Annotated in this window: 58 protein-coding genes and 1 tRNA gene (1 of these 59 only partly in view); 34 read left to right on the top strand and 25 right to left on the bottom strand. The window is 54.5% G+C overall.

The genetic code is table 11. The annotated features are described in order from the left end of the window. The 8 genes from proA to ACETPC_RS12695 form a co-directional block, all read left to right on the top strand. Positions 1 to 960, top strand: partial view of a glutamate-5-semialdehyde dehydrogenase gene (proA, locus tag ACETPC_RS12730; RefSeq protein ID WP_380181882.1) — the 3' portion only. Its footprint begins 294 nt before the window's first position; 960 of the gene's 1,254 nt are visible here — the last part of the coding sequence; its start codon lies beyond the left edge, outside the window; its stop codon occupies positions 958 to 960. A 337-nt stretch (positions 961 to 1,297) separates the two neighbouring features. Next, positions 1,298 to 2,029 (top strand): S24 family peptidase, encoded by a 732-nt coding sequence (locus ACETPC_RS12725; protein WP_380181881.1) that lies wholly within the window; start codon positions 1,298 to 1,300, stop codon positions 2,027 to 2,029. A gap of 418 nt (positions 2,030 to 2,447) precedes the next feature. Beyond that, entirely contained in the window at positions 2,448 to 2,726 is a 279-nt protein-coding gene (locus ACETPC_RS12720; protein ID WP_380181880.1) for a hypothetical protein, read from the top strand. 225 nt (positions 2,727 to 2,951) lie between these two features. After that, a complete protein-coding gene (locus ACETPC_RS12715) occupies positions 2,952 to 3,419 on the top strand; it encodes a hypothetical protein (RefSeq protein ID WP_380181879.1) in 468 nt (155 codons plus the stop codon). Next, entirely contained in the window at positions 3,416 to 3,760 is a 345-nt protein-coding gene (locus ACETPC_RS12710; RefSeq protein ID WP_380181878.1) for a hypothetical protein, read from the top strand. Before ACETPC_RS12715 ends, ACETPC_RS12710 begins: the two co-directional genes overlap by 4 nt. Positions 3,761 to 3,801: 41 nt before the next feature. Further along, positions 3,802 to 4,029: a hypothetical protein gene (locus tag ACETPC_RS12705; protein ID WP_380181877.1), complete on the top strand. Its 228-nt coding sequence runs from the start codon at positions 3,802 to 3,804 to the stop codon at positions 4,027 to 4,029. Between the two features lie 68 nt (positions 4,030 to 4,097). Beyond that, the gene (locus ACETPC_RS12700) at positions 4,098 to 5,849 is read left to right on the top strand and encodes an amylovoran biosynthesis protein AmsF (protein ID WP_380181876.1); all 1,752 of its coding nucleotides are present in this window, start codon (positions 4,098 to 4,100) and stop codon (positions 5,847 to 5,849) included. A gap of 157 nt (positions 5,850 to 6,006) precedes the next feature. Next, positions 6,007 to 6,082 (top strand) — tRNA-Thr (locus ACETPC_RS12695). Positions 6,083 to 6,225: 143 nt separating this feature from the next. On the opposite strand, the gene ACETPC_RS12690 is transcribed toward ACETPC_RS12695, so the two are convergent. Next, a complete protein-coding gene (locus ACETPC_RS12690; protein WP_380181875.1) occupies positions 6,226 to 6,504 on the bottom strand; it encodes a hypothetical protein in 279 nt (92 codons plus the stop codon). 433 nt (positions 6,505 to 6,937) lie between these two features. Here ACETPC_RS12690 and ACETPC_RS12685 point away from each other — a divergent pair, with 433 nt between their 5' ends. Continuing rightward, a complete protein-coding gene (locus ACETPC_RS12685; protein ID WP_380181874.1) occupies positions 6,938 to 7,477 on the top strand; it encodes a DUF2058 domain-containing protein in 540 nt (179 codons plus the stop codon). A 215-nt stretch (positions 7,478 to 7,692) separates the two neighbouring features. Continuing rightward, positions 7,693 to 8,175, top strand: a complete 483-nt coding sequence (locus ACETPC_RS12680; protein WP_380181873.1) for a cold-shock protein — start codon at positions 7,693 to 7,695, stop codon at positions 8,173 to 8,175. 336 nt (positions 8,176 to 8,511) lie between these two features. On the opposite strand, the gene ACETPC_RS12675 is transcribed toward ACETPC_RS12680, so the two are convergent. Further along, positions 8,512 to 9,747, bottom strand: coding sequence for an MFS transporter (locus tag ACETPC_RS12675; RefSeq protein ID WP_380181872.1), 1,236 nt, complete (start codon positions 9,745 to 9,747; stop codon positions 8,512 to 8,514). Positions 9,748 to 9,859: 112 nt separating this feature from the next. On the opposite strand from ACETPC_RS12675, the gene ACETPC_RS12670 reads away from it, so the two are divergent. Further along, a complete protein-coding gene (locus ACETPC_RS12670; RefSeq protein WP_380181871.1) occupies positions 9,860 to 10,654 on the top strand; it encodes an AraC family transcriptional regulator in 795 nt (264 codons plus the stop codon). Positions 10,655 to 10,784: 130 nt separating this feature from the next. Here the strand turns inward: ACETPC_RS12670 and ACETPC_RS12665 are convergent, their stop codons facing one another. The 5 genes from ACETPC_RS12665 to paoA all read right to left on the bottom strand — a co-directional run bounded on the left by ACETPC_RS12665 (position 10,785) and on the right by paoA (position 16,426). Further along, complete coding sequence (locus ACETPC_RS12665; protein WP_380181870.1) at positions 10,785 to 11,264, bottom strand: hypothetical protein; 480 nt, start codon at positions 11,262 to 11,264, stop codon at positions 10,785 to 10,787. A 396-nt stretch (positions 11,265 to 11,660) separates the two neighbouring features. Further along, on the bottom strand, positions 11,661 to 12,593 hold the full coding sequence (locus ACETPC_RS12660; RefSeq protein WP_380181869.1) for an XdhC family protein: 933 nt from the start codon (positions 12,591 to 12,593) through the stop codon (positions 11,661 to 11,663). A gap of 9 nt (positions 12,594 to 12,602) precedes the next feature. Further along, positions 12,603 to 14,801 (bottom strand): aldehyde oxidoreductase molybdenum-binding subunit PaoC, encoded by a 2,199-nt coding sequence (paoC, locus tag ACETPC_RS12655; RefSeq protein ID WP_380181868.1) that lies wholly within the window; start codon positions 14,799 to 14,801, stop codon positions 12,603 to 12,605. A 3-nt stretch (positions 14,802 to 14,804) separates the two neighbouring features. Continuing rightward, entirely contained in the window at positions 14,805 to 15,755 is a 951-nt protein-coding gene (locus tag ACETPC_RS12650) for an FAD binding domain-containing protein (RefSeq protein ID WP_380181867.1), read from the bottom strand. Continuing rightward, a complete protein-coding gene (gene paoA / locus ACETPC_RS12645; RefSeq protein WP_380181866.1) occupies positions 15,752 to 16,426 on the bottom strand; it encodes an aldehyde dehydrogenase iron-sulfur subunit PaoA in 675 nt (224 codons plus the stop codon). The genes ACETPC_RS12650 and paoA overlap by 4 nt, the downstream gene beginning before the upstream one ends. 357 nt (positions 16,427 to 16,783) lie before the next feature. Between paoA and ACETPC_RS12640 the strand changes: the two genes are divergently transcribed. Beyond that, on the top strand, positions 16,784 to 17,593 hold the full coding sequence (locus ACETPC_RS12640; protein WP_380181865.1) for a flagellin: 810 nt from the start codon (positions 16,784 to 16,786) through the stop codon (positions 17,591 to 17,593). A gap of 85 nt (positions 17,594 to 17,678) precedes the next feature. Here ACETPC_RS12640 and ACETPC_RS12635 read toward each other — a convergent pair whose 3' ends face one another. Next, positions 17,679 to 17,915, bottom strand: a complete 237-nt coding sequence (locus ACETPC_RS12635) for a hypothetical protein (protein ID WP_380181864.1) — start codon at positions 17,913 to 17,915, stop codon at positions 17,679 to 17,681. A gap of 176 nt (positions 17,916 to 18,091) precedes the next feature. Here ACETPC_RS12635 and ACETPC_RS12630 point away from each other — a divergent pair, with 176 nt between their 5' ends. The 8 genes from ACETPC_RS12630 to ACETPC_RS12595 all read left to right on the top strand — a co-directional run bounded on the left by ACETPC_RS12630 (position 18,092) and on the right by ACETPC_RS12595 (position 24,871). Next, positions 18,092 to 18,217, top strand: coding sequence for a hypothetical protein (locus tag ACETPC_RS12630; protein WP_380181863.1), 126 nt, complete (start codon positions 18,092 to 18,094; stop codon positions 18,215 to 18,217). A 97-nt stretch (positions 18,218 to 18,314) separates the two neighbouring features. After that, positions 18,315 to 18,533, top strand: coding sequence for a hypothetical protein (locus ACETPC_RS12625; protein WP_380181862.1), 219 nt, complete (start codon positions 18,315 to 18,317; stop codon positions 18,531 to 18,533). Positions 18,534 to 18,682: 149 nt separating this feature from the next. Further along, the gene (locus ACETPC_RS12620; protein WP_380181861.1) at positions 18,683 to 19,360 is read left to right on the top strand and encodes a hypothetical protein; all 678 of its coding nucleotides are present in this window, start codon (positions 18,683 to 18,685) and stop codon (positions 19,358 to 19,360) included. Positions 19,361 to 19,502: 142 nt separating this feature from the next. Further along, complete coding sequence (locus tag ACETPC_RS12615; protein ID WP_380181860.1) at positions 19,503 to 20,921, top strand: sugar porter family MFS transporter; 1,419 nt, start codon at positions 19,503 to 19,505, stop codon at positions 20,919 to 20,921. A gap of 166 nt (positions 20,922 to 21,087) precedes the next feature. Continuing rightward, a complete protein-coding gene (locus tag ACETPC_RS12610) occupies positions 21,088 to 21,864 on the top strand; it encodes an MBL fold metallo-hydrolase (protein ID WP_380181859.1) in 777 nt (258 codons plus the stop codon). Between the two features lie 37 nt (positions 21,865 to 21,901). Next, on the top strand, positions 21,902 to 22,855 hold the full coding sequence (locus tag ACETPC_RS12605) for a GlxA family transcriptional regulator (protein ID WP_380181858.1): 954 nt from the start codon (positions 21,902 to 21,904) through the stop codon (positions 22,853 to 22,855). Between the two features lie 112 nt (positions 22,856 to 22,967). Beyond that, positions 22,968 to 24,254 carry an MFS transporter gene (locus ACETPC_RS12600; protein WP_380181857.1) on the top strand — a complete coding sequence of 429 codons (1,287 nt, stop codon included), beginning with the start codon at positions 22,968 to 22,970 and terminating at the stop codon, positions 24,252 to 24,254. Positions 24,255 to 24,589: 335 nt separating this feature from the next. After that, complete coding sequence (locus ACETPC_RS12595) at positions 24,590 to 24,871, top strand: hypothetical protein (protein ID WP_380181856.1); 282 nt, start codon at positions 24,590 to 24,592, stop codon at positions 24,869 to 24,871. A gap of 27 nt (positions 24,872 to 24,898) precedes the next feature. Here the strand turns inward: ACETPC_RS12595 and ACETPC_RS12590 are convergent, their stop codons facing one another. Then, positions 24,899 to 25,948 carry an FUSC family protein gene (locus ACETPC_RS12590; RefSeq protein ID WP_380181855.1) on the bottom strand — a complete coding sequence of 350 codons (1,050 nt, stop codon included), beginning with the start codon at positions 25,946 to 25,948 and terminating at the stop codon, positions 24,899 to 24,901. A gap of 263 nt (positions 25,949 to 26,211) precedes the next feature. Here ACETPC_RS12590 and crcB point away from each other — a divergent pair, with 263 nt between their 5' ends. Further along, positions 26,212 to 26,592, top strand: a complete 381-nt coding sequence (gene crcB, locus ACETPC_RS12585; protein ID WP_380181854.1) for a fluoride efflux transporter CrcB — start codon at positions 26,212 to 26,214, stop codon at positions 26,590 to 26,592. 10 nt (positions 26,593 to 26,602) lie between these two features. Here the strand turns inward: crcB and ACETPC_RS12580 are convergent, their stop codons facing one another. Continuing rightward, positions 26,603 to 27,385, bottom strand: coding sequence for a hypothetical protein (locus ACETPC_RS12580; protein ID WP_380181853.1), 783 nt, complete (start codon positions 27,383 to 27,385; stop codon positions 26,603 to 26,605). Positions 27,386 to 27,478: 93 nt separating this feature from the next. After that, entirely contained in the window at positions 27,479 to 28,927 is a 1,449-nt protein-coding gene (locus tag ACETPC_RS12575) for a sugar porter family MFS transporter (RefSeq protein WP_380181852.1), read from the bottom strand. A 261-nt stretch (positions 28,928 to 29,188) separates the two neighbouring features. Here ACETPC_RS12575 and iraP point away from each other — a divergent pair, with 261 nt between their 5' ends. Both iraP and ACETPC_RS12565 read left to right on the top strand, forming a co-directional pair. Further along, entirely contained in the window at positions 29,189 to 29,479 is a 291-nt protein-coding gene (gene iraP / locus ACETPC_RS12570) for an anti-adapter protein IraP (protein ID WP_380181851.1), read from the top strand. Positions 29,480 to 29,500: 21 nt separating this feature from the next. Then, the gene (locus ACETPC_RS12565) at positions 29,501 to 29,977 is read left to right on the top strand and encodes a DUF1348 family protein (protein WP_380181850.1); all 477 of its coding nucleotides are present in this window, start codon (positions 29,501 to 29,503) and stop codon (positions 29,975 to 29,977) included. Positions 29,978 to 30,187: 210 nt separating this feature from the next. Here ACETPC_RS12565 and ACETPC_RS12560 read toward each other — a convergent pair whose 3' ends face one another. Then, positions 30,188 to 30,388: a hypothetical protein gene (locus tag ACETPC_RS12560; protein WP_380181849.1), complete on the bottom strand. Its 201-nt coding sequence runs from the start codon at positions 30,386 to 30,388 to the stop codon at positions 30,188 to 30,190. A gap of 136 nt (positions 30,389 to 30,524) precedes the next feature. Then, entirely contained in the window at positions 30,525 to 30,779 is a 255-nt protein-coding gene (gene yjbE, locus ACETPC_RS12555; protein ID WP_380181848.1) for an exopolysaccharide production protein YjbE, read from the bottom strand. A gap of 583 nt (positions 30,780 to 31,362) precedes the next feature. Here yjbE and ACETPC_RS12550 point away from each other — a divergent pair. Continuing rightward, entirely contained in the window at positions 31,363 to 31,593 is a 231-nt protein-coding gene (locus tag ACETPC_RS12550) for a hypothetical protein (RefSeq protein WP_380181847.1), read from the top strand. Positions 31,594 to 31,660: 67 nt separating this feature from the next. Here ACETPC_RS12550 and ACETPC_RS12545 read toward each other — a convergent pair whose 3' ends face one another. Both ACETPC_RS12545 and ACETPC_RS12540 read right to left on the bottom strand, forming a co-directional pair. Next, positions 31,661 to 32,677: an acyltransferase gene (locus tag ACETPC_RS12545; RefSeq protein WP_380181846.1), complete on the bottom strand. Its 1,017-nt coding sequence runs from the start codon at positions 32,675 to 32,677 to the stop codon at positions 31,661 to 31,663. A gap of 111 nt (positions 32,678 to 32,788) precedes the next feature. Beyond that, positions 32,789 to 33,025, bottom strand: a complete 237-nt coding sequence (locus ACETPC_RS12540; protein ID WP_380181845.1) for a hypothetical protein — start codon at positions 33,023 to 33,025, stop codon at positions 32,789 to 32,791. A gap of 235 nt (positions 33,026 to 33,260) precedes the next feature. On the opposite strand from ACETPC_RS12540, the gene ACETPC_RS12535 reads away from it, so the two are divergent. Both ACETPC_RS12535 and ACETPC_RS12530 read left to right on the top strand, forming a co-directional pair. Next, positions 33,261 to 33,422, top strand: coding sequence for a hypothetical protein (locus ACETPC_RS12535; RefSeq protein WP_380181844.1), 162 nt, complete (start codon positions 33,261 to 33,263; stop codon positions 33,420 to 33,422). Positions 33,423 to 33,654: 232 nt separating this feature from the next. Beyond that, the gene (locus tag ACETPC_RS12530; RefSeq protein ID WP_380181843.1) at positions 33,655 to 33,849 is read left to right on the top strand and encodes a hypothetical protein; all 195 of its coding nucleotides are present in this window, start codon (positions 33,655 to 33,657) and stop codon (positions 33,847 to 33,849) included. Between the two features lie 33 nt (positions 33,850 to 33,882). Here ACETPC_RS12530 and ACETPC_RS12525 read toward each other — a convergent pair whose 3' ends face one another. From ACETPC_RS12525 to ACETPC_RS12495, 7 genes are all read right to left on the bottom strand, one after another. Further along, positions 33,883 to 35,454, bottom strand: a complete 1,572-nt coding sequence (locus ACETPC_RS12525) for an ABC transporter substrate-binding protein (RefSeq protein WP_380181842.1) — start codon at positions 35,452 to 35,454, stop codon at positions 33,883 to 33,885. Positions 35,455 to 35,597: 143 nt separating this feature from the next. After that, positions 35,598 to 36,260, bottom strand: a complete 663-nt coding sequence (locus ACETPC_RS12520) for an ABC transporter ATP-binding protein (protein WP_380182222.1) — start codon at positions 36,258 to 36,260, stop codon at positions 35,598 to 35,600. Then, positions 36,253 to 37,131 (bottom strand): ABC transporter ATP-binding protein, encoded by an 879-nt coding sequence (locus ACETPC_RS12515; RefSeq protein ID WP_380181841.1) that lies wholly within the window; start codon positions 37,129 to 37,131, stop codon positions 36,253 to 36,255. The genes ACETPC_RS12520 and ACETPC_RS12515 overlap by 8 nt, the downstream gene beginning before the upstream one ends. Beyond that, complete coding sequence (locus ACETPC_RS12510; RefSeq protein ID WP_380181840.1) at positions 37,091 to 37,951, bottom strand: ABC transporter permease; 861 nt, start codon at positions 37,949 to 37,951, stop codon at positions 37,091 to 37,093. The genes ACETPC_RS12515 and ACETPC_RS12510 overlap by 41 nt, the downstream gene beginning before the upstream one ends. After that, positions 37,948 to 39,000, bottom strand: coding sequence for an ABC transporter permease (locus tag ACETPC_RS12505; RefSeq protein WP_380181839.1), 1,053 nt, complete (start codon positions 38,998 to 39,000; stop codon positions 37,948 to 37,950). Before ACETPC_RS12505 ends, ACETPC_RS12510 begins: the two co-directional genes overlap by 4 nt. Further along, a complete protein-coding gene (locus ACETPC_RS12500) occupies positions 39,000 to 40,565 on the bottom strand; it encodes an ABC transporter substrate-binding protein (protein ID WP_380181838.1) in 1,566 nt (521 codons plus the stop codon). Before ACETPC_RS12500 ends, ACETPC_RS12505 begins: the two co-directional genes overlap by 1 nt. Positions 40,566 to 40,700: 135 nt before the next feature. Next, the gene (locus ACETPC_RS12495; protein WP_380181837.1) at positions 40,701 to 41,369 is read right to left on the bottom strand and encodes a CPBP family intramembrane glutamic endopeptidase; all 669 of its coding nucleotides are present in this window, start codon (positions 41,367 to 41,369) and stop codon (positions 40,701 to 40,703) included. A gap of 223 nt (positions 41,370 to 41,592) precedes the next feature. On the opposite strand from ACETPC_RS12495, the gene ACETPC_RS12490 reads away from it, so the two are divergent. Both ACETPC_RS12490 and ACETPC_RS12485 read left to right on the top strand, forming a co-directional pair. Further along, the gene (locus tag ACETPC_RS12490) at positions 41,593 to 44,184 is read left to right on the top strand and encodes an EAL domain-containing protein (RefSeq protein ID WP_380181836.1); all 2,592 of its coding nucleotides are present in this window, start codon (positions 41,593 to 41,595) and stop codon (positions 44,182 to 44,184) included. A 45-nt stretch (positions 44,185 to 44,229) separates the two neighbouring features. Beyond that, positions 44,230 to 45,147, top strand: coding sequence for a LysR family transcriptional regulator (locus ACETPC_RS12485; RefSeq protein ID WP_380181835.1), 918 nt, complete (start codon positions 44,230 to 44,232; stop codon positions 45,145 to 45,147). Here the strand turns inward: ACETPC_RS12485 and ACETPC_RS12480 are convergent. After that, entirely contained in the window at positions 45,144 to 46,208 is a 1,065-nt protein-coding gene (locus ACETPC_RS12480) for an ABC transporter substrate-binding protein (RefSeq protein ID WP_380181834.1), read from the bottom strand. The two genes, ACETPC_RS12485 and ACETPC_RS12480, sit on opposite strands and share 4 nt — an antisense overlap. Before the next feature lie 219 nt (positions 46,209 to 46,427). Between ACETPC_RS12480 and ACETPC_RS12475 the strand changes: the two genes are divergently transcribed. From ACETPC_RS12475 to ACETPC_RS12460, 4 genes are all read left to right on the top strand, one after another. Continuing rightward, a complete protein-coding gene (locus tag ACETPC_RS12475; protein WP_380181833.1) occupies positions 46,428 to 47,993 on the top strand; it encodes an ABC transporter permease in 1,566 nt (521 codons plus the stop codon). Next, entirely contained in the window at positions 47,990 to 48,733 is a 744-nt protein-coding gene (locus ACETPC_RS12470; RefSeq protein ID WP_380181832.1) for an ABC transporter ATP-binding protein, read from the top strand. Before ACETPC_RS12475 ends, ACETPC_RS12470 begins: the two co-directional genes overlap by 4 nt. 11 nt (positions 48,734 to 48,744) lie before the next feature. Next, a complete protein-coding gene (locus ACETPC_RS12465) occupies positions 48,745 to 50,532 on the top strand; it encodes an aryl-sulfate sulfotransferase (RefSeq protein ID WP_380181831.1) in 1,788 nt (595 codons plus the stop codon). A gap of 275 nt (positions 50,533 to 50,807) precedes the next feature. After that, entirely contained in the window at positions 50,808 to 51,098 is a 291-nt protein-coding gene (locus ACETPC_RS12460) for an I78 family peptidase inhibitor (RefSeq protein WP_380181830.1), read from the top strand. Positions 51,099 to 51,128: 30 nt separating this feature from the next. On the opposite strand, the gene ACETPC_RS12455 is transcribed toward ACETPC_RS12460, so the two are convergent. Both ACETPC_RS12455 and ACETPC_RS12450 read right to left on the bottom strand, forming a co-directional pair. Next, positions 51,129 to 51,635: a redoxin family protein gene (locus ACETPC_RS12455; RefSeq protein WP_380181829.1), complete on the bottom strand. Its 507-nt coding sequence runs from the start codon at positions 51,633 to 51,635 to the stop codon at positions 51,129 to 51,131. 288 nt (positions 51,636 to 51,923) lie between these two features. Beyond that, positions 51,924 to 52,172 carry a biofilm development regulator YmgB/AriR family protein gene (locus ACETPC_RS12450; protein ID WP_380181828.1) on the bottom strand — a complete coding sequence of 83 codons (249 nt, stop codon included), beginning with the start codon at positions 52,170 to 52,172 and terminating at the stop codon, positions 51,924 to 51,926. A gap of 511 nt (positions 52,173 to 52,683) precedes the next feature. Here ACETPC_RS12450 and cspA point away from each other — a divergent pair. Both cspA and ACETPC_RS12440 read left to right on the top strand, forming a co-directional pair. Then, a complete protein-coding gene (gene cspA, locus ACETPC_RS12445; RefSeq protein WP_125288360.1) occupies positions 52,684 to 52,896 on the top strand; it encodes an RNA chaperone/antiterminator CspA in 213 nt (70 codons plus the stop codon). A 124-nt stretch (positions 52,897 to 53,020) separates the two neighbouring features. Continuing rightward, positions 53,021 to 54,223, top strand: a complete 1,203-nt coding sequence (locus ACETPC_RS12440) for a multidrug efflux MFS transporter (protein ID WP_380181827.1) — start codon at positions 53,021 to 53,023, stop codon at positions 54,221 to 54,223. Positions 54,224 to 54,393 lie beyond the last annotated feature (170 nt).

Raw genomic sequence — 54,393 nt, 5'->3', positions numbered from 1 at the left:
CTGAACAGCGGCCTGCGTATTGAACGCCGCCGCGTGCCGCTGGGCGTGGTAGGCGTAATCTATGAAGCGCGTCCGAATGTTACTGTGGATGTCGCCTCGCTATGCCTGAAAACGGGCAATGCGGTTATCCTGCGCGGCGGCAAAGAGACTTATCGCACCAATGGCGCGACCGTTCGCGTAATTCAGGAGGCTTTGAAGGAGCACGGCTTACCGGCTGGCGCGATTCAGGCTATCGAAAGCCCGGATCGCGAACTGGTTAATCAGCTGCTGAAACTGGATCGCTATGTGGATATGCTGATCCCGCGCGGCGGCGCTGGTCTACACAAGCTCTGCCGCGAGCAGTCGACTATTCCGGTTATCACCGGCGGTATCGGCGTTTGCCATATTTTTGTTGATGAAGGCATGGATGTCGCAGCCGCGCTGAAAGTCATCGTTAACGCCAAAAAACAGCGCCCGAGCGCCTGCAACTCGGTGGAAACGCTGCTGGTGCATACGGCGATTGCCGAACAATTTTTACCTGCGCTAAGCGCCCGCATGCAGCAAGAAGGCATTAAATTGCATGCCGATCCCCGCTCGCTGGCGCCGCTACAGGCTGGCCCGGCGGAAGTCAGCGCGGTGACGGATGCCCAATACCGCGACGAGTGGCTGTCGCTGGATCTCAACGTCCGGCTGGTGGAGGGTCTGGATGAGGCTATCGCGCATATCCGCGAATACGGCACGCAGCATTCCGATGCCATCCTGACGCGCAGTATCATAAATTCAAACCGTTTTGTGAACGAGGTCGATTCTTCTGCGGTCTACGTCAACGCCAGCACGCGCTTTACCGATGGCGGTCAGTTTGGTCTGGGCGCAGAAGTGGCGGTCAGTACCCAGAAGCTGCACGCACGCGGTCCAATGGGCCTGGAAGCGCTGACAACTTATAAATGGGTCGCCTGGGGCGATGATACGCCACGCGCATAGTTTCCTTCCGCTTAACAAAAGGGCGCCTGAAACGGCGCCCTTTTTTTATCCGCGTTTTTTTTCGGACCAGCAATTTCCGCAGATTTTTCTCCTCTGCCATTTTTCTCTGTGCCGGAGAGCCTTGCAGAGAGGCAGGAAAGCGTTTCAGGCCGCAGCCTGCCTGGAAAACGTACTGCATGCAAGTTCTGGCCTGGTACAAAGCGGCGAAAGGGGGATTATGATTATCAGTAATGCTTTACAAAAGCTGTTGGGTAGTAAACAAACGGTAATATAAAATGAACTGGTAGCAAAAATGAAAATAACATTAAGTGTTTTTCCTATGGCAGATTATTAACTGATGGTTAAAAAAGAGAGTACCAGACAAGCTTTTACTGCCAGACTGATAGCCGCTTGCGATAGCGCGGGATTTGTCGGACACGGACGAAACAAACAGATTACGAAAGCGCTGCAGCAGCGGGGATGTAAGATCTCCGCGCCGGGGGTGTGGAAATGGTTTAACGCACAGTCAATACCCGATAATGCCAACCTGCTGGCACTAAGCGAACTGTTGGGGGTTCGCGTTGAGTGGCTGCAGTACGGCATGGAAAAGTCGCCTGTTTCTTCGGTGCTGCCGCCGCTGCCGCCGCATCAGGGCGTGTTTCGCATCGAGAGTCTGGATATTGGGCAAAAAACCGCCAGTGGGCTACATACCCGCGATGAATTTATTGAGACTATCCAGGCTATTGAGTACGACCTCGACGAGGCGCGAGTCCTGTTCAACGGCCGACCGGCAGAAAATATTCGTCTAATCGCTATCAACAGCGATTCTATGGCGGGCACTTTTGCGCCCCGCGATCAGCTGTTCGTCGACATAAGTATCCATATGTTCGATGGCGACGGTATCTATCTCTTTACCCTGGACAACCAGCTTTATCTAAAGCGTCTTCAGCTCCAGCACAAAAAAATTGCGGTTATTTCAGACAATAAACGTTATGAAACCTGGTATCTTTCACATGAGGAGGCGGCAGATCTACAGGTGCATGCCAAAGTGATCATGAGCCAGTCTCGCGACTATCAGTTACTGGGTTAACCGCTTGTTGCTGCTTTTTACAGGTAGCCCAGTAAAAAAATAAATGGCAGTAATTCAAAAATTTAACCAGCAGTAAATAAAAAATTAACCAACAGTGTTTGATAAAGCATAAGAACCTGTTAATAATTTGATCATGGATGAAACACAACGACCCACACGGATGAACCGCTCTTAAACAATTGAGGCGCTGCACAAGCGCGACACAAACCATCCGAAAGCAGATAAGGCTTTGGGATGGGGTGGATGCGCAAATTGCAGTGTCTTGATATGCCTGCTCCCCTCAATCGTCTTACCTCTCCTGACTGTTATCCAGCCGGGCGGGGCAGGTGTGATTGCGGCAGGCTTGTTGACGACTCTTCGGAAAACCGAAAGCATGCGCATCCACCTCATCGCCAAAGACTCATTCACAGGAGGAGTTATGGCGATCATTCACTACGGTAAGTCAGTGTTTGTAGGTAATGCGCGAACTCGTCGCCACCGGCGACGTCAGTCTCACAATCATCTCAAATGCAGTATCGATAACGCTTTTGCAACCGAACAGGAGAACCTCACGCTACGCAACGCCGAAAGGATCTGCCAGCGGCAGGTCATCTCCCGCGTTGACCGGGCCGTTACTTCGCCCGGTAAACGAATTGCCGATCAGGCCAGTTTCGATAACTGCTGTTTACCGCTGGTTCATCTTTATGCCGTCCGTTAAAAACTGGTCTTAAAAGCGCTCTCAGGCGTGAAAATTTTCCTTGTTACTTCCATTTTTCAGTGGAACACCTCACCTTTTTTCATTCTTCAGTCTGCCTTCATAGTCACGGCTTTGGCGCTGTCCTTATCGCCGGGACTGATCAATGAAATTTATGTTTTTTTGCCTTTATTACGCCATTCAGTCCGGTGGTTTTTCGTGTGTCTGTTGATTTAAATGAGGAATTGTATGAGCCAAATCATCGCCATTTTGAATTTTGAGGAAGGCTATGTGGAGTCTCCTTATTTGGATACTCAGGGCTTCCCAGCGGTGGCCGGAGGGATTCGTATCGGGCCAAAGGGCGCGTCGTTAAGCAACTATCTCTTTCTGGTGCCGCGTCTGGTGGGCGACACCTGGAAGCAGTGCATCGTGGAAGGCAAAGCGCAGGAGATGAGGCGAAATACCGCCATCAGCCGGGCGCTGAAAAAATGCAACAGCGCGCGCAGCGATGTGATTTACAGCCTCTCGTGCCAGATCGGCGTCGAGGGACTGGCGCAGCTTAAGACGATGTTGCAATTGATTGCCGAAGAGAACTTCAGCGGCGCGGCTAACAACCTGCTGAACAGTCAGTGGGCGCAAAACGCTTCTGGTCGGGCGCGGCGCCACGCTGAAGTTATGCGTACCGGAACTTACGATATCTACAGGGGCTTAATATGAAATGGATGCTATTTTTATCCGCCGTAATGTTAGCGGTCATTATTTTATTTATCTTGCAACGGTTTACTACACTCGAATTTGTTTCCCACGCCAAACTGCTGTTTAAAACCTGGTCGGTCTGGCTGGCTTCCGTAGGCTCGGCTCTCGCCGCCTGGGCGCAATCTTTCCCGCAATCTGCAGTAGATGCCTGGAATAGCTTACCGGAAGACATTAAAGGATTTTTACCTCACAACTTTCTCGGCATGCTCGGGGCTTTTATGGTGGCAATGGGCGTTATGGCGCAATTTGTCCGTCAAAAAACCCTGGCACAGCAGAAAAACGTTATTGATAAAAATGCGTAACGGAATGCAGCGCATCCGCCGACAGCGGCAGGAGACAACTTATGAGAGGCGAACTTACAGCGATTCTCATGCTGTCGCTTGCCGTCAGCTGCGGCAGCTACAGGGCAGCCAGTCGGAAGCCGGCCATTACTGATTCTGCCTGCATCCTTCTGGCCCCTATTACTACACATGGCAATAAGATAAAGCGGCTCGATGCCCGTACTTTGCGGGCTATCGAAACCCACAATACAAGCTGGGATTTGCTTTGTCATAAAACGCCTTCGCTTTGATTTATTACCGTCAAAAAGCCCTGCCGTGCAGGGCTTTTTTATACCTGCGTATTCCTGAGGAGGAATCTATGATCGAAGTAAACAGCTTTGCTGACCTGCGCACTACCGCCCCGACTAAAACCGGTGATACGGCCTACCTGAAACGCTGGAAAGCTAACGACTCAAACTTCCGTGGCGGCGGTGAATTTATTGGTTATCTCGCTACCACTACCCTGGCAGACGATGGCGGCACTATTGCCGTAGGCACTAATTTTTACTGGAAACGCGTTATTAATAATCCGGAAGATATTAATCTTTTCCATTTTGGCGCCGTGGGCGATGGTTACGCCGATGACACCACAGCTTTTAAAAATATGCTGACATGGACACAAAAATACAATACATCCATCCGCGATCTGCCTGTGCGTCTGCCTGGCGGTAGATTCCTGATTAAACCCATTGATATCAGTGCTACCGAGTATGGCTTCTTTGGGGTGGTAGGCGATGACGTTGATTTGGGATCTATTCCCCGGTCAATTATTATTTCCGACAAAAGTACCAGCACCGTATTTAAAGTTAAAGCACGCCGAACGCTGTTTAAAGGTATTCAATGGGATGGCCAGGCCAATGCCGACACAGCGAAGAATACAGCGGCAATTACTGCAGATGTAGTCAGTAACTCTCAGCCATTTTTTGAAAACATCATTGTTGCTGGTCAAACCGTTAATATTTACTGTTTCCGCGCGCAATACACCGGCGGTACGGTATTTAAATTGCAGGATACGCTGGACAGCAAATTTGAACAAATTTATACCCTGACGACCTACGGCCGCGTTTTTGATGTGGGCTGGTCTGACACCGCCGCAGGCGCATGGGACCACTCCACCGCAATTGAGCTGTGTAACGCTAACTTCCAGTATGGCTACGGTGATGCCACCCTCTATATGCCGCGTATGACGCAAGGGATTATCCGTAACGTCTGGATTGAACATACCCGTTACCCTGGTACCCTCGCCGATGGCGGCTGGACTATCGATACGCTGAACCTTGAGGGATGCGGCAATGCGCTGAATCTGGATAACTGCCGCATGATTATGCGTCAGCTGAATTTGCAAGCGGGTGCCAGTATTTCCACCAGCAACCCGCCTTTGGGTCGCTGGCTCTCTTCGTTCGAGTATGGTTTCCGTCGTGATGAGCACTTTGGTTCAAACCTGACGGGCTCTCTGAAAGCGGGTTACTACACCGGTCATAAAATCACCAACACCACAGCAACCGATAACTGGTACCGTGTTGGACAATTCTTCTTCCCTAAAGCCAACCAGCAGTGGGTTATGGAGATGATTAGTAAAGCAGGCACCACCGCGCCATCCGGTACGGCGGGCAGCCCAATTACTTCTCCGGCCAGCGGCAAGACTGTCGTTAATATGGAACGTGGCGATACCGTATGGGTAGATGCTTACCATATGGGCACGCCTGCAGTACTGGATATGCGTTACGTTCGTGTTGGTACGACCTATGTGGTTATTTTTGTTAAATTGGCCGCCAACAGTGGCGACACCATGTTTAACCTGCAAACTACAGGGCCGACCCGCTTTGAGTCGGGTTCCTGCTCGCTGTTCCAGCCCGATTTCTCGGTGGTTACGGATACCAGCAATCTGGGTACGCTGAAACCCCAGGCGCGCTTCGGTCTGCATAATGGCCTGGCGGGGATCGGTGCTAATGAAAAAGGTGTGTTAACCCTGGCAACGGCGGCCGGGACACCGACTAATAAAACAACGCCGACAGGATTTGTACTGGTCAATATCAATGGTACGGATCACAAGATCCCTTATTACGATTGATACCGGTATGATTTAGCGAGGCTGCGGCCTCGCTTTTTTTTTGCCTGCGTCATAAGGCAGCTCTAAAAGCGTATAGAAAACCGTCACCTGGCAGTCAAACCTCTTGACTCCGCTCGCGCTTTTTCCTACTTTATATCCCCGCAGTATCCCTCTCTAAGCCGATATAGCTCAGTTGGTAGAGCAGCGCATTCGTAATGCGAAGGTCGTAGGTTCGACTCCTATTATCGGCACCAGTCTCTTATCCGTAGAAGTAAAAAACCCTGAGATAAGTAAATGGCTGTTTTCTGTCCAGTTATCAGAATCCGGCACCGCCTGCGACCCCGATCCTGTAACGGCATTGCCGCAGGCGATAATTAAGTGCCTGCGGTCTGTCGCTTTAAACTACCTCAAATGTCACCTGAGCTTTAATACCAAACATCACTGTTCTGGTATAAGTTGCCTTTGACCATTTCTTTGATGAGTGTGAGATGAATTTTGCCTCGCCGTTGCTATCGGTTAGTACACTATTTTTTACTGCACTTTCTGCATCCACTATACTAATTTCTTCGTTTTGCACAGGCATGCCATTATTAGTGAGCTTTGCTGTATATATAATATCATCGCTGGGTGAATACTTTTTCTTATCGGTAGATAAGGTAAGGTTAAAACCACTCATGGTATCGACTCCTTAGTAAATAATTTATTGATTGCGGTTGAAAACTCTGTCGCAAAGGTTAGTGTGTTATCTTTAAATTCGCGGTTGCTACCGCTTGAAAATAAACTACAGCGTAAAATTCGTTACGAAAACAGGAAATTTTAATTTTTTTGCGTGGCATGTGTTTAAGGAATCTCTATTGTTTTATTTTAAGCTTAATTTGGAATCATTAATTTAATTTTTAATTTTAGAAGTTAATTCCGTATTAACCTGATTAATGCAAGTACTGTCGGCCGCTACGTAGCGGGAGCGTTCAACACTGAGTCTGTTGCCGACAGGCTGGCAGCCAGCAATGAGCAGCAGATCAGCCTGCCGCTAAGAGGCGATAACCTGGCATCCTGTTCATTGTTGCAGGTATAATCGGACAAATTTTCCAACCGGTTCAGAAACGAAAATGACAAAACTTACCCTGCAAGAGCAGATGCTGAAAGCTGGCCTGGTCTCCAGCAAAAAAATGGCGAAGGTGCAGAAAACCGCCAAAAAATCACGCGTTCAGGCTCGTGAGGCCAGAGCGGCGGTGGAAGAAAACAAAAAAGCGCAGCTTGAGCGCGACAAGCAGCTTAGCGAACAGCAAAAGCAGGCGGCTTTAGCTAAAGAATATAAAGCTCAGGTCAGGCAGCTTATTGAAATGAATCGGATTATTGTGTCAAAGGGCACTATCGACTTTAATTTCACCGATAACAACCTGATCAAGAAAATAACGGTAGATAAAACCACGCAGGCTCAGTTGGTTAGCGGCCGCCTCGCTATTGCCCGGCTGCTGGCCGATAACAGTACAGAGAGCACATACGCGATTATCCCTGCCAGCGTAGCCGATAAAATCGCACAGCGGGATGCGAACAGCATCGTTTTAAACAGCGCGCTTAGCCAGGAAGAGCAGGACGAAGAAGATCCTTACGCTGATTTCAAAGTGCCTGACGATCTGATGTGGTAAGCAACGGCTGGTGCTGCTTAACAAGTAGCCCTTACATGGTTTAGCAAGTTTGCCGCAGCGCCGGGCCAGGAGTAAATGGATGGTCGTGCAGATTGAGGTCGCCTGTTCGCAAGCCGGCAATTTATCGGCCAGGCTTAAAGACGTAGTCTGCACAGGCATTGTGCTTTACACTGCGCGCTGCAAAAATTAAGTAGATAACCCAACAGGCAAACGGTATGGCGATGAACGGTACGATCACTACCTGGTTTCAGGATAAAGGTTTTGGATTTATCAAAGATGAAAACGGCGATAACCGTTATTTTCATGTGATTAAGGTCGCCAATCCTGAGCTGGTCAAAAAAAATGCGGCGGTAACTTTCGAACCCACCACCAACAGCAAAGGGCCTTCGGCTTACGCGGTAAAAGTCATTCCTGACAGTAAATATATCTATATCGCGGGCGAGCGCCTGAAGCTTACGGCGATCAAATCCTGGCTGGTTTACAGCGAAGAAGTGCCCGCAGAAACCCGTATCGATAAAGAAAACGTGGTGCTGTCGGTGGGCGTGCTGATGAGCAGCATCAGGCCGAAATCTGACGTAAAGCCGGACGAAATGCGTTCGCTAAAGAAGCTGGCAATCACTACTTTTCAGGGCTCAACCTTAATCTTCACTGAAGATGAAATAGACATAGATGCCACGGTAAAACTGTTAAAAGTCTGAGTCCGACTTATCAGGCAGGTCTGTATAAAAGAGCGCCCGTATCCGGGCGCTCAGACTGCTGACAAACCTGAACCCTTCATCAGGACTGCCTCTTTTTTTTACAGCAACGCTGCAGCTTGATAGCGGCAGAGGCTGAGCGGATAAGCGGACCGTTTGGCGCATGGACGCGCCAACCGAGCCCACAGGGACCGTGTTCACGGCGTGTCCGTGTTCCGATCTGCCTCTGTTGCTCTGCCACTGATTTAAACGCGACCTGGGGTTTGTCATCAAACTCAGCGCCCGCATTCGGGCGCTTTGTCATGTTGGCCGCTTAGTCGCTCGCCGGAGAAACAGGACTTATTTTTGTTTACTGCGCGTTTCCGGCATAAACAGCGTGGCGAATCCCAGTAGCGGCAGGAAAGCGCATAAGCCATAAACCCAGTCAATGCCATACATATCGGCCAGCTTGCCAAGCCCCGCTGCGGCAAGGCCGCCGACGCCAAACATCGTACCAAACATAATTCCGGCCACCATACCAGGACGGCCAGGCACCACTTCCTGGGCATAAACAACCAGCGCGGCAAAGGCTGAAGACAGCACAAGACCGATAATAATAGTCAGCACCACCGTCCATAATAGATCAACATGCGGCAGGATCAGGGCAAAAGGAATAACGCCAAGGAACGAGAGCCAGACCACGGCTTTACGGCCAATGCGATCGCCAATTGGCCCGCCAGCAAAGGTGCCGATAGCCACGGCGGCCAGGAAGGCGAACAGGCACATCTGCGCACGCTCCAGCGGCAGGCTGAAACGCTGAACCAGATAAAAGGTAAAGTAGTTGCTCAGCGACGCTATATAGGTAAATTTAGCGAACATCAGAACACTAACCACCACCAGCGCCTGCACCATTTTCCCTTTCGACATCTTTTGCAGCGGCGCGCTGCCGTGGCGGATCATGTGCTGATGACCGTGCCGGGCTGACCAACGGCTGACTCTAGTCAGAATAACAATAGCGGTTAGCGCACAGAGCATAAGCCAGGCTACAGAGAGCTGCCCGTGAGGGATAATTAACAGCGCGGCCAGCACCGGGCCGAACGCTGAACCGGCATTGCCGCCCACTTGAAAGGCGGATTGAGCAGTACCGAAACGGCCGCCTGAAGCCATACGAGCCACGCGCGAAGCCTCCGGATGGAAGGTGGAAGACCCCACGCCAACCAGCGCGGCCGCCGCCAGAATAGTCAGGAAATTCCCGGCAATCGCCAGCAGTCCAATTCCCAACAGCGTGACGCCCATTCCCGCCGGTAGCAGAAAGGGCTTAGGATGTTTATCGGTATAAAGCCCAACCCAGGGCTGTAGCAGCGAGGCGGTCAGCTGATAAACCAGGGATATCAAACCGATCTGTGTATAAGAGAGGCTGAAGCTGGCTTTTAGCATGGGGTAAATAGAGGGCAGCACCGCCTGGATCATATCGTTGCAGCCGTGCGCGAGCGCCGTCGCGCCCACGATACTGGCTAAAAATCCCTGCGCCTGGCCTGATTTGTCGGCGGGGGAAAGCGTTGCCGCGCTGCCGGGATCTGAGGAAAGCCTGGTCATAGATGTTTCTCTTTGCAGATGAATGGCGTTTAATTTAGGTTTGTTGTTTTGACCGCTTTTCACAGCGGAAGCGGTCAGCGGGATCATCATAAATGCAAAGTCTGAATCCGGAATGCCAAACAATATAGATAAAGCGCCAAGGCACGATGAGGCGATCGGCTGGTCAAAGCTCGCTAAAAGCTATCGCAAAGGAGAAAGCGATCCACCTCACTACCATATCGAGGGACAGCTCCTGTTCGCCACCAAAGGAGTCATGCTGGTGGAAACCGGAGAGAAACGTTGGGTGATCCCGCCTCAACGCGCGCTCTGGCTTCCTCCGCTTCAGGTACACAGCTACAGCCTGCTCTCCAATACGGAACTGCGTACGCTCTATTTTAGCAATAGCCTGATCGCCGCCTGTCCTGACTTCACGAAAAGCGGCTATGTGCATACGATAGCGGCTACGGCTTTGGTAAAAGAGCTGATAGCCGGATTGTTCAGCGAGGTGTACCAAAGGGCAAGCCACCGCACGATGGCGCTACTCCTGATGGAAATCCTCAGCGAGACGGCGCCGCTGGCGACTGAACTGCCGATGCCGCAGGATGAGCGCCTGGCGCGTGCAGCCAGAGAGCTATTGGTCAATCAGCGCTGGCAAGCTTCGCTAAGCGAACTGGCGGATATTGCCGCCGTCTCGGAACGAAGCTTTTCCCGCCTGTTTGTGCAGGATACTGGCTTTAGCTTTCGCAGCTGGAAGCAACGCGCCCGGATCTGTGCTTCGCTGGATCTGCTGGCCAACGGCGTTGCCATCAAGCAGGTCGCGTGGCAGCTCGGCTTTTCCTGCCCGGCCGCTTTTACCGCGGCTTTTCATGCCATTTTGGGCGCAACGCCACGCGAGTTTCTGGGGCAATCTATGACGGCAATGGATTAGCGAAGCTTTTGCTGAGGGTGCCTGGTACAAGTGCTAAGTGAAGGAAAGCCAGGTTGATGCGCAGTTCCGGCCGAGAACAGCCCCTGCGTGGGGCCGTAATATAAAATTTTGAAGGGTGATTTTTTCAGCGCTACTGCGAGAAAACTTGTTCAAGCTTTGATAAGCAAGATACTCCCCGGCCATTTTCATGGCTATAAGGTTCCAGTGATTTTCGCGCTTTTAAGTAGTGCGCTTTCACTGCTTCATCTGTGGGTTCAATAAAAGGGATGCCACAAATTTTATCGAGGTTTTCTGCATTAACATATTTTAATGTTTCAGGTGCGTTATTCGCTAAAGCATATGACATTGATATATCTAATCCTTCCTGAAAGTAAGTTATGCCTGAAAAAGGCTCTTTTTTTAGTTTAGGATAAAGCTCTAACCAGCGCTTCTCTCCAGTTGATATATATTCTAAAACATTATCAAAATCAGCATATGAAAGGTTATTGGTCGCCATGTTGTTAATAGCGGATAAAACCTTCCCATAAAGTTTATCTTCCGGTTTTTCTTTTGTATGCACTGAGCAAGAGCAAAGAAATATAATAAGAATAAAGGTGATGGATTTTTTCATTTTACGAATAGCTCCTTGTCTCCGCTTTTAACACATTCAAAGGCTACATCGTCTTTATAACCCGGGGCGCCTGCGTACATTGATTTGAACTGAAATTTTCCATTTCGATAAAACGATTTTTCCATCACATCATAAGTCCATGCTATTGTTACTCTCCTTGTCTATATCGACAATTGTTTTAACCGTATAACACGGTTAATTAACAGAATCCTCTTGTGCGTTTCCATAGGTTTTTCATAAAAAATGAACCTGGCTTAACCTGTATCAAACAAATATTGATTTTGTATAAAAAAGCACTATTCATTTGGGTCGGGATTTTTTGATGGATAATAAAAAAGAACGGGCACTAAGCGGAGATTGAAACTGCCGCCCGCTGGTGGCGGTACGGCAGGGGAATTACGCTTTTTCCGGGGTGAGGTTAAGACGGGCTGCTGCAACATCTGCCAGCACGGAAAGCGCCAGCGAGCTGGCATCACGCGCTTTAGGAAAGATGCCGATCGGCGCTTTGATACGGGCAATATCTTCCTGGCTCCAGCCCAGTTCGCTAAGCCATTGCCTGCGCTTTTCATGAGTGCGCTGGCTGCCCAGCGCGCCGATATAAAAAGGTTTGGCCGCCAGCGCTGCCTGCAGAACCGGCAATTCGCGGTGCAGATCGTGCCAGAGCAGCAGCACCGCCGTATAGTTATCGATCGGCAGGCGCGCATCGTAGCTGTCACAAAGATGCACGTCATAGCCCGCCGCCTGAGCCATGGCAAACGTGGATTGGGCTTCCGGCGAGCGCCCAAAAACGATAGCTCGCGTACGGGGCCGGTAAAGGATGCTAAAAAATCCTTTATGCCAACCCGTATCAGCTGGCGAGGCGCTGCTTTGCAGCCGCTGCGAGTGCGGAAAATAACGCAGGCCCACAGATTTGCGCTGCTCCAGCAGATTCAGTGTCGCCAGCAGCGGCCTGGCGTCATGCAGCTTGTGAAGGCTGAGCGTGATGCCGCCGCCGCAAGGCAGCACAATATCGAACCAGGGCGATCCTTCGCCGTACTTCACCTCGCGATCCTGGCCAGAGGCGATAACAGACATCGCTTCACTGGCCGCAGCGGCCTCCACACAGCCGCCGGAGACAAAGCCGCAGTAAAGACCATCTTCACGAACCGCCATTTGCGCGCCCAGGGCGCGCGCCGCGCCGCCACGGATTTCTGTCAGAGTGACCAGAGCCGTAGCCATGCCCGCTTTTAACGCTTCCACCGCGAAGCGTAAAACCGTTGCGTTATCGTCGGTGACAAGCGCCCGAACTGGCACCACCGGCGCGGTTTGTAGCAAGGATGATTGCAGCATAATGCCTCCTCAAACTACATCCGGCAGCGAACCGAGCAGCTTATCAAGCGTAACGGGATATTCTCGCACCCGCACGCCAGTAGCGTTATAGACCGCGTTAACGATAGCGGCGCTAACGCCGCACAGGCCCAGCTCGCCCACGCCTTTCGCCTTCATCGGTGACGAATAAGGATCGGTATCCTCCAGAAAGATTACCTCCTGTTCCGGTACGTCAGCGTGCACCGGCACTTCGTAGGCCGCCAAATCGTGATTAACGAAGTAGCCTAATCGCTTATCAACCGCCAGCTCTTCCATTAGCGCACCGCCCAGTCCCATGGTCATCGCGCCGATTACCTGACTACGCGCGGTTTTTGGGTTGAGGATACGGCCAGCGGCGCAAACTGCCAGCATGCGGCGCACCCGGATTTCGCCGGTCGCCATATCCACACCTACCTCGACAAAATGTCCGGCAAAAGTGGACTGTTGGTACTTCTCATCCAAATTGCCGAACTCGATGCTGTCTTCTACGGTTAGCGTGCCATCCGCCGCTGCATCGGTAAGGGGAACGCTGCGATCGCCGCTGCGCACCTGTCCATCAGCGAAGACAGCTTCAGCAGCAGGCAAACCAAGCTTAGCGGCTACTGCCTCGCGCAACTTCACGCAGGCAGCATAAACGCCAGCGGTAGAACTGTTCGCGCCCCATTGGCCGCCGGAACCGGCGGAAACAGGAAAACTGGAATCGCCCAGCCGCACCGTGACTCTCTCCAGCGGCACGCCCAGCATCTCCGCCGCAGTCTGGGCAATGATGGTGTAGCTGCCAGTGCCGATATCGGTCATATCCGTTTCCACCGTCACTACACCTGTTTTATCAAGATGTACGCGTGCGCCAGACTTCGTCACCAGATTGTTGCGAAAGCCCGCCGCTACGCCCATGCCGACCAGCCAACGGCCCTCTTTTACCTGTGCGGGCGTAGTGCTGCGACGATCCCAGCCGAAGCGCTCCGCGCCGGTACGCAGGCATTCAACTAACTGACGCCGCGAGAAAGGGCGCTCGGGATTAGCAGGATCGACCTGAGTATCATTCAGGATGCGAAAAGCCACCGGATCTACGCCTGCTTTTTCCGCCATCTCGTCAATAGCGATCTCCAGCGCCATTAAACCTGGCGCTTCGCCAGGCGCGCGCATGGCGTTGCCTTCGGGTAAGTCAAGCTTTGCCAGACGTAAGCCGGTATAGCGATTTGCGCCTGCGTAAAGCAGCTCGGTTTGCTGTACCGCCGTTTCCGGCGTACCGCCAGGCAGGTTTCCAGACCAGCTTTCATGGGCGATAGCGGTAATATGGCCGTTTTGATCGGTACCGATGCGAATATGCTGGATGGTTGCCGGGCGATGAGTTGTGTTATTAGGAATCACCGGCCTTGGCAGCATCACTTTTACCGGTCGTTTTGCAGCGCGTGCGCCCAGCGCGGCCAGCAGCGCATCGCTGCGCAGAAAGAGCTTGCCGCCAAATCCGCCGCCGATATAGGGCGAGATCACGCGCACATTCTCTTCCGGCAGCCTGAGCGTTTTCGCCAGATCGCTGCGGCACCAGTTGATCATCTGGTTGGAAGTCCAGACGGTGAGCTTATCATCTTGCCAGACTGCCATAGAAGCATGCGGCTCCATCGCCATATGGCTTTGATCCGGCGTGGTATAGGTGGCGTCAAGTTTTACTGCCGCTGTCGCGAAGGCGCTGTCAAAATCGCCGGTAGTTTTATCTGGCGTGCTTTCCGGCGCGCTGGTCACCGAAGGTTTTTCGGCGGCGAGATTATAAGCGCCACGCTCGCGGCTGTACTGGACATCGACCAGCTGTGCGGCCGCTCGCGCCTGCTCAAACGTCTCTGCTACTACCAGCGCCACGGCCTGATGATAATGCTCGATTTCCGGGCCGCCCAGCAGCGTAGCGGTATTTTTTTCGCCTTTGCCCAGCTTTCCGGCGTTTTTTGCCGTTACTACGGCCAGTACGCCTGGCGCAGCCTCGGCAGCTTGCGAATTGATAGCGGTAATACGGCCTTTGGCGATAGCCGATCCGACAATATAGCCATAGGCCACATTGGCCGCCTTATCGTGCCATTCATAGGCGTAAGGCGCGGTTCCTGTGGTTTTCATCGGGCCATCGATGCGATCGTGAGGGCGGCCTACAACCTTCAACTGATCGATCGGATTTTCGCCAGCAGGTTTATCAAATTTCATCTTTTATGCCCTCGCTTCCGTCAGTACAGAGGCGAGCGTGCGCTTCGCCAGTAGCAGCTTGTATTCGTTCTCATGCGTAGGCTGCGCTCCGGCGAACAGGCGCTCGTAAACTGCCTGCGCGCCTTTTGCGAGCTGCGCATCAGCTTCTTCCAGCCGCCAGGGTTTATGCGCCACGCCGCCTAAGGCGACCCGACCCGTTCCGTCCGACTGCACTACGGCGGCAACTGAAACCAGAGCGAAAGCATAGGAAGCGCGGTCGCGAATTTTGCGGTAGATATGCGTTCCGCCAACCGGCGGCGGTAAAGTGACGGCGATAATCAGCTCGCCGGGCTTCAGCACGGTTTCGCGATGTGGCGTATCGCCCGGCGCAAGATAAAAGTCGTTAACGGGAATTTTGCGTTCGCTGCCGTCCGCGCTGACCGTCTCCACGACCGCATCCAGTAACCGCATGGCGACGGCCATATCGCTGGGATGAGTGGCGATACAAGCTTTACTGGCGCCGATAACCGCATGCTGGCGGCTGAAGCCTTCCAGTGCGGCACAGCCGCTGCCGGGCATACGCTTATTGCATGGCTGGTTGGTATCATAGAAGTAGGGGCAGCGCGTGCGCTGAAGCAGGTTGCCTGCCGTAGTAGCCTGATTACGTAATTGTCCGGATGCGCCAGCCAGCAGCGCTCTTGAGAGCACTGCATAGTCACGGCGAACGCGGGTATCGGCAGCTAAATCGGTGTTACGGACCAGCGCGCCGATACGCAAACCGCCATCGGCTGTGGGTTCAATTTTATCCAGGGAAAGAGGATTAACATCGATCAGATGGGAAGGCGTTTCTATCTCCAGCTTCATTAAATCAAGCAGATTAGTGCCGCCCGCAATAAATTTAGCGCCAGGCGTGCGCTGTGCGCTGGCGGCCGCTTCGGCAGGCGTGTTTACGCGCTCATAGGTAAAAGCCTTCATGATTTGCGGCTCCCGGCGACATCTTCGATCGCGGCAAGAATATTGGAATAGGCGCCGCAGCGGCAGATATTGCCGCTCATGCGTTCCCGCAGCTCATCCGCCGTTGCTTCAGGCGGCGAAACCAGATCAAGCGTAACGTGGCTGGGAATACCCGCTTCGATCTCTTTCAGCACGGCCACGGAGGAACAAATTTGGCCTGGCGTACAGTAGCCGCACTGATAGCCGTCATGTTTGACGAATGCCGCCTGCATGGGATGCAGGTTATCAGGCGTGCCCAATCCTTCGATGGTGGTGATTTCGGCATCCTGATGCATAACGGCAAGCGTCAGGCATGAATTCAGCCTGCGGCCGTTGACCATAACGGTGCAGGCACCGCACTGGCCGTGATCGCAGCCTTTTTTGGTGCCGGTCAGATGCAGATGTTCGCGTAGTGCATCCAGCAATGTGGTGCGGGTATCGACTTCCAGCTGTTTGCGCACGCCGTTGACCTTCAGTGTTAAAGGCAACATTTCTGGCGGACGAGCAGCAGGGCCTTCCTGGCCTATGGCCGCGCCGGGTGAAACGGCTGCTGTAGCCGCTGTGGCCGCGCTGACTTTTAGCAGCGTTCGGCGTGTCAGATGAAAAGAAGTTTGCTCAGGGCGGTGCTCACTATTATTGCCTTGGTTGCTCATGCCAGGCCTCCGGTATGCATAAAGAAAGGGACGACAAAGGGGTAAAACCGCTTTTTGTTTTTTTGAGCATTAAGCATAGACGTTGTGGGGAATTTGATTGTTCCTGAATTCCGCATGCGGTAATGAGGGAGATTAATTAATGAAGAAGGATAAAGTTTCTGCGCAAACGGCCGACTATATCAGGGCTGTGCTTTTCGCTGTCCGCCTGAGTTAAGACTTATCCTAAACGGCGCTTTTTGCAGATTTTTTCGCAAGTCGCTTTAAAGTTTCTGCGGGACGTGACGATAAAGAATACAGACGGTGACGGGCATCCTGGCGCCGTATCCGAACCCTGGTAAATTTTTGAAGGAAACGACTATGTCCGTTATCAACACTAACATCATGTCCCTGACTACTCAGAACAACCTGAATAAATCACAGGCTTCTCTGAGCACCGCTATCGAGCGTCTTTCTTCTGGTCTGCGTATCAACAGCGCGAAAGACGACGCCGCGGGTGAAGCTATTGCTAACCGCATGAACTCTCAGATCAAAGGTCTGACTCAGGCTGCGCGTAACGCCAACGACGGTATCTCTCTGACCCAGACGGCTGAAGGCTCTCTGGACGAGGTGAACACCAACTTACAGCGTATCCGTGAACTGACTGTTCAGGCGAAAAACGGCACCAACAGCGCCGACGATATCGACTCTATCCAGAAAGAAGTTGACGCACGTCTGTCTGAAATCAACCGTATCGGCGCAGCAAGCACCTTTAACGGCACGGCGATTTTCAACACCACCGGCAGCGTAAACATCCAGGTTGGCGCTAACGACTCTACCGACGCTAACGTCATCAGCATCGACCTGTCTGGTGACGGCTTCCAGACTTCTGGCCTGGGCGCAACTTTCAGCGTCACCGGCGGCGACCTGTCTGACCTGGACGCGCGTATCAAGAACGTCGACACCGCACGTAGCGGCCTGGGTGCGATTCAGAACCGTTTCGAATCCACCATCAACAACCTGAACACCTCTGTGACCAACCTGACCGCGTCACAGTCCCGTATCCAGGATGCTGACTACGCAACTGAAGTTTCTAACATGTCGAAGGCGCAGATCCTTCAGCAGGCTGGTACCTCCGTGCTGTCAAAAGCCAACCAGGTTCCACAGGGCGTGCTGTCTCTGCTGCAGTAAGTTCTCTGCAGGAAACCCGGCTTCGGCCGGGTTTTTTTATGCGCAAAATTTGGTGGCACGTAAAAAAACGCTGGCAGCGCGCTGCTTATTTATTGGTAAAAACAAAATGCTGCGGCACTTCGTCGCTGAGAATATAGTCTTCTTCACCCAGCCGCTCGGAGGCGAAATTAAAGGTTTCCTGGAGCGCGCCGCTGAACAGCGCCGTACTTTGCTCGGTTTTGGCGATAATTAGCGTTTTATCCATACCCTGGCTATCGGTCTGGGTTTCACTGTATTCTGCCGGAAACGTTAAATTGCCATATTTCACCGTCATCTTTTCCATTGTTTTCCCCTTTAAGGCATTGACCTGAAAAATTAACAACGTTGCAACCTTTTATCACCTTAGAGCAGCCCCGCCGAAAAGTCATCCTGCCGCCAGTGCCATTAAGCGCCTTTCGGGATTCAGGTCTTAAAATTACGTTTATACTTAGCTTTCATACGCAAGCCTGGAGGTTATCTATGCACGCTATTTTTCGTAAAGATCCGCACGCGCCAGTTTTCCTGAACCAGATCGAAAAGGATCCCAAAGACCGCAAAGACAACCCGGATGACGCGCCCGAGTCTGGCGACAAGCTGCCGGAATAATTCTTCGCGGGTTCTGTCAGATCTGTGATGCCGCGCGGGATCGGTTTAGTGCCAGCCTCTATAGTTAACTGACCCATATGGGTTGATGGAGGTGGCTATGTCTGAACGTCCGGATTACCAGGAACCGATTCCTGATGACGCTGAATATCCAGCTGATGAAGATCATAAAGATATTCCCGCTGGCAGTGATGAGATCGTCGATCCGCTGGAGGATGACGAAGAAACCGCTGCGCCTCTGGAAGATGACGATCTGGCGTCTGATGAAGACGATGAAGAGTTAGATGATGAAGAGGACGATTCGGAGGAGGGTATCTGATTGTCAGGTCTGAGCCGTGAGCCGTCTCTGGCACCATGCAGAGGCGGCTCACTTTTTTTGGCTGCCCACGTCGGGGCTACTTTACTGTCGTTTGCTGTCCGCAGTTTCTCCCTTACACTAAAACGCTGAATTTACAGTGGGAGAGAAAAATGCTGGCAGATGATGACCTTGCGAGAATTTATCATCAACGTTCACAGCAAACGCTAGGCGTCTGGCGTGAACCGGCAACAGCGGCAACGCATACGGGCTTCTATCCAGAAAGTTTAAAAGCTATTGCCACTGGCATTCAGCCTGAGCTTTCCCCATCTGTGCGCCACTTACTGGCGGAGCTGGGCCAACAAACGCGGCACGATCCGCTTGCCGATACGATGCAGCCCGACCATTTTCATCTAACCTTTCTGGCGATTACGCCCGCGCTTTACGATCGGCAACGCCAGCCGGAAAACTGTGCTGGGCTGAAGCGCCTCGCTGCGGCGTATTGCCTGGAACAGGAACTGACAATCCGCGAGCTGCGGCTGGTGGCTTTACCCAATCAATTACTGCTTGCCGGCATTCCGGATACTGCGGATATCGCGTGCAGAGCGGCTTTTTGGAATGCTTTGCAGCGTTCGGAATGGGCGGAGCTACTGCGGCAAAGATATAACGGCAGCCGCCAGCCGCCGCCTTTCTGGCACAGCACGCTGCTGCGCTATCACGCCAGCATCCTGCCCGACTATCTGCAGCGTTTTTTTCAGGCGCGCAGCGAACAGCGCTATGGCGAAATTTGCGGAAAAATCAGGCTGCGTCTGGTGAGCTACAACTGGTCGGAAAGCGAAGAACTGGCCTGAGCGCGACCGGAAGGAATGCGATCGGCATCACATCTTGCTGCGCCACAGCAGAATTCTCCATGCCTGTGGACTTTTTAACATAACTTTCGGGCGTCTCCGGTCTGTATGTTACCGGCAGACGAATAAAAACCGGAGTTATAGCATGTCTTCAGTAGAGAACAGTTTGGCGCTGCCGCAGGCGCAAAAAAACAGAGTCCGGCGGATGAATATTTTTATTTCGTTTTCGGCCGGGCTGGCCGGACTGCTGTTTGGGCTGGATATTGGCGTGATATCAGGCGCGCTGCCTTTTATCACGCAACACTTTACGCTGAACAGCCATCAGCAGGAATGGGTGGTAAGCAGTATGATGCTGGGCGCAGCGATAGGCGCGATTTGCAATGGCTGGGTGTCGCACCGGCTGGGCCGTAAATACAGCCTGATGGCGGGCGCTCTGCTGTTTATCCTGGGGTCACTCGGTTCCGCGCTGGCGGTTAACCTGGAGCTTTTACTGCTTTTTCGCGTGCTGCTGGGCGTCGCCGTCGGCATCGCTTCCTACACCGCGCCGCTTTATCTTTCCGAAATGGCGACGGAAAACATTCGCGGCAAGATGATCAGCACCTATCAACTAATGATCACCTTCGGCATTCTGCTGGCCTTCTTATCGGATACCGCATTCAGCTACAGCGGCAACTGGCGCGCCATGCTGGGGATCCTGGCGCTGCCTGCCGTTGTGCTGTTAGTCATGGTGATTTTTCTGCCTAATAGCCCGCGCTGGCTGGCAGCTAAAGGGCTGCATGTGGAAGCGGAAGAGGTGCTACGCATGCTGCGCGATACTTCCGACAAGGCGCGGCAGGAGCTGAACGAAATCCGCGAAAGCCTGAAAATGAAGCAGGGCGGTCTGGCGCTGTTTCGCAGCAACGGCAACGTGCGCCGCGCCGTGTTTCTTGGCATGCTGCTCCAGGGCATGCAGCAGTTCACCGGCATGAATATCATCATGTATTACGCGCCGCAAATATTTAAAATGGCGGGCTTTCAAAGCACCCAGCAGCAGATGATGGCGACGGTGGTGGTAGGCGTCACCTTTATGCTGGCAACTTTTATCGCAGTATTTACCGTGGATAAAGCCGGACGCAAACCTATTCTGAAAATCGGTTTTTCCGTGATGGCTTTTGCCACGCTAATCCTCGGTTACTGCCTGATGAAAGTTGGCGAGGGTGAAGCCAATATGAACCTTTCCTGGGTGGCAGTCGGCATGACCATGCTCTGTATTGCAGGTTATGCGATGAGCGCGGCGCCGGTTGTCTGGATCCTCTGCTCGGAGATCCAGCCGCTAAAATGCCGTGATTTCGGCATTACCTGTTCCACCACCACCAACTGGGTAGCGAATATGATTATCGGCGCCACCTTCCTGACGCTGCTGGGCGGTATCGGCGCGGCTGGCACTTTCTGGCTCTATACCGGCTTTAATCTGCTATTTATTGTGATTACCGTCTGGCTGGTGCCAGAAACCAAAAACATTACCCTGGAGCATATCGAAAAGAACCTGATGGCGGGCAAAAAGCTGCGGGATCTGGGGCAGTAAAACCAGGCTATGCCGCAGCGGCGATACCGGCTGCGGCGCTACTCTTCGGGTGCACTTTGGCCCAGTTCCATCGATCTTTGTCTTCGGGACAACTCACGGCTTAACCCGCGTCTCTTTATACTCCTGCTTTATCACTGCTGTATGCAGGGCTAACAGGATAAAAAATATGAAACTTACCCTTATTCGTAACGCTACCCAACTATTGAGTTATGCCGGCAAGACTTTTTTAATCGATCCCATGTTTGCCGAAAAAGGCGCGTGGCCCGGTTTTGCGGGCACGGCGCGCAGCCATCTACGCAATCCGCTGGTTACGCTGCCGGTCGCGCCTGAAACCCTGTTGTCGGCAGACGCTATCATCATTACCCATCTGCATACGGATCACTGGGATGAAGCAGCGCAACGGCTGATACCAAAAGATAAATTGATTTATGCACAAAACGAGCAGGATGCAGAGCAAATCCGCGCGCAGAATTTCACTAATGTTCATCTGCTGGAAAATGAAAATTGTTTCCAGGATATCACTATTTCTAAAACCGGCGGCCAACACGGCAGCGACGAAGCGTACCGTGTGCCGGAATTAGCGGCTCGTCTTGGCGAAACCTGTGGACTGGTTTTTCAACATCCTCAGGAAAAAACGCTTTATATTGCTGGCGATACCGTTTGGGCGGCATCCTATAGCGAAGCGCTAACGCGTTATAATCCCAATATTGTGGTGCTTAATGCAGGTTTTGCTCAACTCGACGGCTTTGGCGCTATTATCATGGGCAAAGAAGACCTGCTGAAAACGCACCGGACGCTGCCAGACGCCGTTATTGTCGCTGTGCATATGGAAGCGATAAATCATTGTATTCTCAGTAGGGCAGAGCTAAAGGATTATGTTACGGCTCAGGGCATCGCGCGGCAGGTGCAGATCCCGGAGGACGGAGAAAGCCTGTTTTTATAAAATCGCAGCGGGCCGACAAATAAATAAGGAAAGCATAATGAGCGTCATTTCTGTTGCCGTCATCGCCACCAGCGGGTTCAGTACCTTTCATTTTTCTATTCCATGCCTTATTTTCGGCCGCCTGCTGAACGATGAAAAGCGCTTCGATCTGCAAATTTGCGCGGAACAGCCGGGCAGCGTGCAGTCGGATATTGGTCTGGTTACCCAGGTCGAAAACGGGCTGGAAGTCATGGAAACGGCCGATATTATCGTGGTGCCCTGGTGGCGCTGCCCGGAAGAGACGCCGTCGGCGGCGCTGCTGGCTGCGCTGGTTCGCGCCCGGCAGCGCGGCGCTGATATCGTTGGTTTATGCCTCGGTGCCTATGTATTGGCCTGGGCAGGCCTGCTGGAAAAGCGGCGCGCGGTAACGCATTGGGAGTTTGAACAGGACTTCAGCGGCCGTTTTCCCGATGTGCAGCTTGAGACAAACTCGCTTTATGTGGACGACGATCGGCTGATCACTTCTGCCGGTACAGCGGCGGGCATTGATTGCTGTCTGTATCTTGTGCGCAAGCATTACGGTAGCGCGGTAGCCAACCGCGCGGCAAGGCGTATGGTTATTCCACCTTACCGCGAAGGCGGACAAGCGCAGTTTATCGCCCGGCCCGTCCCTGAAACCACGCGTGACAGTAATATCAACAGCCTGCTCGACTGCCTGCGCCAGACTCTCCATCAGCCGCACAATCTTGATACGATGGCAAACACCGTGGGCATGAGCCGACGCAGCTTCACCCGTCATTTTTTTCGGGCAACGGGGATGACGCCCGCGGCCTGGCTTAACCTTGCGCGTTTGCAGCGTAGTCAGGAACTTCTGGAAACTACGGGCCAGAGTATCGACGCCATAGCGCAACTCTCCGGTTTCTCCTCTGCTGTCACTTTTCGCCAGCGTTTCAGGGCGGCTTACGGCGTTAACCCTGGCGAATGGCGCCGCGCTTTCTGCGGCGTAGCCTGACGTTTTAGCTATTTATTTGTTTTTATAAAAGGCTTCTGCCAGGTTTTCATTACCCTTTCAGCAAAACCGCCGGGCTGGTGCGGTTTTTTCCGGACAGATGACAGGAAGCGTAATGAAGAAAGTACTTGGCACCTTTTTGCCCCTTTACACCACCACACTCTTGATGCTGCTGGGTTCCGGCCTGCTGACTACCTATGTTTCGCTACGCCTCGCCCAGGAACAGGTGAGCGGCGCAATGATCGGTGGCATTATCGCGGCGCACTATATAGGACTGGTGATTGGCGGCAAGGTAGGACACAACCTGATAGCCCGCGTTGGCCATATTCGCGCCTATGTTTCCTGCGCCGGGATTATTACCGCTTCTGTACTGGGACATGGCCTGACGGAGTGGCTACCGGCCTGGATAGCGCTGCGGCTGGTGATTGGTCTGTGCATGATGTGCCAGTATATGGTGTTGGAAAGCTGGCTTAACGATCAGGCGGAACCAGGACAGCGCGGTACGATCTTTGGTTTTTATATGGTTGCTACCTACCTTGGGCTCTCCTGTGGGCAGATTATCCTGATGAGCCAGGCGGCGTCCGGTAGCGCGAGCCTGCTGATAGTGGCGCTCTGCTTCGCGCTTTGCCTGGTACCTATTGCCCTGACCACGCGAACCAACGCGCAGCCAATGTCTCCTGCGCCGATGGAGCTGAGCTATTTTTTCCGGGCTATTCCCCGTATTCTGCTGATTACGCTGGTGACCGGTATGGCGGTCGGCGCTTTTTACGGCATGGCGCCCGTCTATGCCAGCCTGCAAGGCTTTACGACGCGGCAGACCGGGCTGTTTATGGCTATCACTATCTTTGCCGGACTGGTATCCCAGTTTCCTTTAAGCTGGCTTTCGGATCGTTTTAATCGCCATCGTCTGCTCTGCGGCGCAGCGCTGCTCTATGCGCTGACCACGCTACTGCTGACGCTGCCTCTGCACCTCGGTTTCCTCTGGATCACCAGCGCGGCGTTTATTACCAGCATGACGCAGTTCTCGCTCTATCCTTTAATTGTCGCTATGGCTAACGACAGCGTGGCGCCGGAAAGACGCGTCTCGCTGACCGCCTGTCTGCTGATGGCCTTTGGCATTGGCGCCTGCATTGGGCCGATGATCACCGGCGCGCTGATGCAGCCGCTGGGTGGCCATATGCTTTATCTGTTTTTTGCGCTGTGCGGCGCAGCGATCGCGGCGATAAGCTGGCGGCGTATCGACGTCCGGCAGGAAAATATCGAAAGCCCCACGCCGCACGTGGCCGTGCCGGACAGCCTGGCCAGTTCGCCGCTGGCTGTCGCGCTGAACCCGACGCTGGATGAAGAGGAAATCCAGGCGGCAATGAGCAACGAGAACGAACAAGCCAGCGCGACCAGCTAATCTTTTTTATCCGTGCCGCCCCTGGAGGGCGGCATAACAATGTTTCTTTTGTCCGTATTGAAAATCTTTAATGCTAATATTTCCAATATTATTCAAATTTAATTTTATATATTTTCAGTTAATTGGATAAAATAAAAGGCATGATGGCGCGGTGCTCTGCGCCTGTACTGTGTTGTTATATTTCATCATTACTGTCAGATTTGTTGTAATTATTGTTTAATATTTAACGGTTGTTGTTGGTATTTGTGTTTTTTTAATGGCAATTTGCATAAATAAAGAAATTAATAAATGAAAATTTAATATTGTTGCTATATTTTATAAAGGACTATAGCGAAATGACAACAAGGAGCGCCAATGGGGAAATATTTATCAAGGCGGGGGAAAGTCTGGCTGGCGGTACTGGCAGGCTGTCTGGTGTTCTGGTTAATAGTGGTGTTATGGGGGCTAAGATAATGGCGGCGCTTCCTGAAAAATATGATAAAAAACGGTTATGCGGCTGGAAAATGAACCCTCAGCAGCGGCGTTTCCTGGAGTCGTTGCTGAACGATGAGAGCAGCCAGTTAAAAGCAGCCGTTGCCTCTGCGCCCGCAAATAAAAAAGACCCGCCAAAAAAGTAGGCTACCCCATAGCGCAGAACCTTGTCTTCAGCCGGACGCCTTTTTTGTGCGCCGGAATAAAATCTGTTTGCGGGTAAAAATACGGGTCATCACCAACGCAAAAAGCGCGAAAAGGCCGCCGATAGCGGTGGTTTCCAGACGATGAGTAGCAATAGCGGTTTGCGAGCCGCCCAGGCTGGCAATCATAAAGACCACCATCACGGTGACCAGAAAAGCGAAAACAAAATAGGATTTGGCAATCAGCGAATAAGACCAGCTGAAGGCGATATAGCCAAACAGCATAAACCCGCCGACCAAATATAGCGGTGCATGGCACAGGTCGGTTAGCGCCGCTGCCGCAATACTGCCTGTCAGCGTACCCAAAACGCGGGCGCGTACCCGCGAAAGCGAATCCCGATAATTATTGCGCAGGCAAATCAGCAGCGTCATTCCCGCCCAGTAGCCGTTTTTGAGCTGAAAAAATTCGACGCCAAACAGCGCAAGGCCCATCGCCAGCAATGCGAAAAATACCGACCACTGCAGATGGATCTTATGCTTATATTTTCCGGTGGTTACGCGCAAGAAGCGCAGCCAGGCGTGCGGATAGAAATTTTTCAGCTGAAAAGGGTAGCGGCGAAAAACCAGATAAAGGAAAAACATCTGCACCAGTCCGCCGCCGCCGACCAGCAGCGCCCGATCGGTGGCGTGGGCCAGCGAACCGGCGAAGTAGCCAGAGACCAGATAGGCGATCGACCATTGCAATAGCATCCACCAGGCGCTGCCATCAACGTTAGCCATGGTGACATAGACGGCAGCGTAGAGCATGGCGCCAAAAATATAGAGCGGCAGCACGTTACCCGTCAGGCAGCCCAGCCAGGAAGAGAACGCCATGCCCAGCGTCGTGGTGAACAGTAGAGAAAAAGAGGAGCCGCCCCAGGTTTTATTCGCACCGAAGGCCAGCGTCAGCGCGCCGCCCGCCATCAACCCAGCGGCGGGAACCTGATTGAAGGTAAAGCCAGTCAGATAAATAGCCGCCAGCGCCGGCAGGCAGCAGAGGCCGAGCAGCAAGTCGTGTTTCGGAATGGGAAAAAAACACATGGGTCAGAGGCAACTTCCTGGTTAACAACATCCTGAAAAGCATAGCCTGTCGACGGGCCGCCGCGATAAAAATCAGTAAATTCATATTGCTGGGGCTGGCGGCAGCCTTGCAAAAACGCGGCGGGCTGATTAGGCTGAGCAACCTGGCGCACTGACTTTTCCAGCCGTCCTGTACGCAAAAGGCTGATATCGCGCTCTTTTAACCAAAAGGCTGGCGTGTTGGGTTCGTCGCGTAATCCTCGTCATTTTTACTGAGAAAGCCAATGCTTAAACCCCTGATCGCCCTGATTATCGGCGCTTCCGCTGGCTGTATTATCCGCTGGTTACTGGCGGTTCGGCTTAATTCGCTGTTTCCGAGCCTGCCGCCAGGCACGCTGCTGGTGAATCTGCTGGGCGGCTTTATTATCGGTGCCGCGATGGCCTGGTTCTTACGCAATCCGCAGGTCGATCCCTTCTGGAAACTGCTGATCACTACAGGGCTATGCGGCGGCATGACGACTTTTTCTACCTTTTCACTGGAAATCGTCACGCTAATGCAGGCCGGTAATTATCTGTGGGCAATGCTCTCTGTGCTAACCCACGTGGCCGGTTCACTGCTGATGACCTTCGCGGGATTCTGGTTAGTCACGTTACTGATGGGCTAGAATCCGTTGCCTATTGCGGCGGCTGCTCTTCATCTTCTTCACTGTCGAAAGCCAGCGCGCTGGCGCTGGCCGCGTCAAACAGCGACAGGCTTTCGATCTGATCCAGCAAAATGACCTTGCGGAAAGCCATCGCGGATTTAGGCTCTGAATCCAGCGTGATATTGTGCTCCGCATACCACTTGCTGTAGTTATGCTCCACACAAAGATTTAGCGTCTTGCCATCGCGATAGCCGCTCAGCATCGGGATTAATACGATGTTCGCAGTATTTTCCGTTTCGTACGAAGCGGTATGGATCATACCGATATAAATACGGCGCGACTTCAGCGTCACCCAGGCCAGCTCGCCTTCTTCCATACATTGAAAAAGCAGCCCTTCGACGCCGTTCGAGCGTGAAAGCTCTTTATAAAGCTTCTTACGGCCCGTACTGTTTAACCGGGCGCTACCTGACCAGTTAGAGCGGTAAAGGCAAAACAGCACGGCGAAAGAGAGCATTACTACCACCGGCGCCTGGATGCCGAGAAAGCTCCAGTTCATAAACTCCATTTGCCAGTTGTAATGGTGGCCGCCTGACAGTTCAGGCAGGACATTGAGTAAGGAAGAGCAGGCAAGCAGCACAAGCCAGGCCAGCGCGGTGGCGATAACGCCCTGAAGAACAAAGATACAGCCGTAGAGAGCAACCAGAAAATAGACGTCCCAGCCAAAAGAACGTTTAATTTTAAAGCGGGTAGAGAGGTCGCGACTGGTGTACCAGTAGCCGCAGACCATTAAAACCATAAATATCGCCGTTCCCATCTCAGGCCTCTTTATTCATTTATGCCAGCCTGGCAGGCTCAGGCTGGTTTATCTGTCAGAATAGTACTGAACGCGCCCTCCCTGGCGCTGCGCTTAGCTGCCCGTCTGCGGAGCAGGGTCGTCCTGAAGGTGCTTTTTAAAATGTTTTTCGATCTGCTCCAGCGTTTTCCCCTGCGTTTCCGGGGCGAAGAGCACGGCGAAAATACCGCCTGCAATGCCGATAGCCGCAAAGGCAAAGAAGGTGTTGGTCAGGCCGAAGGTTTCCAGCAGCATCGGGAAAAGAAACGCGATGGAAAAATTGGTCATCTGCATGGCGAAAACCGAAACGCCGTTAGCCATACCGCGGATGCGCATCGGGAACATTTCCGACAGCAGCAGCCAGGTTACCGGCGACAGCGCACCCTGTTGGAAGCAAAGGAAGATCAGCATGCCTGCCAGCACCAGATAGCTGCGCAGCACGTCGGGATGCCCATCGACCGTTTCCGGCATCAGCCAGGTCAGCAGACCAATTGCCAGCAGCGTACAGGTACAGCCAATCTGGCCGGTCAGCAGCAGCGGACGACGGCCAAAGCGGCTCAGCAACATTATGCCGACAAAAGTCATAATCACGGAAATCACGCCGTTGGCGATAGTCGCCAGCAGTGAAGCATTGGTGCCCAGGCCGGTAGCCTGCAACATAGTTGGCGCGTAGAACATAATGGTATTAACGCCGGATAGCTGTTGCAGCATAGCCACGCCAATACCCAGCGCCACCAGGCGTTTCATCCAGGTTGAAATCGTTTTCTTACGGCGCGCGTTTTTCTCACTTTTGGAGGACATAGATTTGCGGATCTCGCCCATCTCTTTTTCCACCACGCGCGAATGGCGCGTGCGCTCCAGCACGTCGCGCGCTTCGCGATAGCGGCCGTGCATGGCATACCAGCGCGGCGTATCGGGCAGAAACAGCATACCGACCCACAGGATCACTGCCGGTACACAGGCCACGCCGAGCATCCAGCGCCAGGTGGTTTCGCCGCCCCAGATTTCGTTAATCGCGGCGTTGCTGGTGTAGGCAATCAGCTGGCCGGAAACAATCATCAGCTCCTGTAGCGTCACGAACTGCCAGCGGCGGTTTGCCGGGACTATCTCCGCGATATAGACAGGAACAATGGCTGCCGCGCCGCCGACCGCCAGGCCGAGGATAAAGCGGAAGCTAATCATCATTTCAACGTTCGGCGCGGTGGCGCAGCCCAGCGAGCCAACCATAAAGATCAGCGCCATCACCAGGATGATTTTTTTACGCCCGAAGCGATCCGCCACGCGTCCGGCGAAGATAGCGCCGATCGCCGATCCCAGGATCAAAAAGCTGGTGACCATGCCGGTAGTCAACGAGGTCAGATGCAGATCGTGTTTCATAAAGAGCAGAGCACCGGCGATAACACCGGTGTCATAGCCGAACAGTAAACCGCCCAGCGTAGCGATAAACGCGATAACTTTTACCAAAGGTTCGGTCGATGTACCCGCTTTGGTGCCGGCTGTCCCGCCGTTTGAGGTTTCAGTCACAAGTAACTCCCTTGCCAATGTTATTATTTTGATGTGATAAGGATCACAGGATTAAATCTACTCCACCGCGGGCATTTAGCCAGGCGAAACGCGAAATATTGTGGGGTAAAGGCATCAAAACGGCGCTTCTGTTTATAAAATGAGCCATAAAGGAGAAAAAAGCCGTGCAAACTGCGGTAAACGCCCTTCGGCCGCCGTTTCAGTTTGCTCGTTTCGGAACCCGATGGTAATTTCTGGAATAATCTATTTCGGGGATAAACTATGAAGCAGTTAGTAATCGATATTTTAATGAAAATAGCCAAGGTTGAAGTGGACGCAAAAGAGCTGACGGCGCAGGTAGAAGCGCAGTCGCTGCTGGTGGCGGCCCTGATACTGACTGCCGGAAAGGGCGACGGCGCTGCAACGATATCTGAAAACATCCAGAACGCCATTATGGCGGCAACCACCTCGGGGAATAATTTCCTGCAAACCGACGTCGATTTGCTGCTTACCCACGTTAACCGACTGCTGGCGGTCACCCGCTATGTGGATGAAAAAGCCGAGGCGCAGTAACGCGCCGACAGGAGAAAACTGATGAGCGAAGCAGAACGCCGTTTGCCGCTGCCGCCTTTTACGCGCGAAACGGCAATAGAAAAAGTTCGTCTGGCGGAGGATGGCTGGAACAGCCGCAATCCGCAAAAAGTGGCGTTGGCCTACACGGCAGATACGCAGTGGCGTAACCGGGCAGAATTTATCAACGGTCGCGCCGAGGCCGAGGCCTTTCTGACCCGTAAGTGGGCGAAAGAGCTGGATTATCGCTTAATCAAAGAGCTGTGGGCCTTTGATGGCAACCGTATTGCGGTACGCTATGCCTATGAGTGGCATGACGATTCCGGCAACTGGTTCCGCTCTTACGGCAACGAGAACTGGGAGTTTGACGAAAACGGCCTGATGAGCAAGCGCTATGCCTGCCTTAACGATTTGCCGATTCAGGAAAGCGAGCGCAAATACCACTGGCCTTTGGGCCGCCGTCCGGACGAGCATCCCGGTCTTAGTGAGCTGGGACTTTAGCTGCCTGCCACTTTAAAACCCGGCGGTCGATCGGGCCGCCATTCCCTTCTGCGAAAGCGGCCCAATGCTGTAGACTGACCTTTATATGAAGAGCGATGCCGCTACTGCAAGAGGCAACTTGCGCTTTTAGTGAATAATTATTCATTTGTATAATATTTATATTCTTCGCTCGGCCTGAGTGAATTTCAGAAAAAAAACGATTTGAGTTAACTAATTCACTTTAGTGGTTTCACTATTGTGATCGCGCCAGACCTCACCACACAGTAAAACGGCAGCGGGGCGACGCTCATGAATACGATCAGCCATGCGCTCGCAGGCCGCGCGCGTCGGGAAAATATGCTCGGACACGGGTAAAGCGTCACAGGCGTCGTGACCGCAGGCGCTAACCAGTAAAACGAAGCCGATTAACATAGCTCCCTCCGTTGTAAAACCAAATCAGTCCCAAAGTATAGGTGAAAAGCGAGGCGGTCGACGGACGCCGCTCGCAGGGAGCGGCGTTTCAGGCATGCTGAAGAGGCGGATGGCCCGCAGGAAAAGGCCGTCTGAATTAGTGGGCCATAGTTGACGTGGTAGTGGTGGTAGTCGTACCGGTGCTGGAGCCGTCGCCGCCGCCGCCCATGGTCGCCAGAGCGATGCCCAGCAGCGCGCCCACGGCGCCAACGCCCACGGCATTAGAGTTGCCGCTGGAAATAGTAGTTGCTTCACTACCGGCAGCGACGCCAGCGGCTTCCGCAGGTGCGGCAAAAGCGCTGTTGCTGCCAGCTAACATCAGAAACAGCGCGGTTGCGGTGATTATTTTCATTATAGTTTTCCTCTGGCTTTAAACAGGTGTTGGTGCCGGAAAGCATAGTTTTAATCTCTTGTGTTGCAAATAGCGACAAAACGCTCTTTTTACTGTTTTTCTATTTAATATTGGCGTAAATAGATCCAGCTATTACCAGAGTAAAAAGATAAAAACAAAATATCAGCTACGGCATCCGTATAGCGCTATGGCAGACAATAAGGGGCTATAAGGCTTAATCTAAGATTAATCTCAATCTTTATTTTTAGGTTGCATCCTGATTAAAAACCAGGATTGGCTATAAATCAGATCCAGGTTAATAAAGAGTTGTTGCGCTTTTTTCGGAATAAACGATCGCGAAAAAATTTTGCCGTTGGCTAAAAGGTCACCATAAAACAAATTTCATCAGCAAAAAGTATGTCTCGATATTTTTTCTGGTTAACAAGTATGAATAAGCCTGGGCGATTAAGTCTGTTGCATGATGATTTTATTACGAAAAGAGGAAAATAGCGGCGGGATAAGATTAATCAGATTAAAAAACTCTGAGATGGCAATCTCTACGCTCTCTGCCAGACTTAAAGTTTACCCGCAACAGGAGGAGAGAATGACCATAGATCACGATCTACTGACTTCGAGCGATGAGGAAGTTTGTACCATTATTGGTAAAGCGGTGGTTGACCTGAGCGTAACCGGGCAGCCTGTCAATAAGGCTACGCTGGCGTTGAAATTACTGGCGATGGCGGATCAGGATGGTGATGAAGAGAGGATCCTGCTTTACTGGATTGCCCGCAGAGCAATCAACCAGCCGGATAAGTTTGCTGCGGCAAGCTACTAAATGTCCCTGGCTTCCCGATAGTTTGTCGGAAGAACGGCCGCTCACGGCAGCGGCCGTTTTTAAATCCTCAGGTAATGCGGCGCACCCAGGGTAACAGCCTGAGTAGCCAGGTTACGCCGGCCGAGAGCACAAAACAGAGCAGCGCAACGGCCGGGATAGTCAGCATGGATAAGTAGCCTTCAAACTCAATATGCAGCAGCTTCAGCAGCGTCTCCAGGATCATCAGATGGACAAAAAAGATCCCCAGGCTCAGACGCGAAAGGCTTTGAATCAAACATCTGGCCCGCCTGCTGTAATTTACAGGCGCGTTCAGCAGCATAAAGAAGCAGGCCAGCGATACCACCACTATAGTTGGCGCTGAATAGAACAGGAAAATTTGGTTGGGCGCAAAGGTGCTGATTGAGAGCGAATAGGTCATTACCGCTGTCAGAACGGCAGACAAAATAAAGATGATGCCTGAAATTACTACCTTGGGATTAATATCAAAACGTCGGGCTACGCCGCCGATAATATAAAACCCGGAAAGATACACCACCATATCTATGTTGCTGGGTGTAGGGACGGCATGACCTTCCAGCAGGTTTGCCTTAACGTTATCAAACAGCATATACACTGAAGCCAGCACGAACCAGACTGTCACCGTGTAATTAACGCGCTGCTGGCTGCCGTTCTGAATAAAAGTATTCAGCAGCGGCGTCACCAGATAAAGCAGGATCATCGTATAAATAAACCACAGATGCGGGTAGGCGGGCGTGCTCAACAGCTCCAGTACGCTAACCGGCGTGGTATCCGCGTTGATCGTTTTATTATAAATAATATAAACGATCGACCAGAAGATCAGCGGGATCACCAAATCCAGCACGCGCGTTTTCAGCGTGCTGAGCAGAGATTCATTTTTATTTAAGGAAACATAGCCGGCGATAAGTAAAAAAAGCGGAAAAGCGATACGTCCGAGCGCTTCGTACATCACGGAAACCGACCAGGCCTGATGAAAATAGCTGAAGGGGATCGCCGCCGTATGCAGCAAAATAACCAGCCAGGTCGCCACCAGCGTCAGCAGCTTGATATTCATTTTTTTCAACACTTAACTCCTTGTCAGGAAGCGCAATCGGACGCGAGCAGTCAGATTATAGCCATTCGGCTAAAGGTAACATACTCCGTCGCGCAGACGTATCTCCGGACAGGAAAAAAGCGCTCAGGTGCGGTGCGAGGCCGCCTCTATAGTTAACGTAGCAGGACAAAGTTCGTTGGGTTTTACCACGCGGTACTCGGCCTGGCCCTGGTGAATATACATGCAGGCTCGTCCTGCGGCGCCGCCGTCCTGCTCCTGAGAAAGACCCAGCGTCACTTTTTCAGCCTGGGCGGCGATCGGTAGCAGCACAGCAAAAAGCGCTGGCGCGACCAGGGTAATAAGATTGCTCAATCCATTCATAATAAACTGCCAAAAGTTAATAGGGAGAGTCGGCTCTGCTTTTGCGGGGCACTGCCAGCTATAAACAATGACGTTAGCGCTCCGGCACGGCGGCCCGCAAGCTCTGGCGCATAATATCGGAAGAAGCCTGGAACAATCTGTTAGAAAACTCTCAATATAGCTGGCTGTGATCTGTATTGATTTTCTTCAGGAAAGGCGTTGTGAATCAGTGGGTTTATAGATTAGCGGGAAAAATTTGGCAAAAATCAAAGGCGTTTCAGGGCCAGAAGAGGATGGGATTGTGCAGGAAAAAAATAAATTTGGCTTAGCGGGGAAAAAATTGCCTCGGGAAGTGGGAAACCCTACTGCACTTCCTGAGGCTATGCAAATGCATAATACGTTACGGACTGAAATGTAGACTTTTTTAACGCCTTGTACAAGTTTTATTTGAAACCTGTACAATTCGCTGTTAATGCATAGTTATGCAGATGCGCTCAGGGAAAGCGCAGCCGATTTTATGCGTTGCCAGCGGGGCGGATTGGTAAAAAACTTGCGGCAGCAGCGGGCCTCTTACGAGCAGGGAAAATTTTCTGCCGCAGGTCGTGAAAGTTGTTAAAATTGTGCTTTATCCCTTTTTCACGGAAGCCGCTATGTCATCTGAAATCGCTCATCCTTCAAGCAGCCCTAAGCAGGCCGCGCTCCAGCTGGTTATTGAACTGGTTCGCGCCGGCAAGCTCAGCCCGATGCAGGGTGACGCATCGAATATGATCTCTATTTACGAGCAGTTCAAAGCGCATTTTGAGTCCGATAAGCATAAACACTCTTCCGACTCCGCTATTTCCTGATCTGCAGCGGGCGGTCGATCGCCCGCTTCACGCCTAAAGCTTACTTACCCGATCGTAATAAAGCATGCTCACACCGATGCTCTGCTGCGCGCCCTGAACATTACTGCGTAAACCTACCAGCTTCTGTCCCTGAAGCGTAATCACGTAGGGTGAGTCCTGCTGAATTTGTGTTTGTAGCTGCTGATAAAGCGCGTTGCGTTTCCGCGCATCGCTTTGCGCAGCGGCGTCCCGCGTCTCCTGACTTAGCTGTGGAATCGTCCAGCCCAGCCGCCAGGCCAGGGTTTTCGGACCGCCGGGCACGTTATAAGCAAAGGCGCTGGCGTTGGTGTTAGGATCGATATAGTCCGCGCCCCAGTAAATAAAGATCGACTGGAAATCCCGTCCGCGCATTTTCCCCCAAAGTTCGGCTTCCGCCACCGGCTGAATGGCAATTTGAATATCCGCTTTGGCAAAGCTGGCCTGTAGCGCCTGCGCTATCTCAGTATAGGGCGGCTGGTTGACTATGGTCAGCGCAAAGCGGGTGCCGGGCCTGATGCCGCCCTGCTGCAAAATCGCTTTCGCCTTAGCTAAATCGTAATGAAAGGGCTGGTTCTCCAGTGCGCCGTCGAAACCCTGCGGCAAGAAGCTTTGATGCACCTGATACTGGCCTTTCAACAGCTGCTGTGAGATAGCCTGATAATCCACCAGCCAGCGCGCTGCCTGCCACAGCGCAGGGTTGCCTAAAGCAGGCTGCTGTTTGTCCTGGGTATTGAAGCCGAGATAGTAAACCAGGCTGGATGGGAAGCTGGCGACTTTAACGTCCGGCTGATTTTTCAGCGCCGCAAACTGATCTGCGCCTAAATCGTAGGCAACATCGGCGTCACCCTGTTGCAGCAGCAGGCGGCGCGATCCCGCATCGGCCACGCCTTTCAGGATCACCCGTTTTAACTTTGGCTCCGGCACGGCATGGCTATTTTCTTCCAGCACCAGCGCCTGCTGCGGCACGAAATTGCGGATGCTGTAAGCGCCGCCGCCCGCAGAATGGGTACGCAGCCAGCCGTTGCCGTAATCGTTATTAGCGGCGTGCTGTTCGGCGAGCTTACGATCGACGACCGAGGCCACCGGCGCGGTCAGCAAGCGCAGCGCCAGATCGCGGCCGATAGCGGCAGGCCAGCGGATCTCGACCTGGCCGTCGCCGCGCCGGATCAACTGCTGGTCGATGTTTTCAGGCGTCCAGCCGAATTCGGCCAGGATAAACGAAGGCGTTTTGTTGAGTTTGACCACGCGGCTTAGTGACCAAATCACATCGTCAGCGGTGACCGGATTGCCGCTGGCGAAGGTCGCGCCCGGCTTCAGCGTAAACACCAGGCTATGCTCGCCTTCACCGGGCTGCCAGGATGCAGCCAGCTGCGGCGCAAGCTTCGTGGGCTCGTTGATATCGGCATCCACCAGTTTCTGATAAAGGTTGATCAAACTGCTGCTGCTGACGGCTTCAAAACTTTCCGCCGGATCGAAACTGATAATGCCATCCAGAGGAATAGCCACGATCAGCGTATCGGCTGGCGTAGCCGCATAAGCCTGCGCGGCGAACAGGCTGGCGAAAACAACAGAGGCAATCTTGCGCATTGGCTTATCCTGAGTAGAGAGTTATCAGGACTATAGGAGGAAAAATAGCGCGAGGAAATGCGAATTCCGGCAAGGGTTAGCAGTTTAAGAGCTTAGCCAGATCAAGCGCTTATGGCTGAACACCGGGTTCAGCCATTGCCGGTTTACAGGATGTGACCACGCTCCATTCTTACTGCGCGATCGCACATATGATCGATCACGTCCGGGTCATGACTCACCAGTACCATGGTCAGCTTATCCTGCTGCTTGAGGTTGTTAAGCAGATTAAGGATTTCAGCCTGAACCGACATATCCAGCGCGGAGGTCGGCTCATCCAGCAGCAGAATTTTCGGCTCCAGCAGCAGCGCCCGTACTATCGCGACGCGCTGACGCTGGCCGCCGGAAAGCTGATGGGGATAGCGATCGGCCAGCGCCGGATCCAGACCGACATGACGGAAACCCTGATCGATGCGATCGTTGATATCACGCACTTTAAGCAGCTTCAACGGCTCCGACAGCGTGCGGCGCAGCCTGTGGCGAGGGTGTAGCGAGGCGTAGGGATCCTGGAATACCATCTGCACATCGCGACGCAGCTGACCGGTAAAAGGTTTGCCCGGCGCAGCCTGATGCCCGGCCAGCTTCATTTCGCCCTGCCAGTTGGGATTCAGACCCGCCATCACCCACAGCAGCGACGATTTGCCGCAGCCGGAAGGGCCGACCAGGCCAAAGCACTCGCCAGCCGCCACCTGAAGCGACACATTGTGCACCACGGTACGCTGCTCGTAGCCCTGACGATGTGCGACGCTAAGGTTTTGCAGATCAATCATGTTCACGGTAAGCCTCCAGCGCGGCGCGATCCAGCGTCGGCAGCGGTTTGCCCTGCGTCGCTTTACTCGGTCTGCACGACCATAGCGTACGGGTATAAGGATGCGTGGCCTGCGGCAAATTAGCGGCGGGCAGCGTATCCAGAATATTGCCCTGATACATCACCATCACGCGCTCGCAGTGTTCGGAAACCTGCTGCAAATCGTGGCTGATCAGCAGCAGGCCCATATTGCGCTCCTCTACCAGACGGCGGATTAGCGCCAGCACCTGATCGCGCATGGCGTGATCCAGCGCGGAGGTCGGTTCATCGGCAATTAAAAACTGCGGGTCGGCAATCAGCGCGATAGCCAGCATGACGCGCTGGCCCATGCCGCCGGAAAGCTGGTGAGGGTAGCGCTGCATCAGCTGCGCTGGCTGCGGCAGGCCAACTGCATCCAGCATTTCGCAAACCTTCTCTTTGATCTCCGCGCGGCTAAAACGGCCATGCAGTTTGAGCGGTTCCGCCACCTGCCAGCCGATAGTGCGCATCGGATTCAGGGCGTACTTCGGATCCTGCATCACCATTGCCAGCTTGCTGCCGCGTAGCTGGCTCCAGCGGCGTTCGCTCAGCGCCAGCGCGTTTTCGCCCGCCACGCTGAGGCTTGAAGCCTGTAAATGCAGGGAAGGCGAAAGCAGGCCCATCAGGCTGCGCGCGGTCAGCGATTTGCCGGAGCCGGACTCGCCCACCAGCGCCACGCGCTCGCGGCCCAGGGTAAAGCTGATGTTTTTAACCAGCGGCGCGCCCGCCGCGCTGCTGATGGTCAGGTTTTCCGCCACGACCAGCGGCGTAGAATCAGTTGGCATTTCGGGTATCCAGTCGGTCACGCAGGCCATCGCCCGTCAGGTTAAAGGCCAGGCTGGCAAAAAGGATCGCGCCGCCCGGCGCGGCGGCTACCCACCACTGGTCAAAAATGACCTTGCTGCCTTCGGCGACCATAGAGCCCCATTCCGCCGTCGGCGGCTGCACGCCCATGCCAAGAAAGCCGAGACCGGCCGCCGAAAGGATGATACCGCCAAGGCTCAACGCGGCGCGTACCACGGCGCTTGGCAGGCAAAGCGGCAGAATATGGCCGAACATCAGGCGCAGGCCGTTGATGCCCTGCATCCTGGCCGCGGCCAGATAGTCGCTGCGGCGCAGCGCCAGGGTTTCGGCACGCGCCTGGCGGGCAAAGGGCGGCCAGCTGGTTAAAGCCAGCGCCAGCGCGCCGTTCAGCAAGCCAGGGCCAAGCATCGCTACCAGCGCCAGCGCAATCACCAGGTTTGGCAGCGAAAGGAAGATGTCGGTAATGCGCATCAAAACGCGTTCCGTCCAGCCACCCAGATAACCGGCGGAGATGCCGACCAGCATACCTACGGGAATAGTCAGCAGCAGGATCAGTGACACCAGCAGCAGAGTAGGGCGCGAGCCATAGATCACGCGCGACAGCAGATCGCGGCCAAAGCCGTCGGTGCCCAGCCAGTGCGCGGCGGAAGGCGGCAGCAGGCGCGCCGAGATAATCTGCGCGTTGGGATCGAAAGGCGCCAGCAGCGGCGCGAATAGCGCAGCCAGCAGCAAAATAGCCACCAGCGTACCGCCAATAGCCAGCGAAGTGACGCGCGGACGGCGACGTCGGCGCGGCGCGGCGATTTCAATATCGGTAAGATTTTGCGTCATCGGGTTCTCGGATCGGTGAGATAAGTTAACGCATCCGCCAGCGCGTTCAGCAGAATAAAGCAGCCGCCGATCAGCAGCGTCGAGCCGAGGATGGCTGGCGTATCGGAGGCGAACAGCGCCGTGGTCATATAGCGGCCGACGCCGGGCCAGGCGAACACGGTTTCGGTCAGTACTGAGCCCTCCAGCAGCGTGGCATAAGAGAGTGCCAGCACGGTAATCAGCGTACCGCGTACGTTAGGAAAAACGTGCAGCAGCAGGATACGACCACGGCTGGCGCCTTTGGCGCGAGCGAGCGTCACATATTCCTTACTGCTCTCTTCCAGCAGCGCGGCACGCAGCAGGCGGGTAATGCCCGCCATCGCCAGCAGGCCCAGCACCACTACCGGCAGCCACAGGTGCGCGATAGCATTGCGGAACATTTCGCGGTCGCCGGAAAGCCAGCTATCGACCAATACCAGGCCGGTTTTCGGCTCCAGCGTATAGACCCAGATATCATCCAGGCGGCCCGGCCCCGCTGACCAGTGCAGCACGGCGTAAAACAGCAGCAGCCCCAGCAGGCCCAGCCAAAATACCGGCACCGAATAGCCGAGCAGAGAAATCAGGCGCGCAAGATTATCCACCAGGCTGCCTGGTTTCCAGGCGGCGACCAGCGCCAGCAGAATGCCGAAAAAGGCACCGAAAAGCATTGCGCAGGTCGCCAGCTCGATAGTGGCCGGGAAAGTGCGCTGGAGATCGCTGGCTACAGAAGAATTGGTCAGGCGCGAGATACCCAGATCGCCTTGCGCGAGGTGCGCCACGTAGTGCCAAAATTGCATCAGCAGCGGCTGATCCAGGCCCAAATCACGTCTTACCTGAGCGTAGGTCGATTCGCTGGCGTGATCGCCTGCAATTTGCAGAACGGGATCCACTGGCGAAAGGTGTGAAAGCATAAAGGTAAAGGCGAGCAGGCCAAGCAGCGTCACCAGCAGCGAGATCAGTCCGGTAGCCAGACGGCCGCTGCGCAGCCAAAACAGCCGGGCGAACCCGGCTTCAGCGGTAAAACGCGCCATTACTTACTGACCTGGTTGTAATAAACCATATCCGGGTTGATGCCCTGCACGTAGCCTTGCAGGTTAGCGCGCAGCGCAATCAGGTTACGCGCCTGCAGGCCGATAACGTATGGCGAATTTTTCTGCACTTCGCGCTGTAGGTTTTCGTACAGCTTGATGCGCTTAGCTTTATCGCTTTCTGCCGTGGCCGCCAGCGTCTGCTTGTTCAGTTCAGGGATATGCCAGTTAGAGCGCCATGCCAGCGTGGTGCTGCCGTTCTCCGGGTTATAGGCGAAAGCAGAAGCATTGGTATTAGGATCGAAATAGTCCGCGCCCCACGCATTCAGCGTTGCCTGATACTGGTGCGCTTTTACCGATGTTGCGACTTCGGTACTGATGCCAGGGATCAGCTCAACCTTAACGCCGCCGCGGGCGAAGCTCGCCTGCAACGCCTGGGCGATATCCAGATAAGGCGGCTGGTTGCTGACGCTTAGCTTGAAGCTGACGTTTTTCAGGCCCGCCTTCGCCAGAATTGCTTTGGCTTTTTCAGGGTCAAAGGTGTAGGGATTATCGTTCAGCGCGCCCAGGAAGCCCTGCGGCAGGAACGACTGATGCACCTGGAACTGGCCTTTCAGCAAATCGTCGGCGATGCCTTTGTAGTCGAACAGATAGCGCGAAGCTTCCCAGAACGCCGGGTTTTTCAGCGCCGGGCTGGCGTCGATATTGAACTGCATGTAGTAAAGCGACGCCATTGGAATCGCCATCGGCTTCACGTCTGCTTTGCCTTTCAGCGCCGCCATCTGATCGGCACCCAGGTTGCGCGCGATATCCGCATCGCCCTGTTCAAGCAGCAGGCGACGCGCGGCCGGTTCAGGCACGTTTTTAATCAGCACGTTTTTCAGCTTAGGCGCACCCGCTGGCGAAGAGGCGTTGGCGGAAAGCAGCAGCACCTCATGCGGAATATATTTACGGATCTGGTAGGGGCCGCTGCCCGCAGAGTGGGCGACCAGCCAGCTGTTGCCGAAATCGTTTTTCTGCGCGTTAGCCATCACGGTCTTTTCATCAACGATGGAAGAAACCGGCGCGGCCAGCAGGCTCAGCACGTAGGTCGGGCTGACATCTGCCGTCCAGCTAATCTGTACATGCTGGTCGTCGACTTTTTTCAGGTGCGCGTCAACGTTCTCTTTGGTCCAGCCCAGCTGCGTCAGAATAAAAGAGGGATCCAGGTTAAGCTTAACCACGCGCCCTAATGAAAAAATCACATCTTCCGGGCGAACCGCGTTGCCGGAAGAGAATTTAGCGCCATCGCGCAGGGCAAAGGTCAGGCTGCGGTTATCGCTGCCTGGCTGCCAGGAGCTTGCCAGCGTTGGCTGCAAATCGGTGGGATTTTGCGGATCCGGCTGTACCAGACGCTGATAGAGGTTGGTAAACGCCTGTACCGAGGTCAGCTCAAAGCCCTGGGCGGGGTCAAAACTGTTGGCATCGTCGATAGACTGCGCGATCACCAGCGTATCCGGCGGCGTGGCAGCCTGAGCTGCAAAAGAACTTGCCAGCGCGACGGCGATGGCTGGAAGCAGAAGTTTCATGACGTTTCCTTACCCTGTTTTAATTTGGTGGCGAGTGTAGATTACCTGCATACCGGATAAATAGTAGATTATCCGCTATCGATATGCGAATTAGTTATAAGCGAAGCAAAATGGTTATAAAAGCTGAACAATTTTTCAATGGAAAAAGGTCACCCATAACCAGGGCGCAACACCAATAAAGTTATTCAGCATATGTAGCGCTATTGGCAACTTAAGGCCGCCAGAGTAAAAGCGGGCCAGACAGAGCAAAAGAGAAAGCGCCGTCAGCGCAATCAGCGTTTGCAGGTGAACGTACTGGGTATGCAGCCCGGCGAAGATCAGCGAGGTTAACAGCGCGCAGGCGAAACGCTGTTCTGGTAGCGCCGTTATCAGCGCCTGAAGCAAAAAGCCGCGGAAAACTATCTCCTCTACCACAGGCGCCAGCACAATCACCGCCAGTGAAAAAGCGAGGGTGCGCCAGGGCGCGGGCTGTGCGCCGCCGTCGAGCTGCGTGGCCGTCCAGCTTTCCTGCAGCAGCCAAAAAGACTGAGTAAAAATTAGCGCAAGCAGCAGCAGGCTAAATATTATCAGCCCCCGAACGCGCAGCTCGCCCATGGGAATAGTGGCATAGTGGCGGCTGTACCAGCGATAAAGCGGCACCAGCACGCCAAACTCCAGCAGGCAAAGAACCGGCATTAACAGGCCGCTTTCCGTCAGAACCGCATGCAGCGGCAGCATGCCAACTATTAGTGTAATGGCGTACCAGATCAGACAAAAACCCGTACAAAGCAGGGCGTCAGTCGCTTTATCCGTTTGTTGATTCATCAGCGAAATTTTGGAGGGAACGTCAGCGGATGGTAGCAACTGGCCGTAAGCGTGTCGAGACGACAGAATTACTCTGCGCTGCACCTAAATTGTTCAGCTGCCAGGCCGATAGTGCATTAACGATCGCGTCTGGAGGGAAAATGGACCTGCGATTTTCAGATGCCAGTCAGCGGTTCGCGAACAGGAAGCGTTTGTCAGCCTGCTGGACAAAGGTTTGAAGTAGATGAATTTGCCATCCTTGCTTAGCGCCCAGGCGCCCTATGGTCAGAAAACCACTTTTTTCACCCGCCGGATTTTAATGTCCCTGACGGTGCTGCTGAGCGGCGTGATGCTGCTCGCTATCGTTATGGTGGTCGGCATTGCCTGGCGGCAAAACGAAGAGGCCGTCAGGCAGGAGAGCTTTTTACTGCACAATGCCTGGAAAGATGCGCGCCAGGATTTAATGACCAACATTCGCGACTACGCCTTCTGGGGCGAAGCCTGGAACCATTTACACCTGAAAATGGATACCGTCTGGGCCTTCGATCAGCAAAATATGGGCCCGGGCTTGTTCAGCGAATTTCATTACGAAGGCGTGTTCGTGGTGGACGGCGAAGGCCGAACTACCTATACGGTGATCAACGGCAAGCTGGATAGCCTGCCGCTGGAGAGCTGGCTGGGCGTTCAGGCTGCGCCGCTGGTCGCCCGGGCGCGGCTGCTGGCTAAAGATGAAGCCGCAGCTTCGATCAATACCACTATCGGCTCAACGCCCGCTATTGTCGCCGCCGCGCCGATCACTACAGGCAGGGTTCCGGGTCTGGCCACGCGACCCGGGCCGCCGTCGGTGCTGGTTTTCGTTAGTCGCTTTACGCCAGAAAAGCTGGCGATGTTCGGCCATACCGTTGGCGTGCAGGATGCACGTATCCCCGACAGCGCCCAGGATGCTTTCGTTACGCCATTCCTGCAGGAAGCGGTAGCGGACGGCACGCCGGTGATCATCCGCTGGGATTCGCAGCAGCCCGGAAAAACGCTGCTGCTACTGCTGTTGCCCATGCTGCTGGCTGCTGCAGGGGTACTGGCGCTGGCGGCACGGCGCGTGATCAATCACGCCATGCATAACGCTGCCCTGTGCGACCAGCGTTTTTTACAGCTGGTGCATAGCCAGCGCGAACTGGCCGCCAGCGAGGCGCGCTTTCGCGACGTGGCCGAAACCGCCTCGGACTGGATATGGGAAACTAATGCGGCTGGCGTCCTGATCTATCTTTCCCACCGTTTCGCCGCTGCGACGGGATTTGCAACAGAACAGCTGTTGGATAAGCCTATCGATAAAATCCTACAGCACGAAACGCAGTCAGTTTCCGACTGGCTTAGAAGGCAACCTCAGGAAGGCCACCGGCAGACGCTACGCTGCTATTCCGTCTCGGCCTGCGGCGAAAAGCGTATCTGTAGCCTGGTGGCTAACGCCGTTGACGTGGGCGGACAGATTGTCGGCTATCGCGGCACGGTTTCCGATATTACTCAGGAAATAGAATCGCAGGCACGCATTCATTATCTTTCGCAGCATGATGCGCTCACCGGTCTGCCGAACCGCCTCTATATGAGCGAATTTTTGCTGAGCAGGCTTCAGGCACAGCCTACGGCGGAGCGGCCGCTGGTGTTGATCAGCCTCGATCTCGATCACTTCAAGCCGATCAACGATACCTGGGGCCACGCCGCAGGTGATAGCGTGCTGAACGAGGTTTCGCACCGGTTGCGCAGCGTGTTGAAGGCAGGAGATCTGGTGTCACGGCAGGGCGGCGACGAATTTATCATTATCGTTTCCGATCTTAACGGCGAGCAGGAGATCGACGCCTGCTGCCAGGCGCTGCTGGACGAAGTATGCAGGCCTTTTCAACTGGGACTACAGGAAGTCTTTATCGGCGCGAGCATGGGGCTGGCGCTGGCACCAGACGATGCGATGCAGGCAGAAGAACTGCTGCGGCTGGCGGATATCGCGCTCTACAAATCCAAGCGGGAAGGGCGTAACCGCTGGACATGGTATAGTGCCGAAATGGCCGAGCAGCTGGTGCAGCGCCGGGAGATGGAACGCAATCTGCGCAAGGCTATCGCCGGAAACGAGCTAAGGCTTTTCTACCAGCCGCGCTACTGCCTGCAAGAATCACGGCTGGACGGCGCAGAGGCGCTGATCCGCTGGGAGCATCCGCTCAGCGGCCTGATTATGCCGGACAAATTTATTCCGCTGGCGGAAGAGACCGGGCTGATTATCGAGATAAGCGATTGGGTGCTGCACCGCGCCTGCCACGACGCGCTGGGCTGGCCGGAACCGATGTACGTGTCGGTTAATATCTCACCGGCAGAATTCCGCAGCGGCAACCTTGCGCTGCGGGTAGCTAACGCGCTGGCAGTTAGCGGGCTGGAAGCAAGCCGCCTTGAACTGGAGATCACGGAAAACATTACTCTTGAGAATCCGCAAAGCGCGCTGGAAACGATGCAGTCGCTGAAGGCGCTGGGCGTCAAGCTGACGGTAGATGACTTTGGTGCAGGCCATGCATCGCTGGGCTATCTGAAAACCTTCCCCTTCGATGGCATGAAGATGGACAGATCCTATATGAGCGATTTCCCGCACTCAGCGCAGGCGATGTCCATCGTTGAGGGCATTATCGGATTGGGCAAAGCCTTCTCGCTGACGGTCACGGCGGAGGGAATTGAGACTCAGGAGCAGCTGCAGGAGCTACAGGCTATTGCCTGCCAGGAAGGCCAGGGCTACTATCTGGGCAGGCCAATGCCGCTGGCGCGGTTTAATCTGCTGCTGGCGCAGCCGGCACAAAAGCTTTAAGGGCGGCCATCCATCAGGCTATCGGAATTGCAGGGAGGCAGGGAAATGCATCTGGATTTTCGTCAGCTGCGCAATTTTGTGGCGCTGGTAGATCACGGTAGCTTCCAGCGCGCGGCGGAGGCGGTCTGTCTCTCACAGTCCGCTTTCAGCCGCAGCATTCAGGCGCTGGAGCAGCATGTCGGCCAGCCGCTGTTTGAGCGTCAGAGCAGGCTGCTGCGGTTAACGCCGCACGGGCAAAAGCTGCTGCCCTACGCCCGCCGTTTTCAGGAGCTTAACGTCGAGCTAAGCAGCCAGCTGCGTGAGGCGGACGAAGAGCAAAGCGGCGAGGTGGTTTTCGGCTGCGGGCCTGCGCCTGCCGTGCGGCTTATTCCAGCGGCGCTGGGCGAATTTCACCGGGCGGCGCCGCTGGCGCGAGTGCGCTTTCAAATCGATAACTGGCAGGCTTTATACCAGGCGCTGGCCAGCGGACACTATCCCTTTATCGTTGCCGATAGCTGGCAGGCGGAGCTGGATCCGCAGCTGCGGGTGCAGCCGCTGACGCCGCAGCGCTGTTTCTTTATCTGCCATGCCGATCATCCGCTGGCACAGCAGGGGGCGGTTTCCATCCATGACATGCTGCGCTATCCCTTTGCCTCACCCTGTCTGCCGCCGGGCGTACGCAAGGTGCTGGCAAAGCTCAGCCAGCAGCCGGATTTTACGCCAGCTATTCAGTGCGATCATCTTTATACGCTGCTGGCGACGCTGGCGCCAACGCAGGCGATAAGCTTCGCCAGCGAGGAGGCCTTTGCGCTTTACCGCCAGGCGCACTCGCTGGTCAGGCTGGAGCTGAGCGATCTGCCGGAAGAGTGGCCGCTGATGCAGACCCGTTTCGCCGTGATCGAACCGGCGCACGCGCTGCGGCCGCCGCTGGTGGAAAAACTGATCGCCAGCATTCTGCACGGCGATCGGCAGGCAGACACTTAGTCCGCCGCGCCGGTTTCTGCCATTCCCTCAACGTTATAAAGCGGCCAGCGGTTCTGCAAATGCAGTTTTTCCAGCGCTTGCTCTACAAAGCGTTTCTCTATCCATTCTTCCACGTTAAAAGCGCGACGGATCAGGCGGCTGGCTTCAGCCTGTTCTACGCTGCCCCGCAGGCTTTCCTGCAGAAAGGCGTCAGCGCGAGGCGAGGTCATAAAGTTCAGATTCTGCGGTCGAAGTTCCTGTAAAAACAGCGCCTGCGGGATTTGGCTTTGCCGCGCCATTTCGGCGCTCCAGGTCTCGCGGCTGGCGGCTTCGCTGATTTCCGCCGCGTTTTTTACCAGGATGTCGACAAGCTGCTGGGTGGCTTCCGGCCAGGCGTTAATAAAGGCCTCGCTGCCCAGCAGGGCCGCCTGGGTTGTATTCCGGCGGCCGCTGTCGCTGCTTTTTGCCACTATGTCGATATTATCGCCGCGCAGCGCCAGCAAAGCGACGCCGCCCCAAACTGCATCAATGCGGCCCGCCGCCAGCGCGGCTTTACCAGCGTTCCAGTCCAGGTTAATTACCTGCATGCTGCGCTCATTCAGGCCCGCGCTCTGTAGCGCCCGATCGAACGCCAGCTGATCGGCTGTGCCGCGATAAACCGCAACCCGTTTGCCGCGTAGATCGGCCAGCCCTTTAATCCCGGCGCTTTTTCTCACCGCCAGATAAGATTCCGATCCGCGGCTACCCAGCAGCAGCCGCGTCGATAGCCCGCTGGCTTTACCTATAATCGCCGCTAAATCCCCTAACCAGACAAAATCCAGCTGGCGGTTAGCCAGCGCTTCGTTAACCGCCGGGCCTGCGCTTTTAAAAAACTGCCACTCAATAGTGACCTGCTGCGGTTTAAACGCCGCCTCCAGCTGGTGCCGCATATAAGCCATGCCGATCGGGCCAGCGATAAAAGGCTGGCTGCCGGCGCTTTGATCCGGTACGCCGATGCGGATGGCGTGCAGGCTTTCCGCCTGAGCCAGGCTGACCATGGCAAAGAGCGCCAGAACGACACGGATAATAAATATTTTAATCATGGGGTTAGCCTCCTTGTTTTGGCTTCACCCTAAACAGCCGCCACGGACGCTGTTAAATGCTTTTATCAGCAAAAGAAAAGCGAAAAAAAGCTAAGTCAGCGCCCGTGCGCGGCCCGTGCCGACATGCATTTGCTGCATGGAAAGTATTCAGGAAACGCAATGGCGCTGACGCGGCGGGCAGCGTTTGATAGCGGCATCTTTCCTGATGGAGCAAGCTAAATGTCGCTAATTTTGCCGGACAAAATGGCTTACCGCCCCCGCTTTCGCAGCAACGGCTGGCCGCTGCTGCTGCCGACGTTGCTGCTGCTACTGTGGCAGTTTGCGGCGGTAAACGCCTGGGTCGCACCGCAAATACTGCCTGCGCCAGCCGTGGTAATGGAAACGGCGCTGACGCTGTTGCATAACGATTTGCTGGCGCAGTGGGCAGGCAGCCTGGCGCAGCTGTCGCTGGGGCTGCTGGCTGGCGTTGTGGCGGGCACGCTGCTGGGCGCCTTGTTCGCCCTGTCGTCCACAGCGGCGCGGCTAACGGAACCGCTGTTTTACGCGCTGGCGCAAATCCCTACGCTGGGCTGGATACCGCTGTTTATGGTGCTGTTCGGCATCGATAACGGCCTGAAGCTGGCGGTTATCGTAAAAACAGCGATAGTACCGGTCGCGCTTAATACCCGTCAGGCGGTGGCGAGCGTGCCTCTGACGCTTAGTGAGGCGGCGCGGACAATGAACCTCTCCCGCTGGCAGCGCCTGCGCTGGCTGGTCATACCCGCCAGTTTACCAGGCTGGTTTACCGGCCTGCGTCTGGCCTTTTCCCAGGCCTGGGTTTCGCTGGTGGTGGTGGAACTGCTCGCCTCTTCTTCCGGGATCGGCTACCTGATGGTGTGGGGACGTCAGCTATTTCAGCTGGATATCGTGTTTGTGGCTATCGCGGTGGTAGGGCTGAGCGGTTTGCTGATGGAGTGGGGCATCGCCCGCCTCTACGCTCGTTGGATCAACTGGCCGCAGCCAGCGGCGGAGCGACTCAGCTACAGCCCGCAGAGCGGCTGGCGCGCCTGGCTGCTACCGGCGATTTTGCTGGTGCTCTGGCAACTGGGCAGTCAGCAGGGCTGGGTGAACATCATGCTGTTTTCTTCGCCGCTGGCGGTGGCGCAACGCCTTATTCAGGGCACGGTCAGCGGCGAATTGCCGACCGCCATGCTTGCCAGCTTTAGCCGCGCCTTCGTGGGAGCGCTGTTGGGTATCGGCATCGGGCTGGCCTGCGGACTTTGGCTGGCGCTGCGTCCGCGTGCCGGTCAGGTAGCTGTTCCCACACTTAACGCTCTACGCCATATCGCACTTTTCGCCTGGCTGCCGCTGCTGACCGCGTGGGTCGGCAATGATGATGGCGGCAAAATCGTTTTTATCGCTCTGGCGGCATTCTTCCCGATTTTTTTCTCCACGCTGCAGGCTGTTGGCCAGCGCAATCCGCAGTTAGACGAGGTCGCCGCTATGCTGCGGATTTCGGGATTGACCCGATTGCGCAAACTCATTTTGCCGGGCGCGGCGTCAGGCATTTTCGCTGGCCTGCGGCTGGCGCTAATGTTCGCCTGGCCCGGCGCTATCGGCGCGGAATACTTTATGTCTTCGGGCAGCGGTATCGGCAGCCTGATGATTAACGCCCAGCAACTGCTGGATATGCCGACCCTTTTCTGCGGCATGGGCCTGATCGGCCTGACCGGCGCGGCGTTGGAAAAAGCCGGGCGAGCGCTGGAAAGCCGCGCCACTCGCTGGCGACAACAGGAGCAGCTATGACTTCTTCCGCTTTAGTCTCTTTTCACCAGGTACGTAAAACGTGGCGGCAGGTTACGGCGCTACAAGATTTTACCCTGCATATCGCGCGCGGCGAGTTGGTAGCGCTGGTAGGGAGCAGCGGCTGCGGTAAATCCACGCTGTTGCGGATGCTGGCTGGTCTGGAAAAGGCCACCACAGGTGAAATTCGTATCAACGGCGAACCCGTTGTCGGCGTGGGCGCCGATCGCGGGCTGGTTTTTCAGGAGCCCAGGCTGTTTCCATGGCTCAGCGTTATCGACAACGTTTTGCTGGGGCTGGCGAATGAAAAACTCAGCCGCCAGGAAAAACGCCTGCGTGCGCAACAGATGCTGACGCGCGTTCAGCTGGCGGAGTTTGCCGATACGATGCCTGCACAGCTCTCCGGCGGGATGGCACAGCGCGCAGCGATTGCACGCGGCCTGATAAGCGGGCCGCAAATTCTGATGCTGGATGAGCCTTTCAGCGCCCTCGATGCCCTGACGCGACAGAACCTGCAACAGGAGCTGCTGCGTATCCATCGCAGCTCAGGAATAACCACGTTGATAGTGACTCATGATGTGGAAGAGGCGGTGACGCTGGCCGATCGGGTGGTGGTGATGTCGCCGCATCCCGGAAAAATACGCGATATCGTCAGGCTATCGCTGCCGCAGCCGCGCCAGCGCGACGCTACTGATTTTGCCGATGCCTGCCGTGATATTCGTAATCTGATTGTTTTCAATTAAGGAGCAAGCTAATGGGACATCCTTCTGTTTACCCGACCGGCAGTACGCTTTACCAGCCAGCACAAGCCTGGAGCGGCTATACCCTTTTTCAGGCGGCTGAACGCGGTGCCGTGTTGATCGACATGAATGGCAACATCGTGCGCGAATGGCCGGAGCTGCACGGTTTTCCTAATAAAATGCTGCCGGGTGGCGCCATTCTCGGGCACAGCGGCGAACGCGATCCGCGTTATGGCATGCAGGATATGCTTGACCTGATTCAGGTTGACTGGGAAGGCAATGTCAGCTGGCGCTTTGAGCGCAATGAATATATTGAGGATCCGGGACAGCCGCCGCGCTGGATGGCCCGTGCGCATCACGACTATCAGCGTGCCGGCAATCCGGTAGGCTATTATGCGCCAGGGCTGGAACCGCAGGTCGCAGGCGGCAACACGCTTATCCTGGCCCATACCAATCTGGTCAATAAGGCTATTTCCGACCAGCCGCTGCTCGACGATACGATTATCGAAGTTAACTGGCAGGGCGATATCCTCTGGCAATGGCGCTGCAGCGATCATTTCGAAGAGCTTGGTTTTGACCAGGCGGCGCGCGCGGCGCTGCGCAACAATCCCAATATGCGCGCCAGCGGCGGCGGGATGGGTGACTGGATGCATATTAATTCAATGTCGGCGCTGGGCCCGAATCACTGGTATGACGGCGGCGATGTCCGTTTCCATCCCGATAACATTATCTGGGATGCGCGCGAGGCCAACATCATCGCTATTATCGACAAGCAGAGCGGCCAGATAGTCTGGCGGCTTGGCCCGGACTACAGCCAGCCGGAGCTGCGCCACCTGGGCTGGATTATCGGCCAGCATCACGCGCATATGATCCCGCAGGGGCTGCCAGGCGCGGGGAATATTCTGCTATTCGATAATGGCGGATGGGCAGGCTATGGCGCGCCAAATCCGGCTTCGGCGGACGGCGTGAAAAATGCCTGGCGCGACTATTCCCGCGTGCTGGAGATCAACCCGCAAACGCTGGATATCGTCTGGCGCTATTCGCCCTATGAGGCGAACCTGCCGCAGCCGACCGATGCTTATCGTTTTTACAGCCCCTATATCAGCAATATTCAGCGCCTGCCAAACGGCAATACTCTGATCAACGAAGGTTCGAATGGGCGTATTTTTGAAGTCACCGCCGGGCACGAAATCGTCTGGGAATATATTTCGCCGTTTTGGGGAAAGTCGCTGAATAATAACCGCATCTATCGGGCCTACCGTGTGCCTTATGAGTGGATACCGCAACTGGATAAACCGCAGGAAACAGCTATTACGGCTGTAGATGTACGCAGGCTGCGCCAGCCCGGAGCCGCGCCGGCCGCTGCCGCACAAAGCGTAATTCGGGTGGATGGCGTTCAGCCTTATCATAAAAGCGCCGACGCGTTATGCATTGCCGCCAGCGAGGAGACGCTGCGGCGCAGCCCTAAACTCTTTCAGGTAGCTGAAAGCGGGTTCAGGCCGATCGCTACGGAACAAGAGCTGGAAGAGGTAAGGCCGATATTGTTGTTTGTAGGCGCGGAGCGCTGCGTTCACTGTCGGCGGCTGTGGCGACTGCTGGAAAGTACTCAAGCCAGAGAACGGCTGACAGCACGAGAAAAGCGTTATCTGGATGCCGATCGCTATCCGGCGCTGGCGGCAAAGCTGGGCGTGCGCGGTCTACCGGCTTTGTTGTGGTTGAAGCAAGGGCAGATTGCTGCCAGAGCACCGACTGACCTCGGGCTTGAGGAACTGCTGGCCTGGCTGCAAAACAGACAAGAATAAAGAGAGCGGGGCAAAGGACTAACTTTTGCCCCTGAGAAAGTTAACGAACTTTCACCGCAACCAGCGTCAACGCAGCGGCGAACAGCACAAAGATGACAAGTTCCATGAGGTTCTCCTTTGTTGAGATAATTCCTAAATTATAGCCGTTTTTTACCCTGGCGATAAAAGCAATCCGTGCCGTTTTTGGGCGGAGGCCGATGCTGTTTTCTTCTTCTTTGGGCGATATCTGCTACCCTTGCCGCAAGATAAAAACAGTGAACAGCGAGGAGAAAAATATGATTCTTAGTCGCAAGCTGGCGGTGTTAGCCGCTCTGTTGACGCTGGCGGGCTGCCAGTCAGCGAAGCATAACGCCGCGGCGCCAGTAGACCCTGAGATGGATCGCTGCGGCGCCTCCGACTATCAGCAGTATGTGGGTAAGCCGCTCTCGGCTATCGACGGCGTTCGTTTTCAACATCCTGCCCGCGCCGTGCCCTATAATTCGGCGGTAACGATGGATTTCAATCTCAACCGCCTGAATTTTATGGGCGATCGCCAGAACGTTATTACCCGCGTCTACTGCGGCTAAAAAAAAGGCCGACGCTGGTCGGCCTGTTAACTAATACCATTTAGCTACCCAGCTGGTTCGCAGCCGGGTTCCCCAGTCGCTTGTCCAGCCGGTTGTGTAGAGGATCACCCTGCCTTTAATTACCACCAGCATCGTCGGCAAAACGCCAATCCGCCACTGTTGCGCAATAGCGCCCGTGGGGTCATTAATAACGGGAATAGTCAGGTGCCTGCCCTGTAGCAGGCGTACCACCTGGATATCGTCGCCGGAACGCTGGGTAATGACCAGGACGTTTTCGCCGTTAGCCGCCTGGCTGAGGATATTGCGCGTGGTATAGCGGCAGACGCCGCAGTCCCTGCTCCAGAAATAAATCAATAACGGTTTTTTGGCGCTCAGCGCGGCAATGGTCAGCGTTCGGCCGTCGATGGTATGGAAAGGCTGTTGGGCAAAGCCTGGCGGCGCTTTAGGCGCGTGCAGCAGATCCATAAGCCAGGACGCCAGCGCCGCCAGCAGCAGCAGCAGAAAAAAGGCGCGAAGGTTTTTTCTGAAGTTAGCCATCGGCGCGCGCCACCCTGGCTGTAAAGATGTCAAAGCGGTAAAACGCCGGGCGCGGCGTCAAAGATAGAGCCATATCCCTTTACCTGGTTAGCACAGCGGATCCTGCCGCTGCCGGAACATATTCCCTGCGCCGCCTGAGTGATGCGGCTTTGCTGTCACACTTCTGCAATAGCAACGCTGTAATTTAGCGCACTAAAGAGGGTGATATATTGATCTCGCCACTACAATGCCTGCTCGTCTTATTTCCCGCCTCGTGCGGGATTTTTTTCAGTGGCGCATAAGCCAGGCTCAGGGCTCGCTTTCTTCGAGCAGTAGCTTCAACAAATTGCGGTAGCCCTGGAGTCGGGCTTCATCCGGTTCACCTTCAAGCCGTTTAATCACGCTGGCGATAAGGGCTTTATTGGTGGCCGGTCTGCCGTAGCGCATCAGTTCCGTCATAATGGCGGCCAGCAGCTCGCTCTCTTTCGGTGCATTAAAAGCCGGACTGTTAAAATAGGCGGTGATTTCGCTGCCCGCGCTCGATGTATGATGGACCATGGTAAACCTCCGGCAAAGCGCCATCGCCAGCCCGGCGGCCGCGCGATGAGATCGGAAAAGGATTAACAGACCTGATTTACCCAAGGGTAAATCACCACTTAGCCTGAAAAATAATCAGGCGGAGATTTTTAATAGTCTGGATGGGCGCGGCGGAATGTCCAGCCGCCACCGAAATATTTTTTTACGACGACGGGAAAAGGGCGACGCCGTCAGGATGATTTCTCCGTCAGGCGCAGGGAAAATTAAAAATTATTTTGATATAAATCAGCGTGCTGACATTAAATTACCTTTTTTTAGCCTGCGGGGCTTGTGCCGGGACGCTGGTTATGAGTAAATGCACCGTCGGTTTTGAAACAGACAACGTATGCGAGCAATTTTAGTAAAGCAGTTTTCAGTTAAAGCGTTATCTCAGATATCTCTTCTCTGACTTCCTTCTTGAGTGCCTCATAAGTCCATCCTGTTGACAAACCTCGTGCCCTTAGCGGCTTCATACTTATTGAAGGAAAGACAAATGTCTAACAAAATGACTGGTTTAGTAAAATGGTTCAACGCTGAGAAAGGTTTCGGCTTTATCTCTCCAACCGACGGCAGCAAAGACGTGTTCGTTCACTTCTCTGCTATCCAGAACCAGGGTTTCAAAACGCTGGAAGAAGGTCAGAAAGTTGAATTCTCTATCGAAAACGGCCAGAAAGGCCCAGCGGCTGCTAACGTAACCGCACTGTAATTCGAAAGAGATCCCGCCGCGTGCGGGAGACCAGAAACCCGCCCCCGTGGCGGGTTTTTTGCGTTTGGCGCCCGGCCCTTGTTACACTCTTCGCTCGCATTCTCCTGCAGAGCAAAAAAATAAGATGGAATCCTGGAAGGTTAACCTTATTTCGGTCTGGTTCGGCTGCCTGTTTACCGGGCTCGCTATCAGCCAGATTATTCCTTTTCTGCCGCTTTACGTCGAGCAACTGGGCGTCACCGATCCCAGCGCGTTAACGCTGTGGTCAGGGCTAATCTTCAGTATCACCTTTATGGTTTCTGCCATAGTGTCGCCAATGTGGGGCAGCCTTGCCGATCGTAAAGGGCGCAAGCTAATGCTGCTGCGCGCTTCGCTGGGTATGGGACTGGTGATTTTTTTACAGGCTTTCGTCACCCATGTCTGGCAGCTACTGTTGCTGCGTGCGCTGATGGGGCTGACCTCTGGCTATATCCCTAACGCGATGGCGCTGGTGGCTTCCCAGGTGCCGCGCGAGCGTAGCGGCTGGGCGCTGAGCATGGTTTCCACCGCGCAGATCTGCGGCGTGATTATGGGGCCGCTGCTGGGCGGTTTTCTGGCGGACTGGGTAGGGCTGCGCGCCGTTTTCCTGATAACCGCCTGCCTGTTGCTGACCAGCTTTCTGATTACCCTGTTTTTAATCAAGGAAACCGGACACCGCAAGGTTAGCAAAGAAGAGAAGCTCAGCGGCGCCATGGTTTTTCGCTCGCTAAGCAATCCGGGTTTAATTATCAGCCTGTTTATCACTACGCTGGTGATCCAGCTTTGCAACGGTTCCATCAGCCCCATCCTGACGCTGTTTGTGCGGCAACTTGAACCCAACGTAGAGAACATTGCTTTTATCAGCGGCGTGGTCGCGGCCATACCCGGCGTTTCCGCGCTCTTTTCTGCGCCGCGGCTGGGCAAATTGGGCGATCGTATCGGCGCGCAGCGTATTTTATTTGCCGCACTGATGCTGACCATAGTGCTGTTTATCGCCATGTCCTGGACGACCAGCGCGCTACAGCTCGGGGCGCTGCGCTTTCTGCTTGGCTTTGCCGAAGGCGCGATGATGCCAGCGGTACAGACGCTGCTGTTGCGCTACTCCAGCGACAGAATTACCGGCAGAATATTTGGCTATAACCAGTCATTTATGTATCTGGGCAACGTGGTCGGGCCGCTAATCGGCTCGGGCGTTTCCGCCATTGGCGGTTTTCGCTGGGTGTTTGCCGCTACCGCTATCGTGGTGCTGATTAACACTTTTCAACTGATGCTGGTCTGGCGACGCAGGAAAATCGCCGCGGCGGTGTGAGTTTTGCCAGGCCTGAAAAAAACGGCCCGGCAAGCAGGAAGTAAAACCGGTCGGCAAAGGCAGCCGACCGGAAGTACCCGTAATGCTACTGGCTAAGCCACACCGGCCGGTTTTAGCGTGATGGCATAGCGGTAATGCTGCGCGCTAAGCAGAAATTCCGGGCTGACGCT

Origin of the sequence: Pantoea sp. sgz302252 (genome assembly GCF_042610525.1) — a bacterium.
Lineage (GTDB): Bacteria > Pseudomonadota > Gammaproteobacteria > Enterobacterales > Enterobacteriaceae > Erwinia.
This window is presented reverse-complemented; position numbering and strand designations above follow the sequence as displayed.

Excerpts from the sequence above, each read along its gene's own strand:
- ACETPC_RS12725 (WP_380181881.1), top strand. The coding sequence starts at position 1,298 with ATGGTTAAAAAAGAGAGTACCAGACAAGCTTTTACTGCCAGACTGATA.
- ACETPC_RS12720 (WP_380181880.1), top strand. The coding sequence starts at position 2,448 with ATGGCGATCATTCACTACGGTAAGTCAGTGTTTGTAGGTAATGCGCGA.
- ACETPC_RS12715 (WP_380181879.1), top strand. The coding sequence starts at position 2,952 with ATGAGCCAAATCATCGCCATTTTGAATTTTGAGGAAGGCTATGTGGAG.
- ACETPC_RS12710 (WP_380181878.1), top strand. The coding sequence starts at position 3,416 with ATGAAATGGATGCTATTTTTATCCGCCGTAATGTTAGCGGTCATTATT.
- ACETPC_RS12705 (WP_380181877.1), top strand. The coding sequence starts at position 3,802 with ATGAGAGGCGAACTTACAGCGATTCTCATGCTGTCGCTTGCCGTCAGC.
- ACETPC_RS12700 (WP_380181876.1), top strand. The coding sequence starts at position 4,098 with ATGATCGAAGTAAACAGCTTTGCTGACCTGCGCACTACCGCCCCGACT.
- ACETPC_RS12690 (WP_380181875.1), bottom strand. The coding sequence starts at position 6,504 with ATGAGTGGTTTTAACCTTACCTTATCTACCGATAAGAAAAAGTATTCA.
- ACETPC_RS12685 (WP_380181874.1), top strand. The coding sequence starts at position 6,938 with ATGACAAAACTTACCCTGCAAGAGCAGATGCTGAAAGCTGGCCTGGTC.
- ACETPC_RS12680 (WP_380181873.1), top strand. The coding sequence starts at position 7,693 with ATGGCGATGAACGGTACGATCACTACCTGGTTTCAGGATAAAGGTTTT.
- ACETPC_RS12675 (WP_380181872.1), bottom strand. The coding sequence starts at position 9,747 with ATGACCAGGCTTTCCTCAGATCCCGGCAGCGCGGCAACGCTTTCCCCC.
- ACETPC_RS12670 (WP_380181871.1), top strand. The coding sequence starts at position 9,860 with ATGCCAAACAATATAGATAAAGCGCCAAGGCACGATGAGGCGATCGGC.
- ACETPC_RS12665 (WP_380181870.1), bottom strand. The coding sequence starts at position 11,264 with ATGAAAAAATCCATCACCTTTATTCTTATTATATTTCTTTGCTCTTGC.
- ACETPC_RS12660 (WP_380181869.1), bottom strand. The coding sequence starts at position 12,593 with ATGCTGCAATCATCCTTGCTACAAACCGCGCCGGTGGTGCCAGTTCGG.
- paoC (WP_380181868.1), bottom strand. The coding sequence starts at position 14,801 with ATGAAATTTGATAAACCTGCTGGCGAAAATCCGATCGATCAGTTGAAG.
- ACETPC_RS12650 (WP_380181867.1), bottom strand. The coding sequence starts at position 15,755 with ATGAAGGCTTTTACCTATGAGCGCGTAAACACGCCTGCCGAAGCGGCC.
- paoA (WP_380181866.1), bottom strand. The coding sequence starts at position 16,426 with ATGAGCAACCAAGGCAATAATAGTGAGCACCGCCCTGAGCAAACTTCT.
- ACETPC_RS12640 (WP_380181865.1), top strand. The coding sequence starts at position 16,784 with ATGTCCGTTATCAACACTAACATCATGTCCCTGACTACTCAGAACAAC.
- ACETPC_RS12635 (WP_380181864.1), bottom strand. The coding sequence starts at position 17,915 with ATGGAAAAGATGACGGTGAAATATGGCAATTTAACGTTTCCGGCAGAA.
- ACETPC_RS12630 (WP_380181863.1), top strand. The coding sequence starts at position 18,092 with ATGCACGCTATTTTTCGTAAAGATCCGCACGCGCCAGTTTTCCTGAAC.
- ACETPC_RS12625 (WP_380181862.1), top strand. The coding sequence starts at position 18,315 with ATGTCTGAACGTCCGGATTACCAGGAACCGATTCCTGATGACGCTGAA.
- ACETPC_RS12620 (WP_380181861.1), top strand. The coding sequence starts at position 18,683 with ATGCTGGCAGATGATGACCTTGCGAGAATTTATCATCAACGTTCACAG.
- ACETPC_RS12615 (WP_380181860.1), top strand. The coding sequence starts at position 19,503 with ATGTCTTCAGTAGAGAACAGTTTGGCGCTGCCGCAGGCGCAAAAAAAC.
- ACETPC_RS12610 (WP_380181859.1), top strand. The coding sequence starts at position 21,088 with ATGAAACTTACCCTTATTCGTAACGCTACCCAACTATTGAGTTATGCC.
- ACETPC_RS12605 (WP_380181858.1), top strand. The coding sequence starts at position 21,902 with ATGAGCGTCATTTCTGTTGCCGTCATCGCCACCAGCGGGTTCAGTACC.
- ACETPC_RS12600 (WP_380181857.1), top strand. The coding sequence starts at position 22,968 with ATGAAGAAAGTACTTGGCACCTTTTTGCCCCTTTACACCACCACACTC.
- ACETPC_RS12595 (WP_380181856.1), top strand. The coding sequence starts at position 24,590 with ATGACAACAAGGAGCGCCAATGGGGAAATATTTATCAAGGCGGGGGAA.
- ACETPC_RS12590 (WP_380181855.1), bottom strand. The coding sequence starts at position 25,948 with ATGTGTTTTTTTCCCATTCCGAAACACGACTTGCTGCTCGGCCTCTGC.
- crcB (WP_380181854.1), top strand. The coding sequence starts at position 26,212 with ATGCTTAAACCCCTGATCGCCCTGATTATCGGCGCTTCCGCTGGCTGT.
- ACETPC_RS12580 (WP_380181853.1), bottom strand. The coding sequence starts at position 27,385 with ATGGGAACGGCGATATTTATGGTTTTAATGGTCTGCGGCTACTGGTAC.
- iraP (WP_380181851.1), top strand. The coding sequence starts at position 29,189 with ATGAAGCAGTTAGTAATCGATATTTTAATGAAAATAGCCAAGGTTGAA.
- ACETPC_RS12565 (WP_380181850.1), top strand. The coding sequence starts at position 29,501 with ATGAGCGAAGCAGAACGCCGTTTGCCGCTGCCGCCTTTTACGCGCGAA.
- ACETPC_RS12560 (WP_380181849.1), bottom strand. The coding sequence starts at position 30,388 with ATGTTAATCGGCTTCGTTTTACTGGTTAGCGCCTGCGGTCACGACGCC.
- yjbE (WP_380181848.1), bottom strand. The coding sequence starts at position 30,779 with ATGAAAATAATCACCGCAACCGCGCTGTTTCTGATGTTAGCTGGCAGC.
- ACETPC_RS12550 (WP_380181847.1), top strand. The coding sequence starts at position 31,363 with ATGACCATAGATCACGATCTACTGACTTCGAGCGATGAGGAAGTTTGT.
- ACETPC_RS12540 (WP_380181845.1), bottom strand. The coding sequence starts at position 33,025 with ATGAATGGATTGAGCAATCTTATTACCCTGGTCGCGCCAGCGCTTTTT.
- ACETPC_RS12530 (WP_380181843.1), top strand. The coding sequence starts at position 33,655 with ATGTCATCTGAAATCGCTCATCCTTCAAGCAGCCCTAAGCAGGCCGCG.
- ACETPC_RS12525 (WP_380181842.1), bottom strand. The coding sequence starts at position 35,454 with ATGCGCAAGATTGCCTCTGTTGTTTTCGCCAGCCTGTTCGCCGCGCAG.
- ACETPC_RS12520 (WP_380182222.1), bottom strand. The coding sequence starts at position 36,260 with ATGATTGATCTGCAAAACCTTAGCGTCGCACATCGTCAGGGCTACGAG.
- ACETPC_RS12515 (WP_380181841.1), bottom strand. The coding sequence starts at position 37,131 with ATGGCCTGCGTGACCGACTGGATACCCGAAATGCCAACTGATTCTACG.
- ACETPC_RS12510 (WP_380181840.1), bottom strand. The coding sequence starts at position 37,951 with ATGACGCAAAATCTTACCGATATTGAAATCGCCGCGCCGCGCCGACGT.
- ACETPC_RS12505 (WP_380181839.1), bottom strand. The coding sequence starts at position 39,000 with ATGGCGCGTTTTACCGCTGAAGCCGGGTTCGCCCGGCTGTTTTGGCTG.
- ACETPC_RS12500 (WP_380181838.1), bottom strand. The coding sequence starts at position 40,565 with ATGAAACTTCTGCTTCCAGCCATCGCCGTCGCGCTGGCAAGTTCTTTT.
- ACETPC_RS12495 (WP_380181837.1), bottom strand. The coding sequence starts at position 41,369 with ATGAATCAACAAACGGATAAAGCGACTGACGCCCTGCTTTGTACGGGT.
- ACETPC_RS12490 (WP_380181836.1), top strand. The coding sequence starts at position 41,593 with ATGAATTTGCCATCCTTGCTTAGCGCCCAGGCGCCCTATGGTCAGAAA.
- ACETPC_RS12485 (WP_380181835.1), top strand. The coding sequence starts at position 44,230 with ATGCATCTGGATTTTCGTCAGCTGCGCAATTTTGTGGCGCTGGTAGAT.
- ACETPC_RS12480 (WP_380181834.1), bottom strand. The coding sequence starts at position 46,208 with ATGATTAAAATATTTATTATCCGTGTCGTTCTGGCGCTCTTTGCCATG.
- ACETPC_RS12475 (WP_380181833.1), top strand. The coding sequence starts at position 46,428 with ATGTCGCTAATTTTGCCGGACAAAATGGCTTACCGCCCCCGCTTTCGC.
- ACETPC_RS12470 (WP_380181832.1), top strand. The coding sequence starts at position 47,990 with ATGACTTCTTCCGCTTTAGTCTCTTTTCACCAGGTACGTAAAACGTGG.
- ACETPC_RS12465 (WP_380181831.1), top strand. The coding sequence starts at position 48,745 with ATGGGACATCCTTCTGTTTACCCGACCGGCAGTACGCTTTACCAGCCA.
- ACETPC_RS12460 (WP_380181830.1), top strand. The coding sequence starts at position 50,808 with ATGATTCTTAGTCGCAAGCTGGCGGTGTTAGCCGCTCTGTTGACGCTG.
- ACETPC_RS12455 (WP_380181829.1), bottom strand. The coding sequence starts at position 51,635 with ATGGCTAACTTCAGAAAAAACCTTCGCGCCTTTTTTCTGCTGCTGCTG.
- ACETPC_RS12450 (WP_380181828.1), bottom strand. The coding sequence starts at position 52,172 with ATGGTCCATCATACATCGAGCGCGGGCAGCGAAATCACCGCCTATTTT.
- cspA (WP_125288360.1), top strand. The coding sequence starts at position 52,684 with ATGTCTAACAAAATGACTGGTTTAGTAAAATGGTTCAACGCTGAGAAA.
- ACETPC_RS12440 (WP_380181827.1), top strand. The coding sequence starts at position 53,021 with ATGGAATCCTGGAAGGTTAACCTTATTTCGGTCTGGTTCGGCTGCCTG.